Below are 57,671 nucleotides of genomic sequence, written 5' to 3' on the forward strand. Positions count from 1 at the left end.
CTCATGCGAAGCAAGAATATGATCAAATTTCTGACGCACTTAAGATGGTAAAGCAAACAGGCTATGGAATTGCTGCTCCGTCACTTGCTGATATGAGCTTGGATGAGCCTGAAATCATTCGCCAAGGACCACGCTTTGGTGTACGCTTAAAAGCAGTAGCTCCATCCATTCACATGATTAAAGTGGATGTAGAGTCCGAGTTTGCTCCGATTATCGGTACAGAGAAGCAAAGTGAAGAATTGGTTCGATACTTGATGCAGGATTTTGAGGACGATCCACTGTCTATCTGGAACTCTGATATTTTCGGAAGAAGCTTAAGCTCCATCGTTCGTGAAGGTATTCAAGCAAAATTATCACTTATGCCTGAAAATGCAAGATATAAACTAAAAGAAACGCTAGAAAGAATCATCAACGAAGGTTCTGGTGGATTAATTGCTATAATCTTATAAATGCATGGACTCCTAAATAGGGGTCTTTTTTTTGCTTGATTTCATCAAAACCACGACAAAATTCATCAAAAACCCCTAAAATACTACCATAAATTAGCGAAAATTCTTGATAACCCCAATTTATTATGATAATCTTTTAACAGAATTAGTACGAAATGCCGTCAAAGCCTTGTAAATAAAGGTTTTTGTTAAAAAAAACGTTGAAAAATTAGTTTTCATCATTTAATATAAGGCATGTCAGAGAAAACAGCTTCAATTACGTATAGAATTCAACTAAATTGTTTACTAATGAAGATAAGAACGTTTTCACTAACTGAATATACCATTTTGGGAGGAGGTGAAAGGCATGAACAAGACAGAACTAATCAACGCAGTTGCTGAAGCGAGTGAACTTTCTAAAAAGGACGCTACTAAGGCAGTTGACGCAGTTTTCGATTCAATTCTTGAAGCCCTTAAAAACGGTGATAAAGTTCAATTAATCGGATTTGGGAACTTCGAAGTTCGTGAGCGTGCAGCTCGTAAAGGACGTAACCCACAAACTGGTGAAGAGATCGAAATCTCTGCTAGCAAGGTTCCTGCTTTCAAACCAGGAAAAGCACTTAAAGATGCTGTAAAATAATTACATAAATCGATATATGTTTATGTTATAGAAAAGGATCTCGTTTATACGTGATCCTTTTTCTATTTTTTCAGCACTTTTGTGGCACATTAAAAGAAACTTCTACTTTGCTAGAAAGAAATTGATTGTGCTAATATGTATAAGTATAGTTGGCATGATATGAAAAAACAGAGGGAACTCATTGCAGTAGGAGGAATTTAGTATGTCAGAAGTTAATCGTACCCAAATAGAGGAAGCGGTGCGTCTTATATTAGAAGCCGTAGGTGAAGATCCAAATCGTGAGGGTGTGTTAGATACGCCTAAACGAGTAGCGAAAATGTATGAGGAAGTATTCTCAGGATTGAATCAAGATCCAAAAGAATATTTCGAAACAGTATTTAGTGAGGACCATGAAGAGATTGTCCTTGTGAAAGATATTCCATTTTATTCTATGTGTGAACATCATCTTGTTCCGTTTTATGGTGTTGCACATGTAGCTTATATTCCAAGAAATGGCCGTGTGACAGGTTTGAGTAAGTTAGCTCGTGCTGTTGAAGCAGTTGCAAAACGTCCTCAGTTACAAGAAAGAATTACTTCTACAGTTGTTGACGCGATTATGGAGAAGCTAGAGCCTTATGGTGCAATGGTCGTTGTTGAAGCGGAGCATATGTGTATGACGATGCGTGGAGTGAAAAAGCCTGGTGCAAAAACCGTAACACAAGCAGTCCGAGGCACCCTAGCGGAGGACGCAACTGCAAGAGCTGAGGTACTTTCCCTAATTAAATACTAAAGCATTATAGAGGGGGCTAAGTAACGGTTAGCCCTTTCATACAAATGAAGGGAGCGAGAATGAATGGACCAAAAAAATTCTTTAACAAGTGATTACATCGTAATTAAAGCAATAGAAGATGGTGTAAATGTAATCGGTTTAACAAGAGGAACTGATACCAAATTTCATCACTCGGAGAAGTTAGATAAAGGCGAAGTGATGATTGCTCAGTTTACTGAACACACATCAGCAATTAAAATTCGAGGAAATGCAAAAATTATTACATCTTATGGAGAGATTGAGAGCGAAACAAAAGGGAAATAAATGCGAATCATGTTCATTTGGTAGGCATTTGTGTTATAATTGTCTCTGCCTTTAGTGAGTGGTAAATCGTACATATGCAGTAATCCTCATGCGAAGTAATGAGGCTAGTCACAATACATATACAGAATTTGGGGATACAAGGGTGATAATTGTGGGAGACTTTCAAAGAAAAATAGCCAATGTGAAGGAAAAAGTAGAGGAAAGGCTCCTTCACCCCTATATGTTCCAATATATAAATACACCAGTGATAGACGAGGATAAGCTCTTGTTGCTTATTTCGATCTTGGATCAATGTAAGTTATCTCATAAAGAGTTGGAGAGTTATTCGATAACGACCATGTTGCTTCAAGTAGCCCTTGATACTCATGAACAAGTAACCAACATTCAAGCGGAAAATGAGGAGTTAAAGCAGCGGCAATTAACAGTATTAGCTGGGGTTTATTATAGTGGATTATATTATAAACTTCTCGCAGATTGTAAAGATGTGCATGCCATTCGAATGCTGGCTCAAGGAATAAAAACAATAAATGATAAAAAAATAATTGTATATCAAAAAGACTTTTCAGAAATCGACACGTTGATGAATCATGTGAAGCTGATTGAATCGTCTCTCATTGATCAATTTACTGATTATTTTCATTTAGATGGATGGAATGACATTATTGATAATTTATTATTAATAAAGCGTCTTAGTAAGGAAAAGCAAAACTTTGTACAAAAGAAATCTTCGATTGTATTTGACGCTCTTCATACTCTTATTTTTCCAAAACATAACGGTTCGCTTAAAGATCTCTCTCTTGAGCAACAAAACTATTTAATATTAATTTGTGACCGTTATATAGAGTTTTCTAAGCAATTATTAGAAAAGGCAAAAAAAGGGCTTCCTCGAATAAATGAGCTGTTAGATTCGCGAATCGCATCCATTATAAACCAAAAAACGATGGCAAAAACATTTGTGGAAGAAGGGTAACAAGCATGCAACAGTCGAAAGAAGAACGAGTTCATAACGTTTTTGAAAAGATCTCAGATAACTACGATAAAATGAATTCTGTCATTAGTTTTAAACTCCATACTAAATGGAGAGAAGATACGATGAAAAGAATGAATGTGCAAAAAGGCAAAAAGGCATTAGATGTTTGTTGTGGAACGGCCGATTGGACCATTGCTCTTGCAGAGGCTGTAGGACCTACTGGAGAAGTGGTAGGACTAGATTTTAGTCAAAATATGCTTAATGTGGGAAAACAAAAAGTTTCTGAGGCTAATCTCAACCAAGTGACGCTTATCCACGGAAATGCCATGGAACTTCCGTTTCCTGACCATTCATTTGATTTTGTTACGATTGGGTTCGGGTTAAGAAATGTGCCAGATTATCTTCAAGTATTAAAAGAAATGAATCGTGTATTAAAGCCGGGTGGAATAGCAGTTTGTCTTGAAACATCACAACCAACATTGATAGGCTATCGACAGTTATACTATTTTTATTTCCGATTTATTATGCCATTGTTTGGTAGGGTGTTTGCAAAAAGCTACAGAGAATATTCCTGGTTACAAGAATCAGCTAGAGATTTTCCAGGTGTAAAGGAACTCGCTGGTTTATTCAAACAAGCTGGTTTTAAGGACGTCACATATAAGCCATACAGCGGCGGGGCTGCTGCTGTTCATATTGGTCATAAATAAAATAATCTTCATGTACAGGTTAGGCTAGGTGATTCACGAATGAAGCTGAAAATGATGTATTCATTTTTAAACTCAGATATTAATATAATTGAGAAAACACTAGAGGATACGGTGGAGGCTGAGTCACCTCTTCTTCGTCAAGCATCTCTACACTTGTTGCAGGCAGGGGGGAAGAGAATTCGCCCTGTTTTTGTTTTGCTGTCAGGAAAATTTGGCAATTATGATATTCATGAGATAAAAAACGTGGCAGTAGCGCTTGAGCTTATTCATATGGCTTCACTTGTTCATGATGATGTCATTGACGATGCAGAACTTAGACGTGGCCAGCCCACAATTAAAGCGAAATGGGATAACCGGATTGCGATGTATACAGGTGACTATATTTTTGCCAGATCGCTAGAATTAATGACAAATATTAAAAACCCCTTAGCACATCAAATTCTCTCTGAGACGATTGTGGAGCTATGTGTTGGAGAAATTGAGCAAATTAAATTTAAATATGACTACAATCAAACGCTTCGTGACTATCTGCTTCGAATTAAGCGGAAAACAGCTTTATTGATTGCAGCCAGCTGCCAATTAGGTGCGGTGGCAGCGGATGTAGATGAGGAGATTCACAAGAAGCTGTATCAGTTTGGATATTATGTGGGTATGTCCTTTCAAATAACAGATGACGTGCTAGATTTTACGGGTACGGAAGAGCAGTTAGGTAAACCAGCTGGTGGTGACTTATTGCAAGGAAATATCACACTACCTGTTCTGTTTGCGATGGAGGATGAATCTTTACGTAAAAAAATTACCGGGGTTCATGAACATACAACTTTAGTGGAAATAGAGGAGATTATTACTTCAATAAAGAATTCTGGTGCCATTGAGCGTTCGCTTTCTATAAGTGATCGATACCTTCATAAGGCAATTGATGTATTAAATCAATTACCGAATAACCGAGCTAAAAAGACACTTAGAGATATAGCTGTGTACATAGGTAAACGAAAATTTTAAATGTTGCGAAATCAGTTATAACTATGTTACGATTTTTGTGGATTGTCTTTTGGCAATTCATTACATATACGAAACAAAGAGGAGTGTAACTGATGGAGAAAACATTTTTAATGGTAAAACCAGATGGGGTCCAACGTAATTTGATCGGTGAAATAGTTGGACGTTTTGAAAGAAAGGGCTTTCAATTAGTTGGTGCAAAGTTAATGCTGATTACTAATGAGTTAGCTGAACAGCATTACGGTGAACATAAAGAACGCCCTTTCTTCGGTGAGTTGGTAGATTTTATCACTTCAGGTCCTGTTTTCGCAATGGTCTGGGAAGGAGAAAATGTAATTGCTGCCGCACGTCAAATGATGGGAGCAACAAATCCAAAGGATTCTCAACCAGGAACGATCCGTGGGGACTTTGCCGTGACTGTTGGAAAAAATATTATTCATGGATCAGATTCTGCTGCAAGTGCTGAAAGAGAAATCGCTCTATTCTTTAAAGAAGCTGAACTTCTTTCTTATAGCAAGCTTTTAAACAATTGGGCTTATTAATACTAAAAGAGACTTGTTTTACAAGTCTCTTTTTTTGTAACCGCATTCAAGTTATAAGAGTAAAAAATACCCAAGTCTTTTTTCACATAAATTTTCTCCTTTTTTATTGAATTTCGCTATAATAAAACATACAGATAGAAAAGTCCAAGTTCAGGGGAGAAAAGTATGATGGGTAATGATTATGAACTATTTATAATAAACATTAAGAAAAAGACCGGAATTGATTTGTCGTTATATAAAGAAGCACAAATGAAAAGACGTTTAATTTCTCTCTATGAAAAAAAGGGGTTTGGCTCATTTCAAGACTTTTATACAGCAATAAGTCAAGACAAGCTATTATTAAATGAGTTTCTTGATCGGATGACGATTAATGTGTCGGAATTTTATCGAAATGGGAAACGATGGGAAGTATTAGAAACGAAAATTCTTCCTAAACTATTAGAGAAGAATAAGCGTTTGAAAGTGTGGAGTGCTGCTTGTTCAACAGGTGAGGAACCTTATACCATTGCCATGATCCTTTCTAACTTTATGCCACTTTCGCAGATTCAAGTTTTAGCAACTGATATTGATGATAATGTAATAGAAAGAGCGAAGATTGGTATGTATCCGGAACGTTCATTGAATGAAGTGCCTCCCACAATGAAAAAGAAATTTTTCACACAGGATGGCAGCTTCTTTAAGATTTCTGACGAAATTAAAAAGACGGTTACATTCAAAAAGCAGAATTTACTCGCTGACCCTTTTGGTGGGTCTTTTGACTTGATTGTGTGTAGAAACGTTTTGATTTATTTTACTGAAGAAGCTAAAGATGTATTATACTATAAGTTCAGTGAGGCATTGAGACAGGATGGAATTTTCTTTGTTGGCAGTACCGAACAGATTTTTAATCCATCTTTATATGGACTGGAAACGGAAGACACGTTTTTTTATCGTAAAAGATAGGAGCCAAGAATTTGGCTTCTTTTTTTGTAAATTCACAAATTTCTGCTATGTTTATTGAAGGACATATGTTATATTGAGAAATAATCCTTTAATGAGTTGAAGGGGGAAAGAGAAATGAGATATTTAACAGCAGGAGAGTCACACGGTCCACAATTAACAACAATTATTGAAGGTTTACCAGCGGGGATGCCGCTTCTTGCAGAGGATATTGACAAAGAATTAGCAAGAAGACAAAAAGGGCATGGTCGCGGTAGAAGGATGCAAATCGAAAAGGATACTGTACATATTACAAGCGGTGTCAGACATGGATTAACACTTGCATCACCTGTAGCACTCGTTGTACAAAACGACGATTGGAAGCATTGGACAAAGATTATGGGTGCAGAACCTACAGATGATGAAGAAGTTAAGCGTGTTATAACTCGTCCACGTCCAGGACATGCCGATTTAAACGGCGCACTTAAATACGGACATAGAGATATGCGTAATGTTCTAGAAAGATCCTCTGCTAGAGAAACAACGGTAAGAGTGGCTGCTGGAGCAGTTGCAAAAAAACTTCTATCTTTACTAGGTATTAAGGTTGCATCTCATGTGGTTGAGATTGGTGGGATTAAATCAGAGGTACATGCATATGACTCCATCGAGAGTTTAGCGGAAATTACCGAGAATTCACCAGTAAGATGTCTAGACCCTGTGGCTGAAAAGAAAATGATGCAGGCAATCGATGATGCAAAAGCGAATGGTGACTCTATTGGAGGAATCGTCGAAGTAGTTGTTGAGGGGATGCCTCCTGGTGTAGGGAGCTATGTTCACTATGACAGAAAGCTCGATTCTAAACTAGCTGCAGCTATCGTGAGTATTAACGCCTTTAAGGGGGTTGAATTTGGGATTGGATTCGAAGCAGCTAGGAAGCCAGGTAGCGAAGTTCATGATGAGATTGAGTGGAGTGAAGGAGAAGGCTTCCATCGCAGCACAAATCGCCTTGGTGGCCTTGAAGGTGGAATGTCGACGGGAATGCCAATCGTGATTCGTGGGGTAATGAAGCCCATTCCAACACTTTATAAGCCATTACAAAGTGTTGATATTGATTCCAAAGAATCTTTTACTGCAAGTATTGAGAGATCAGATAGCTGTGCAGTACCTGCTGCCGCAGTCGTTGCTGAAAATGTAATTGCTTGGGAGCTTGCTACAGCAATAACTAATCAATTCTATGCAGATCGTCTAGATACATTAATTAAATCTATTGAAGATCAAAGAGCATATGCGAGGGAGTTTTAATGGAGACGATTCAAATCCATACCACTTCTAAGGATTATCCTGTAATTTTAGGGGCTGAGGCAGTAACAGCCATAGCCCCTTTTTTAAAGGAACATCTATCAAACGTTACCAAAATCATGATTATAACGGACAGTAATGTTGGCGATCGATACTTAAATCAAGTAAAACAGCAATTAGGTGAATATGAGGTGGTCACACATCTCGTGCCTAATGGGGAAAAAGCAAAGACTTTTGACGTTTTTTATGATTGTTTAACGGCTGCGTTGCAGGAGAAACTCGATCGTAAATCATTGTTTATCGCACTTGGTGGAGGGGCGATTGGTGATTTATGTGGGTTTGTTGCTGCTTCTTTTATGAGAGGTGTCCCTTTTATTCAGCTGCCTACTACCATTCTGGCACACGATAGTGCAGTTGGCGGAAAGGTTGCAATCAATCACCCCCTTGGAAAAAACATGATAGGTGCATTTTATCAACCTGAAGCTGTTATATACGATATTGATTTTCTACAAAGTCTCCCAGCGATGGAACGTCGTTCAGGCTTTGCGGAAGTAATGAAGCATGCTCTAATTGATAATCTTCATTTTTATGAGTGGCTGTTAACAGATGTAGAAAAACTTGAAACGATAACGACCGAGCAATTACAAGAGTGTTTATCAAAGGGAATAAAGGTAAAAGAATCTGTTGTTTCTAAAGATGAAAAAGAGCTTGGTATACGAGCATTTCTGAATTTTGGGCATACACTTGGCCATGCTATTGAAGCGGAAGCTGGGTACGGCTCTATATCACATGGTGAAGCAGTTGTAATCGGGATGGTATTCGCATTACGGTTAAGTAAAAAACTTTTACATTTACAGTTTGATCACCAAGAGTTTGTCGATTGGCTACATAAACTTGGATACTCAACAAAAGTTCCTTCTGGGCTAAATGTAGAAAAGTTAATCGATCGTATGAAGCAGGATAAGAAGTCCATTGGACAAGTGATACAATTTGTATTATTAGAGGATGTTGGGAAACCAGTCTTATATAAAATCGACGAAATGTTCCTATTGGAAGAACTAAAACAATTTATGAAGGAGGAGAGCTGATGATTAGAGGAGTTAGAGGTGCTATTACGGTCCAAGAAAATAATGAAGAAGAAATTTTAGCATCCACCAAGCGACTGCTCGATGAAATGATTCAAGCTAATCGAATCTCTCCAGAGTCAGTCGCGTCCGTATTTATTTCTGTAACTGATGATGTAACAGCTACATTTCCAGCTAAAGCTATGCGTCAACTAGAGGGATGGACATATGTTCCTGTTATGTGTATGAAGGAAATCTCTGTTCCAACTGGGATTAAATTATGTATCAGGATCATGATGCACGTAAATACTGAAGTAGCACAAATGGATATTGAACATGTTTATTTGGAGGAAGCAGTTCTTTTACGACCGGATTTAAAGAAATAGGGTTCTATTTATACGTAAGAGGTGATGGATGATGAGATGGAAGGATCAAATAAAGTCGTTAGCCCCTTATCAGCCGGGGAAATCAAAGGAAGAAGTAAAAAGGCAGTATGGGTTGGAAGAAATCATTAAATTAGCATCCAATGAAAATCCTTTTGGTTGTTCAAAAAAAGTGAGCGAAGTAATGTCTAAAGAAACAGGATATTTCGCTCTTTATCCAGATGGCTATGCTACTAACTTACGTGATGTATTAGCAGCGCATGTGGGAGTGACAAAAGATCAATTAATCTTTGGAAACGGTTCAGATGAGTTGATCCTAATTATTGCTCGTGCCCTTCTACGTTCTGGCTATAATACGGTAATGGCTACACCAACTTTCCCGCAGTATAAGCACAATGCCATTATTGAAGGTGCAGAAATTCGCGAGATTCCTTTGGTAAATGGTCACCATGATTTAGATCAAATGCTTACAGCGATTGATGAGAAAACAAATGTCGTTTGGGTGTGTAGTCCGAATAATCCAACAGGTACATATATTCCAAAAGAAAAGTTGGAAAGTTTTCTTGCCAGAGTTCCAAAAGAAACACTTGTTGTATTAGATGAAGCCTACTACGAGTATGTGGTAGCGGATGATTACTATAATTCTGTGGATCTGGTAGAGCAATATTCAAATCTGATTGTTCTTAGAACCTTCTCAAAAATATATGGACTAGCCAGCTTGCGTGTGGGATATGGATTTGCTTCAAAAGAAATCATTCGTGCGCTCGAACCTGTGAGAGAACCATTTAACGTGAATAGCTTTGCACAATTAGCGGCTATTGAAGCTTTAGGTGATCAAGCGTATGTGGAAAACTGTTGTACCTTAAATCATCAAGGATTAGAACAGTTTTACAAGTTCTGTGAGGAGCATAATCTTTCTTATATGCCTTCCCAAGGGAATTTTATCTTAATAGATTTTAAGACTGATGGCAATGAGGTATTTCAGTTCTTATTAGAGAGAGGATATATCGTTCGATCAGGAAATGCCCTAGGTTTTCCAACATCGGTCCGAGTTACGGTTGGCTCGAAGGAACAAAATGCCGGCATTATTGAAAAAATGTCACAATACATGCAAGTAAAAGCACATTAAGTAACTTTAGGCGGTGATTTCTTGAAAGGGCGTGTGCTAGTCATTGGACTAGGGCTAATTGGGGGGTCATTAGCTCTTTGCATAAAGAAAAGACACCCAGAAGCAACACTAATAGGTTTCGATATAAATGTAGAACAATGCCGTCTTGGTAAGATGCTTGGCGTAATAGACGAGATTTGTGTCAATCTGGAAGAAGAAGCAATGAACGCAGATGTCATTCTCATTTCAACTCCTGTTATAGAAACAGAAAAAATGATCGAGAAGCTTTGTGAACTTCCATTAAAACAAGATGTCATCATAAGTGATGCTGGGAGTACAAAAGAAGCAATTGTATTGAAAGCACGGTGTTTAAAGGAGAAAAACATTACATTTATTGGTGGGCATCCGATGGCTGGTTCGCACAAAAGTGGAGTTGCTGCAGCCAAGGAAATCCTATTTGAAAATGCTTTTTACTTATTCACACCAGAGCCACATATCTCACAGGAAAAGGTCGATTTATTAAAGAGTTGGCTTGAAGGAACTAAAGCGAAATTTATTACTATATCACCTGAAGAACATGATTACTTAACAGGTGTTATTAGTCATTTTCCACATGTGATTGCAGCCTCTCTCGTACATCAGGCTGAGCAAACAAGTAGAGACCATCAGCTTATTACAAGGTTGGCTGCTGGTGGTTTTAGAGATATTACTAGAATTGCATCAAGCAGTCCAGCCATGTGGAAGGATATCTCCCTTCATAACAAGAAGGTACTTCTTTCTCTGTTAGATCGTTGGAAGGATGAAATGGATAAGTTTTCAAAAATCTTAACAGATAACCATGAGGAACAGCTGTTTGATTATTTTGCCGAAGCCAAAAATTTTCGGGATGATCTTCCTAGTAAGGAAAAGGGAGCAATCCCTGCATTTTATGATCTATTTGTTGATGTTCCGGATTACCCAGGTGTTATCTCGGAAATTACTGGTTATTTAGCAAAAGAGCGTATTTCCATTACCAATATCCGTATTTTAGAAACAAGAGAAGATATAAACGGTGTACTTGTTATCAGTTTTCAAACTGAGGCCGATATGGCGAAGGCAGAGGAATGCATACAACGTTATACTAATTATGGCACCTCAACCGGCTTATAGGTTTTGTTACACGAAAGGAAGGATTCTATGACAACGGTGTTAACGTCACAAGTAAAGAGACTGGTAGGCGAACTTTCTATCCCAGGAGATAAGTCTATTTCTCATCGTTCTGTTATGTTTGGAGCAATTGCTCATGGTACGACGACCGTATCTAATTTTTTAACAGGTGAAGACTGTCTAAGTACAATTGCATGTTTTCGAAAATTAGGAGTAACGATTCACCAGCATGAAGATACGGTTGAAATCGTCGGGAAGGGCTTTGAAGGCCTAGTAGAACCTAATGAACGACTAGATGTGGGTAACTCGGGAACAACGATTCGATTGATGCTTGGTATTTTATCAGGCAGGCCTTTTTATGCTGTATTAGAAGGAGATTCTTCTATCGCTAAACGTCCTATGACAAGGGTTACGAATCCACTTCGTCAAATGGGGTCAATTATTGACGGAAGAGAAAATGGGAAGTTCACTCCTATTTCTATTAGAGGTGGAAATCTAGAAGGATTCACGTATGAGCTACCAATGGCAAGTGCTCAAGTAAAATCTGCAATTATACTTGCTGGTTTACAAGCAAATGGGACAACAACGGTCATTGAGCCATCGAAAACAAGAGATCATACAGAAAGAATGATACGCCAATTTGGCGGAGAAGTGTCTGTTGATGGTTTAAAGGTCTCTGTTACCGGTGGACAAACACTCCAGGCAACTCATGTTCATGTACCGGGTGATATCTCTTCAGCAGCATTCTTTTTAGTAGCAGGTGCGATTGTTCCTAATAGTGAAGTGACATTGCGCAATGTTGGGATTAACCCTTCTAGAACAGGAATTATTGACGTGATGCTTCAAATGGGAGCTTCTCTAAATGTTTCTGATGAAGGTAAGGATGCGGCAGAGCCTGTAGCAGACTTAACAATTACAACCTCAAGTCTAAAGGGAATAACAATTGAAGGGGATATGATTCCTCGCTTAATCGATGAAATCCCTATCATTGCCTTACTAGCTACACAGGCTAACGGAACAACGGTGATTAAGGATGCTGAGGAATTGAAGGTAAAAGAAACAAACCGAATTGACACAGTAGTGAATGAGTTGAAGAAATTAGGAGCATCGATAGAAGCAACGGACGATGGTATGATTATTCACGGTGGAAGCAAACTTCATGGCGGCCAAGTGAATAGCCATGGAGATCACCGAATCGGAATGATGCTAGCGATTGCAAGCTTAATCAGCACTGGGGAAGTAACCTTAGAAAATGAAGAAGCAATCTCTGTTTCTTACCCAATGTTCTTCTCTCACTTAAATAAATTAATTAATTAATTAGCAAAAGAAACTGGCGCGATTTGTTATTCGTGTTAGTCAAAGTGTTGACAAGAGGTATCGAGATCAAGTTCTCTCGATACCTTTTTTATTAATGATAAAAAAAGTAGAGTTGATTTCCGTTCCAGGCGCTTGCTTTCCGGGGGGCGTTCGTCGAGCCTCCTCATCGCTTCGCTCTTGCGGGGTCTCGACTGTAACGCTAATCCCCAGGAGTCAAGCGCCTTCCACTCCAATCAACTAGCGCACCGAAGAAAGTAGGACATAATTAATCTGCCTCTAAATTAGAGGATTACCGATAAACGAATGAGATTTTAATGATTTTTAACTACTATTTTAAGTTATTATTTAAACTTTGTTGATTGGAACGGAGGCGACTCCTGCGGGAAAAGCGGCTCGGCCCCGCCCGCGGAAAGCGCCACCCGCAGTGGAAATCACCATCTATACTGATTTAAAGGTTATACGTGTCAGTTTTATATTTTCTATAAATATGTATGAATGTCCATTTTGTCTCATAGTTTGTCATAAGACCCTAAAAAGAGGTGGTTTTATGGCGTATATTATAGAGAATATCAATCTTTTAAAGAAGGACAAGCTTGAGAAAGTATCTATTATTGTGAAAAATGAACGGATATCCTCCATCACTAGTGAAATAAAAAATTATTCTTATGTCAAAATGAATGCCAGCGGCTATATTACGACAAATCCCCATATTATCTTTGACTCGAAAGTCCCAGCCCTTACAACCTTTTCAGAAATGAAGTCATATATGACAGAAAGGTTTATTAAAAAGGGCTGTACCACATTTTTAACTTATGTGTCAGTATCTCAAGAAAAGAATTTAAAAACTAACTTGAAACAGGTGAAAATGGGGTTATTAAGCAGTCCAATTGACTATGTTATTGGAGTAAAGATTCCTATATCTGCCTTGACTCCATCTTTTATTCGAACAGCAAAACGAGAGAAAGTTCCAGCGGTTTTTATTGAGTTTTCTTCAGTAGATGAACTCGAAGAGAAGCCTTGGGGATGGATTAGGGAAGCCATGTTTCCATATAATAGTCCTTTAATTCCATGCTTTCTTATGGAAGGAGAACGCGAGAAGAAGCGTGCCAGACAAGTATGGAATGATATCATGGATAAACATAACATCGCTAGTATAAGAGAAGAGCTAATTGAAGGGAAACCTATTACAAAGGAATCCCTGCATAAGATGGGAATCTTACCTGTTAAATCTCATTTACATCCAGGAAGTGAAGTCAGCTATAATTTCTATTTGAAATCATCTGAAATCATAAATATTGATGAAAAGAGCCTATTTTTATATCATAGTGATAGACTACTAGTAACCGTTCATAAAGGCGAAGTGATTCGTGCAGGTGATAAGGTATGGTTTCGGTCTGGATATGGAGAACATGTCATAATAAAGACTCCTAGTTTTTTTGCAGGGGAATAGATTAGAGTAAGAAGGGATACAAGATGGATAAAGTGGAAAAGATCCTTTCACTATTAGAAAGTGGTCAGCATGAGGAAGCAATAAAAAGTTATAAAGATATTTTACTTAATGGATCAAATGAAGAAAGATTTGTACTTGGTGAGGAACTTCTTCAGCTAGGTTTTCTAGAAGAAGCAAAAGAACTTTTTGAAACGCTATTAATTGCGTATCCGGAAGAAGGGGAATTACTTGTGTTATTAGCGGAAGCTTGTATCGAGCTTGGGAATGAGGAGGAAGCCATGCTAGCACTTGAAAAAATTCACTCTTCTGACCAAAGCTACCCTCAGGCCTTGCTTCTTTCAGCTGATTTATACCAAATGCAAGGCTTATTCGAAGTGAGTGAACAGAAGCTTTTAACAGCTAAAAAAGTTCTCCCTGATGAAGTATTAATAGACTTTGCCTTGGCTGAGTTGTATATGGAACAAGGAAGATTTACAAACGCGATTCAATTGTATGAGGGTGTACTTAAAAAGGAGAAAGAACTTGCTGGGACAAGTATTCATCAACGGTTAGCAGAGGCTTACAGTGCGGGTGGAGCGTTTGAAGAGGCATTACCCCATTATGAGCAAGCTCTAGAGGACAGATTTGAAGTAAATACATTGTTCGGGTATGGTTTTACGGCACTTCATGCAGGATACTACCAAACGGCGATTGAGAAACTTACAGAATTGAAAAATATTGATCGTGAGTATAACTCTCTTTACTTATATCTAGCTAAGGCATATGAGCATGAAGAAGAGCTATCACAAAGTCTTGAGGTCATTAAAGAAGGCATTCAATATGACGAGTTTAATAAAGACCTTTTCTTCTACGGTGGAAAAATTGCATTAAAATTAAATCTTGAGGATGAAGCAGAGAGACTGATCAGGGAAGCGTTAGCACTTGATCCGGAGTTCGTTGAAGCTGCACTTACCTTAAATAAGCTGTTTTTTCACCAAGAAAAATATGATGATGTGTTAGAAATTATTGATATTATGAACGAGCATGGAGTAGAAGAACCGCAGTTATTGTGGGATGAAGCGAATGCTTTGGCGAATGTTGAAAGATATTCAGAGGCATTAAACAAATATCAACTTGCATATAATTTCTTTAAGAATCAACAAGAATTTTTAACAGACTACGGATATTTTTTAATTGAAGAAGGAAAAACGCATGACGCTGCAGAAATTTTTAGTATACTTCTTCAAATGGATCCAAGTAATGAAGAGTTTGCAGAATTGGTGCAAAGATTTTCTGAAGACGTGTAAGTGAAAAAAACAGGTGTTTAATCGAAATTAGTTGTATGCAGAGGAGGGAAGCAACGATGACGACCCCTGTATCTGTCAACGAGAAAAAAGATTTTATTCGCTGGTTTTTAAATCATTATCAACTAAAAAGACGTGAATGTGTATGGATTTTAAATTACTTAATGAGCCATGATCAATTAATGGAAAAAGTGCATTTTGTTGATCAAGCACAGTATTGCCCACGTGGTCTCGTTATGTCTACACATTGCGTTGATGAAGTACCGTTTCGTTTTTATAAGGAAAATGTGATGACAACGGATGCTGAAAAATCATTCCATGACATTCGCCTTAACCGAGATGAAGAGATTTATATTCAGTTGAATTTTCACGCATCAAATCAAGCGCATCAATATGTGATTGTGCTAGAGGATAATCCATTTATGCCAAACAGTCTGCAAATTAATGAAAAGGATCGTATCCTTGCTGAAAGATTTTTAACAACTAGTTTATCAAAATTCCAGCGTGATAAGCTTCTTACGTTGATTGACGATGCACTTGACAGACAGGATCAGGAAGCCTTTCAGGAACTAACAAGACAGCTAAAAATGCTTGGAAACAGTGAATAAAGAAGAAGCCTGCTAGTACATAGCAGGTTTTTTTTGTTTCTAAAAAATGGTATGATAAAAATGATTTAATAGATAATTGGAGTGGTTCTTTTGAAATGGGTTTCTCAGGATATGGACATGTTTTTAGGAGCGAAAGAGTATGTAGACACAGCTGTTTTACCATTGTTTCCGGTGTCGTTTGGAAATGATATTAAGCAGTCAGTTGCGATGACGGAATTTATCCAGCTGCTTACAATCCCTCTAGAAAGGCAGTTTAAGGGAAGGATGATAATGCTTCCGGGTCATAGTTATCTAAAGAATAAAAGCAAAGAAAAGCTTTTAGAAGAAGTCATTGTTTGGGAGAAAGAGCTTTTCGATAACGGATTTAAACATGTTTTCTTTGTCACATCAGATAGTATGTGGAAATCCATAGAAGGGGAACTAAAGGGAGGGCTAATTTGGCTTCCATCCATCCCGTTAGCAGCTATGGATGAGGGTGCTAGAAACAATATTTTAGAGGACCAAGTAAAACAGCTTTTACAATTGTTTATGCAAAAGTGGCAAGAAGATGTATAAAAAGAGATAATAGTCACACAGTTGACATCGTTTGGTCAAAGTATTATATTGACCTCGCTTACATCTTGATATATCATGGTTATGTCCTAGTTTTATAATGTGTTGAATTATGTCCGTTGGACTCAACTTCATAATAGAGGGGGGAAAAGTATGAGCAAACATCGTGTTTCAAGACGTCAATTCTTAAACTACACTCTCACTGGTGTAGGCGGTTTCATGGCTGCTGGAATGCTTATGCCAATGGTTCGCTTTGCTGTTGATCCAGTATTGAAAGCGAGTGCAAGTGGGGATTTTATTCCTACTCCGCAAAAAATCAGTGAAATTACTGAGGAACCAACTCGAGTTGACTTTTCATTTGAACAAAAAGATGCTTGGTACACTTCAGAAGTAACAAATACGGCATGGGTATACAAGGATGAAAATGGGGAGATCGTCGCTTTATCACCCGTGTGTAAGCATTTAGGCTGTGTGGTTGACTGGAACACTGACAAAGCAAATCAAAATCGTTTTTATTGCCCTTGTCATGGTGGACTGTATGAAAAGGACGGGACGAACGTACCTGGTACACCACCGATTGCAAAACTTGATGTATATCCAACTCAAGAAAAAGATGGCTTCCTACTTTTAGGAAAAGCCAAGCCAAGAGAGGAGGCGTAATAGATGTTAAACAAAATTTATGATTGGGTAGATGAACGTTTAGATATTACGCCTTTGTGGCGCGACATTGCTGACCATGAAGTTCCCGAGCATGTAAACCCTGCTCATCACTTTTCAGCGTTCGTGTACTGTTTTGGTGGTTTAACGTTCTTTGTTACTGTAATTCAAATTTTATCTGGTATGTTTCTAACAATGTATTATGTACCAGATATTAAAAATGCATGGGAATCTGTTTATTATCTTCAAAATGAAGTGGCATTTGGACAAATTGTTCGCGGCATGCACCACTGGGGTGCTAGTCTTGTTATCGTTATGATGTTCTTACATACATTGCGAGTATTTTTCCAAGGTGCGTATAAAAAGCCTCGTGAATTGAACTGGATTGTCGGAGTATTAATTTTCTTCGTAATGCTCGGTTTAGGATTCACTGGATATTTATTACCATGGGATATGAAAGCTCTTTTTGCTACTAAGGTAGGGATAAAAATTGCTGAGTCAACACCACTTATCGGAGAACAAGTAAAGATCTTACTTGCTGGACACTCTGATATCGTTGGTGCGCAAACATTAACTCGTTTCTTTGCAATTCATGTATTCTTCTTACCTGGTGCTCTATTAGGATTAATGGGAGCTCACTTCTTAATGATTCGTAAGCAAGGTATCTCTGGTCCATTGTAAAATCTAATGTAATCTATTGAAAGAGTTTGATAAAAAAGGAGGGGGATTGTTGTATGCATCGTGGAAAAGGTATGAAGTTCGTAGGTGATTCTCGTGTACCTGCAGAACGCAAACCGAATATTCCGAAAGACTATTCGGAATTTCCTGGCAAAACGGAAGCATTCTGGCCTAACTTCCTTCTCAAAGAATGGATGGTAGGGGCAGTTTTCCTTATTGGATATTTATGTTTAACTATTGCTCATCCATCTCCTTTAGAGAAAATGGCTGATCCAACAGATACGGCATATATTCCACTGCCAGACTGGTATTTCTTATTCTTATACCAATTGTTAAAGTATAGCTATGCTTCGGGACCATACAATGCTATTGGGGCATTTATTATTCCTGGACTAGCATTTGGTGGGTTATTGTTAGCACCTTTTATCGACCGTGGACCTGAGCGTCGTCCTTCTAAGCGTCCATTGGCAACTGGCTTTATGTTATTAGCTCTTGCAGCTATTACATTCTTAACTTGGGAATCTGTTGCAACACATGACTGGGAAGCTGCTAAAGCTCAAGGTCAAATTGTTGCTGAGGTTGAGTTTGATCAAGAGTCTGATGGCTATAAGCTTCTGGATCAAAATGGCTGCCTAGCATGTCATGGTGGTGATCTTGAAGGGGGAGGCCCAAACCCAGCTTTAGTTGGTAATGAATTAACTGCTGATGAAGTTAAGGATATTGCTAAAAATGGTAGAGGCTCCATGCCTGCTGGTATATTCAAAGGAACGGATGAAGAGTTAGAAGTTCTTGCAGAGTTTGTCTCTTCTCTTAAAAGTGAATAATAATTAGAGCTGGCATAGTGTATGCCAGCTTTTTTCAAATGATAGCGAGGTGTGAAGGGTGAAGTGGATTTACTTTTTTTTAACCAATCGAATGATTCTTTGGCTCTTACTCGTGATAAATGTTCTTGGAACCATCTATGCTTATTATTGGTATCGATATCAGCTAGCAGAAACACCACCGATTTTTTTAGTATTTGTTCCGGACAGTCCAACAGCATGTTTATTTTTTGTTTTTGTTTTAGTGGCCTTTATACTCGGTAGAAATTGGCCTTTATTTGAGGCGTTAGCTATGGTGACCTTGTTTAAGTATGGAATATGGGCTGTTGTAATGAACTATCTTGTTTTAGTTGTTTCAGGAGAGTTAGATATGATTGGTTATATGCTCATGCTTTCGCATGGGGCAATGGCTTTGCAGGGGTTATTATATGCGCCTTTTTACCGATTTAAAGCGTGGCATTTAATTGTAACTGGTATTTGGACATTACATAATGATGTGATTGATTATGTGTTTAAAATGTTACCGAGATATCATATGCTTGATGATTATATTTCTCAAATTGGTTATTTTACCTTTTGGTTAAGTATTGTATCTTTAATGCTTGCTTATTGGTTTGTAGTAAGAGCAAACAGTAAGAAGATGGAACTTACATTTTGATCCTGTGTATTAAATAATTTCTGGTCTAACCTTGTCCTCCCGTACATAACATTTAATAGTATAAAGAGGGGGGACAAGTATGAGGCCAAGAGTTGTTATATTTATATGTATTTTGATTCTACTATTTCCTATAACGATACATGCAGATGAAACGTCGCCTATCGATAAGCTAAACTCAATCTCTGATGAGGCCTTACAAATGGTGAGATCATCTCGATATGATGATGCACATAAGCTTCTTTTATATTTTTCTGAAGAATTCATTAGCATGGACCAAAGACCGTTTTCTATGGATGAATTACGAATTGTAACAGTCGCACATAATGAGGCGTTAGAGGCAACAGCCAATGATTCATTGGAACATTCGGAGGTCGTAAATAAAGTAACCAAGTTCCGCCTAGTGATGGACGCCATTAATACAAGTCATCAACCTCTTTGGACGGAGATGGAAGGACAGGTGCTCATGGTATTTGGTGGCGTAAAAGAAGCGGTCAAAAGTGGGCATACAGAGAGGTTTCATGAGCAATTAAACTCTTTCCTGTCTTTATATCAAATGATATACCCTAGTTTAAAACTTGATATTAGATCAGAGAAAGTCCAAAGACTTGATACAAAAATCAATTATATTGATCATTATCGACCAAAAATACTTTCAGAGGAAAGTAGCATGAAAGATTTAGATTCGATAGAAAGTGATTTAAAGAGTATCTTTGAGGGAATGACTGAAGATGAAGCGGATCCTTCTCTTTGGTGGGTTATTTTTACAACAGGCAGTATTATTGTTGCAACTTTATCATATGTAGGGTTTAGAAAATATGCCGGTGAAAAAAACCAGAGGCGGGAACAAAACCGCTCAAGAGAGCTAAAAGATTGACATCAATTGTTGTCAATAATAAAATTGGGGTAACAACTTGTTTTAAATTGGAGGAACATAATGACAACCCTTATTTACTTTGCTTTAATTATTTTGGTTCCACTCTGGGCTCAATTTAAAGTGAAGAGTGCTTACGCAAAATACTCTAAAGTAGCTTCTTCGTCCCATATCCGTGGAGCAGAGGTTGCTCGTAAAATCTTAGATGCCAATGGTTTATATCATGTAGGTGTAGAGGAAACTCGAGGACATTTAACCGATCATTATGATCCAAGAGTAAAAACAGTAAGACTTTCTTCAGAGAATTATCACGGTCACTCTGTTGCTGCTGCTGCGATTGCTGCACACGAAGTTGGACACGCGATTCAAGACGATCAGAATTATGCGTTCTTACGCTTTAGACATGCATTGGTTCCTGTTGCCAACTTAGGTTCAAATCTATCTTGGATATTGATTATGGTGGGTATTTTTGCTCAAATTAGTGGATTACTTTTACTAGGAATTGTCTTCATGGCTGCAGCTGTTGTTTTTCAAGTGGTTACTTTGCCAGTAGAATTCAATGCTTCGAACCGTGCAATGGACCAAGTGGTTTCAATGGGGATCATTCGTAATGATGAGGAAAGAGAGACAAAGCGCGTGCTAGATGCAGCGGCATTAACGTATGTTGCAGCAGCAGCAGTAGCTGTTCTTGAGCTAGTTCGTTTAGTCTTGATATATACAGGTATGGCAAGAAGTGAAGATTAAACAAAAAAACAGCCTATAGGCTGTTTTTTTAATGCTCGATGGGGCGTTTGTTTTCATCTAAAGTGAATCCCTCTCCCAGTACATCATGCACCACTGAAACGGAAACGAAAGCGTGAGGGTCTACTGAAGTAATGACTCGCTTTAATAAGACGATCTCGTTTCGACCAACAACACAATAGAGAACTTCTTTTTCTTGCTTAGAATAAGAACCATGGCCTTTAAGAACGGTAACACCACGCTCCATTTCAATCATTATCTTGTCTGCAATTTCTTGGTTTTTCTCAGAAATAATGATGGCCCCTCTAGCAGAATAAGCCCCTTCTTGCATGAAATCAATAACTCTAGCACCAACAAATACGGCAACAAGAGTATACATTGCTTCTTGGTAGGTTAAGTAGAAAATCAGGGATAGTGTAATAACCACCACATCAAATAAAAACATCGTCTTCCCCATGCTCCAGCCAATGTATTTATGGACAAGACGCGCAATAATATCCACGCCACCAGTCGTTCCACCGAAGCGAAAAATAATTCCTAGACCCACACCGATAAACACACCAGCAAACAGTGCAGCAAGAGTTAAGTCGTCTTTAAGTGGCATATTGATTTGGTATCGTTGAAATATCCATAAAAACACAGAGACTGCAAGTGTACCTATAAGTGTATAAAAAAACACATTTCTTCCTAATAATCGCCAACCAATAATAAATAAAGGAATATTTAAGAGGAGATTTGTATAGGAAGGATCTAAATTAAATAAAAAGTAAAGTAATAAGGTTATACCTGTAAAACCACCTTCAGCTAGATTGTTTTGCATATTAAAATGAACAATACCGAAAGAAAAGATTGCGGAACCAAGTAGAATAAAAAAGATATTCTTTAGCTTAAGCGTAAAAAGCATGCAGTTGACCTCACTTTATAAACGGAAATTTTTAGCTATTTCTATTAGTGCGTTTCTAATTATAAGGGAAATCAAAGTTTAAACGCAATATCATAGCTGTTCTTCATTAGAATCTGATGGAGAGAACCCTATCAAAATATTTGTAAATAGTGGTCCTTTTAGCTAACATTGTAATAATAGGTGTAGAGAAAAATGGCTGCACACGATATGATATGAGGTGAATACCTTTGGAAAACAGTAATAAGACAATGAAGCAATTGCAAGAAGAGGTAGATACATACATTGGCCAGTTTAAAGAAGGCTATTTTAGTCCACTTGCTATGCTTGCAAGAATGACTGAAGAGCTTGGTGAACTAGCTCGAGAAGTGAATCATTATTATGGTGAGAAACCAAAGAAGGCAACTGAGAAGGAAAATACCATTGAAGAAGAACTTGGAGACATGTTATTTGTTCTCATTTGCTTTGCTAATTCACTCAATATTGATTTAGAAGAAGCCCATAACCGTGTAATGGAAAAGTTTAATACACGAGATAAAAATCGATGGACAAGAATTGAAACGGAAGGGGAATAATTGTGGAAAAGATTAAAGTAGTAGTTGCAGGACCTCGTGGGAGAATGGGTTCAGAGGCAGTAAAGCTTGTTATGAATACTGAGGAATATGAGCTTGTTGGAGCACTTGACTATAAGAATAATGGATTGAAGCTTAGTGATATTGGTTTTCCCTCTGTGGATGCACCTATATTTACAGAAATTGAAGACTGTTTCAATACAGTTAAACCTGATGTTTTAATTGATTTAACAACACCTGAATTTGGAATGTACCATGCAAAAACGGCTCTTCTACATGGGGTTAGACCGGTTGTTGGTACGACCGGTTTCTCTGATGATAACTTAAAAGAACTAGAACGTCTTTGTGATGACCATAAAAGAGGATGCATTATAGCGCCAAACTTTGCGCTAGGGGCTGTATTAATGATGAAATTTGCCCGTCTAGCAGGTAGATACTTTCAAGATGTTGAGATTATCGAGTTACACCATGACCAAAAACTAGATGCACCATCGGGAACGGCTTTGAAAACGGCCCAAATGATCGCAGAAGTAAGGGATCATAAAGAGCAAGGGCATCCAACCGAAACAGAAACGTTGGCTGGTGCTAGAGGAGCAAATTTTGAAGGGATGCGTATTCATTCTGTTCGTCTACCTGGCTTAATTGCTCATCAAGAGGTCATGTTTGGGTCATCAGGTCAAACCCTTTCTATTCGCCATGACTCATATAATCGGGAGTCGTTTATGTCAGGTGTAAAGCTGGCAGTTGACTCAGTGATGAAGCTGAATGTGTTTGTTTATGGTTTAGAAAATATAATCGAATAACTAGGAGGGGAATTATCTTGAACATTGCCTTAATTGCTCATGATAATAAAAAGGATGAGTTAGTACGTTTTGCCATCGCCTATAAGGATATTTTCAAAGATCATGCCTTGTTTGCAACCGGTACAACTGGCCTAAGAATTATGGAAGCAACAGGATTGTCGATTCAGCGATTTCAGTCAGGACCACTTGGTGGAGACCAAGAGATCGGAGCAATGATCGCTAAAAATTCAATGGATATGGTGTTTTTCTTTAGAGATCCTCTTACGGCACAACCTCATGAACCGGATGTGACCGCGTTAGTACGCCTCTGTGATGTGTACGCGATTCCGTTAGCTACTAATATGGGGACGGCGGAAGTACTAATAAAAGGACTCGAGCGTGGTGATCTTGCCTGGAGAGACATCATTCATCAAAAGCAAGGTGAGGGCAATGACAAATAATATACATATCCTATCCTTTGGAGCACACGCTGATGATGTGGAAATTGGCATGGGTGGAACCATTGCGAAATACACCTCTGAAGGGAAAACGGTGGTAATTTGTGATTTAACAAAAGCTGAGCTATCAAGTAACGGAACAGTAGAACTTCGCCAAGAAGAAGCGATGAAAGCAGCTCATATTCTCGGTATAAAAGAACGAATTACATTAAATCTTCCTGATCGAGGATTATTATTAACAGAGAAAGCGATTCGTCAAGCCGCACATATCATTCGGAAGTATCGACCGGAGATCGTTTTTGTTCCTTATGAAAAAGATCGTCACCCTGATCATGGAAACTGCGCCAGAATTGTGGAAGAAGCCTTTTTTTCTGCCGGAATTCAAAAGTTTCAGACAGGGTTTGATGATAGGGCCTACCGTCCTAAGCAGCTTTACTACTATATGATTAACGGATTTTCTACTCCTGATTTCGTAATCGATGTGTCGAATATGTATGAAAGGAAAATAGAAAGTTTAGAGGCATATAAAAGTCAGTTTACAAAGCAAGCGGATAGTGTAGACACACCGCTTACGAATAATTATATTCCGGCTTTGGAGGCAAGGGAGCGTTTATTTGGTAAAGAAGTTGGAACTAATTACGCAGAAGGTTTTAAAGTAAGAGCTCCGATTCTACTCAATCGTGATTTACTAGGAGAATAACAATGAATAAAAAAATGAAAATAGGTATTACCTGTTATCCAACAGTAGGAGGCTCGGGTGTCATTGCTACCGAGCTTGGGAAAATGTTGGCTGAAAATGGGCATGAAATTCATTTCATATCTTCGAGCCTCCCATTTCGATTAAATAGGATGTACCATAATGTGTATTACCATCAGGTAGAGGTAAATCAATACTCAGTCTTTCAATATCCGCCCTATGATATTGCTCTAGCAAGTAAAATGGCGGAGGTTATCAACCGTGAAGAGTTGGACCTTCTTCATGTCCATTATGCGATACCGCATGCGGTTTGTGCTATTTTAGCAAAGCAAATGAGTGGAAGAGATGTAAAGATTGTAACCACACTACACGGTACCGATATTACTGTTTTGGGGTATGATCCTTCATTAACGGATGCTATTCGATTTGGAATTGAAAAGTCAGATATTGTTACCGCTGTGTCTAAATCCTTAATTAGTCAGACGTACGACCTGATAAATCCTGATAAGACAATCGAAACGGTTTATAACTTTATTGATGAACGAGTGTATAATAGGTCAGACTCCTCTCATTTAAAAGACGAGTATGGAATACTGCCGGAAGAAAAAGTAATCATTCATGTATCTAATTTTAGACCAGTAAAAAGGGTCCAGGATGTTGTTCGTACATTTGAGAAGATTACAAAAGGAATTCCAGCTAAGCTCTTGCTTGTTGGCGACGGACCAGAAATGACAGTCGTTTGTAAACTAGTTAAAAAGCTAAATATCGGAGATAAAGTGCTGTTTCTAGGAAAACAAGATAATGTAGAGGAGCTATATTCCATTAGTGACCTCATGCTGTTATTATCTGAAAAAGAAAGCTTTGGATTAGTTGCATTAGAAGCTATGGCTTGCGGTGTTCCATGTATCGGAACGAATGTAGGAGGCATCCCTGAAGTGATCGACCATGGTCAAAGTGGCTATATTTGTGAACTTGGAGACATTGAGGATATGTCTGATAAAGCAATTAATCTTTTACGAAATTCAGCGAAGCATCAGCAATTCTCAGAAGCTTCTGTTAAGCTGGTAAGAGAAAAATTTCAAGCGACGACAATCGTTAAGCAATACGAAGACTTATATAAAAGTTTATTGCAAAGCGGTGAACAAACATATGAAAGAACCATTTAAGTCAGCGATTCCAGTCCTTGAGTTAATTGAAAAAGCAGGATTTAAGGCCTACTTTGTGGGAGGCTCCGTAAGAGATTATTTACTTGGATTTCCAATCAATGATATTGATATTGCATCTTCTGCGACACCAAGTGAAATTAAAGAGATTTTTCCAAGAACAATTGACCTTGGGATTGAACATGGTACGGTCATGGTCCTATACAATACCCATTCATATGAAATCACCACCTTTCGTTCTGAGTCTGATTATATAGATTATCGAAGGCCGAGTTCTGTAACTTTTATTCGATCCATTGAAGAAGACCTTGCAAGGCGTGATTTTACGATGAATGCTGTGGCAATGAATCGTTTTGGGGAGATTTTAGATCCTTTTGGAGGAAAAATAGATATCGAAGCTAAAACGATACGTACCGTAGGAAAGGCAAGTGAGCGCTTTTCGGAAGATGCATTACGCATGCTACGAGGAATCAGGTTTGTAAGCAAGCTTTCTTTTGTATTAGATCCTGATACATACCAAGGAATAAAGGATCATAAACACTTACTTTCACATATTGCAGTTGAAAGAATTGCAGCCGAATTAGATAAACTGCTTAGTGGTGCTCATACGGCTCAAGGAATTCAATTGTTAATTGAAACAGACATACATAAATACATACCGGGTTTACTCGATAAAAAAGCAGCATTGTTGCAGCTATCCCAACTGCCGATTCAATCATTATCCATTGATGAAAAATGGGCTTTATTTTCTCTTTTCATACAAAAAGGTGAAAAAGAAGTTAAACAATTTTTTAGCGGATTAAGATTCTCAAATAAAAGGGTTCAACAGATTGTTTATTTGTCGAAATGGTTGAGTGAACGCTCAAAAAATAACTGGTCAATCGAGTCGGTATATGCTTCTGGAAAAGAGACAGCGCTTCAAGTGGAGAAGGTTTACCAAGCTTACCAAAGGAAGGTTGATTCTCTTGCATTTGACAGCCTCCAGAAAATTATTGAAGCTCTGCCTATTCATTCTCTAGCGGATGTAAAAGTTTCAGGGTCAGACCTAATTGAATGGAAACAGAAAAATGCAGGGCCATGGGTGAAGGATGTATTAAGGGAAATTGAAACAGAAATTCTACATGGTAGACTTGATAATAATAATGAGGTTATAAAAGAGTGGGTGACAAAATGCAGTCTGAATTAAGAAAAAAGCTTCTTGAAGCATTTACGAACTCCGAACAAGAGTATGTTTCTGGACAGTACTTAGCAGATGCAATGGGTTGTTCTAGAACAGCCGTATGGAAGCATATTGAGGAATTGAGAAAAGAAGGCTTTGAATTAGAGGCGATTAGGAAAAAGGGATATAAAATCTTAAACTTGCCAAAGAGTATTTCAGCTGACCGCGTACAATTGGGGTTAAAGACAGAGTTTATCGGGAAAGTCATTCATTATGAAGAAACGGTTGATTCTACTCAAAAGATTGCACATTTGTTATCGCATGAAGGAGCAGTAGAAGGGACCGTTGTAATTGCTGAGGAACAAAAAGGCGGAAGAGGAAGAATGGATCGTGTATGGCATTCACCAAAATCTACGGGGATTTGGATGAGCCTTATTTTAAGACCGAAAATACCCATTCAAAGAGCACCTCAGCTTACGTTACTTACGGCCGTTGCAATTGTTCAAGCAATTGAAGAATGCACTACATTAACTCCGCAAATTAAATGGCCGAATGATCTATTAATTGAGCAACAAAAAGTGACAGGGATATTAACTGAGCTTCAGGCAGATGCGGACCGTATTATTTCTGTTATCGTCGGTATGGGTTTGAACATTAATCAAACAGAAGAAGATTTCCCACCTGAACTTCGTGAAATTGCCACTTCCTTACGGGTGAAGGAAGGGAAGGAACTTGACAGAGCTGAATTAATAAAGGTTATTTTCCAGAAATTCGAAACACTTTACATGATTTTCTTAGATAAAGGATTCTATCCGATTAAGTTATTATGGGAAAGCTATGCCATAAGCATCGGAAAAGAAATCACAGCAAGAACCTTAAATGGTTCAATTAGTGGAAAAGCACTTGGAATCACCGATGAGGGTGTACTGAAGGTAGAAGATGATTTAGGTGAAATACATCATATTTATTCCGCAGACATAGAACTTCACTAATTTGTAAATAGATAATTTAAAAGGATTTTGCTATAATTTGAAGCGTCGGGCAGTATCCACTGTGAACTGCACCATTTGTGTATACTAAATTTTATAAGTAGTCTGCCTAGATCCAAAGATGGACCGGGACAGAGGGATTAAACAAAACATCAAATTTTTCAGGGATCCTTCTGTGTATTTTTAGGATTCCTTTTTATATTGTAATCAAATGTTTTGTTCCTCTCCGGGAAAGGAGAATGTATATGAAACAGTTGAATGATTTTAGAAGTATGAAAAAAAATGGTGAGAAAATCGTTATGTTAACCGCATACGATTATCCTTCAGCCAAGCAAGCAGAAGGTTGCGAAGTAGACATAATTCTTGTTGGTGATTCATTAGGGATGGTTGTGTTAGGGTATGATTCAACGATTCCAGTAACAACGGCTGATATGATTCATCACAGCAAAGCGGTAAAACGTGGAGCTTCCAATACTTTTACAGTTGTCGATATGCCTTTTATGAGCTATCATTTATCCGTCCGAGATACATTAATAACTGGGGCAAAAATGATTCAAGAAACAGGAGCGCAGGCTCTAAAGCTTGAAGGGGCAGATGGGGTACTTGAACATATTCAAGCCTTAACAAATGCAGGAATTCCTGTTTGTGCCCATTTGGGTCTTACTCCTCAGTCAGTAGCTGTGTTAGGCGGTTACAAGGTTCAAGGGAAGGATGCACAAGCGGCACAAAAATTAATTCAAGACGCGAAGCTTTGTGAAGAAGCAGGCGCATTTATGCTAGTTTTAGAATGTGTACCAAAGCAACTTGCAAGAGAAATCACGAAGCAATTATCTATTCCAGTCATTGGGATTGGGGCAGGTGTGGAGGTAGATGGTCAAGTTCTTGTCTATCATGATGTGGTCACTTATGGTGTGAATCGAGTTCCAAAATTTGTGAAGACATATGGAAATGTAGATGAGCTAGCTACTAAAGGAATTTCAGCTTATGTATCTGAGGTGAAGAATAGTCAATTTCCTTCAGATGATCAAAGCTTTTCGATGAAAGAAGAAGAGTTAAAGGGACTGTATGGAGGAGAAAGATGAAAGTAATCACTTCAATTTCACAAATGCAAAAAGAAGTTCAATCACTAAAAAACGACAAGCTTTCAATCGGCTATGTCCCAACCATGGGTTACCTTCACGAGGGTCATGTCCGATTAGTAAAGAAAGCAAGAGAAGATAATGATATTGTGATTATGAGTATATTTGTTAATCCATTACAGTTTGGACCGAATGAGGATCTTGATGCTTATCCGCGCGATTTTGAGCGCGATAGTGAAATAGCAAAAAATGAAAAGGTAGATTATATTTTTTATCCATCAGTTGAAGAAATGTATCCATCGAAGCCTTCAGTTACACTTGTGGTTCAAAAAAGGGTTGATGTCCTTTGTGGAAGCACAAGGCCTGGTCATTTTGATGGCGTTGCAACTGTATTAGCGAAGCTTTTCCATATTATACAGCCAGCTCGTGCTTATTTTGGTATGAAGGATGCGCAGCAGGTAGCGGTTGTTGATGGGTTAATTAGCGATTTGCATTTCCCGATTGAACTAATTTCTGTAGAAACGGTAAGGGAAGAGGACGGTCTTGCAAAAAGCTCTCGTAATGTAAGATTAACCTCCAAAGAGCGCGAGGAAGCATCTATCCTTTATAAAAGCTTAACAGAAGCGGAAATACAAATCCGTGCAGGGGAAAAAGATATAGAAGCAATTATTTCAAACATGAGAAAAATGATAAGTAACAATTCAACAGGAACGGTTGATTATATTGAGATCTACTCTTATCCAGAACTGGAAAACCTAGAGGTTCTTGAGGGGAAAGTTATCATTGCTCTTGCAGTGAAGTTTTCGAATGCTCGTTTAATAGATAATTTGGTGCTCACTATATAGATATCGAGAAGTAGAGAGGAGAAATAACTATGTTTCGTACAATGATGAACGGAAAGATCCATCGCGCAAGAGTTACGGAAGCGAATTTAAATTATGTAGGAAGCATCACCATTGATACAGATATTTTAGATGCTGTAGGTATGGTTGCTAATGAAAAAGTGCAAATTGTGAATAATAATAATGGAGCTAGATTTGAAACATATATTATTCCTGGGACAAGAGGTAGCGGTGTTGTTTGCTTAAATGGAGCAGCAGCACGATTAGTCCAAGAAGGGGATGTAGTTATCATCATCTCATACGCATTAGTTGCAGAAGATAAGGTTGCTTCTCACGAACCGAAAGTAGCTATTATGGATGAGCAAAATCAAATTGTAGAATTACTTCATGCGGAACCAGAAAGAACGATACGCTAATTCCCCCTTCCACAGGGGGTTTTTTCATAGCCATATTCAATTCAATCAATGGCTTCTACTTTTTCTTTTTGCCAATTTGTGTTACCGTTTGATTGAATGAATGTTCGAGGTGTGACGAATGACAAATCGTTTTGTAGTAGTAGATTTAGAAACCACAGGGAATTCACCGAAAAAAGGGGATAAAATTATTCAATTTGCCGCTGTAGTGATAGAAAACGGCGAAATTAAAGAAACGTTTTCTTCTTTGGTAAGTTCAGATAAACCCATACCCCTATTTATCGAGGAGTTGACGGGTCTTAATAATGACATGATAAAGGACGCGCCAACCTTCTCTGAGATTGCACCGAAAATTTTACAATTATTAGAAGGTGCTTTTTTTGTCGCTCATAATGTTTTATTTGATCTTTCTTTTCTTCAGGAAGAGTTAATACATTCGGGGTATGAAGGATTTTTTGGACCAGTTATTGATACAGTTGAGCTTTCGAGAATTGTCTTTCCTACAGCGGATAGCTTTAAATTAACTGACCTATCTATTCAAGAGGGATTAGCACATGATCGTCCTCATCAGGCTGATAGCGATGCATATGTAACAGCTGAGCTATTCCTTATTTTAATTAATTTGTTAAAGGATCTTCCTGAACTCACTTTAAGACAACTCTTAAAGCTTGCTGGGGGGCTAAAAAGTGATATCTCCTTGCTGCTAGATGAGTATGTACTAGGAAAGTCTAGTTCAAGAGATGTGATTCCTGAAGGACTGGAAATATTTCAAGGACTTGTTTTGAGGAAGAAAGAAGAGTTAGAAAAAAAAGAATATCCTATAAAGGGAATCTATCCGAGCACAATCGAAGAAAAGGAAGCAATGTTTCATAAGGCATTTAAGGATTATGAAAAGCGAGACGGACAGGTTCAAATGCTCGATCATGTGTATTCAGCTTTTCAAGAGGAGCGTCATGCCCTGATCGAAGCTGGAACTGGGGTCGGTAAATCATTGGCTTATTTGTTACCAGCAGCGATATTTTCCAACAACACAAATCATAAAATTATTGTAAGTACGTACACGACACAACTTCAAGAACAGTTGCTAACTAAGGATATCCCCTTGTTAAAAAAAATGGTAGACTTCCCTCTAGAAGTAGTTCTCTTAAAGGGGAGACACCATTATATAAGCCTAGATAAGTTTCACCAATCTTTATTCGAAGAAGAAGATAATTACGATACAAGCTTAACAAAGATGCAAATCTTAGTATGGCTCACACAAACACTAACGGGTGATTACGAGGAGCTAAACTTATCAAGTGGGGGTCTTCTTTACTGGAATCGTATTAAAAATGATAGTTCGTCCTTTGTGAAGGATCGTTCATGGCTATCTCACGATTTCTATTTTCTCACTAGACAACGGGTAAATGATGCAAAGATTATTATTACAAATCACTCATTGTTAATGGCTGACTTGAATGCAGAGAATAGTATCCTTCCTCCTTTTGAATTTGTTATTATCGATGAAGCTCATCATTTCGAAAAAGCTGTTGGCAAGAGTTTTAATCAATCCATTGATTATTTATCAATAAGAATGCTTATAAGTCAGTTTGGAAGTACCGATCAGAGGCAAACCTTCTATGAGTTAGAGCAAATCTTAACGAAATTGCCTATCGAAAAAAGCGATCAACTATTACACTCTTTTCAAATAAATGAAATGATCGTTGAACTACAGTTTGAATTAGATGACTTATTCAGAGCAATTGCGTTATTTGTAAAAAAGAACGCAAAAAAAGGGAACCAAAGATTGATTAAAAGATTGACCCATGATGAATCGGCTAAAGAGTGGCACTCGGCGGTTGCTTCTGCGGAGCGATGTCAATTTTTATTGAAGGATTTACATGAGACCGTATGTAAATGGGTGGATTTTGTAAAAAGCCAACAAAATACGCTTGATTATCATCAAAAAATCACCATGAATGAAGTAATTTCGTTCTTAGATGAAATTGAACAGATTCGAAATCAAATGAAGAATCTTATTATTCATCCTCTACCTTCACATGTTACCTGGATTGAAATGGATGGAAGAGCAACACAAAATTTAACGTCAATCTATTCTCAACCGGTAATTATCTCTGAATTTTTAAAGGAACAGTTTTTTGATAAGAAAAAAAGTGCGGTACTTACTTCTGCTACTATGACAGTAAATCACTCATTTGATTATGTTTTAGATTCATTAGGGCTAGGGAAAGAGAATTGTAGTACCCTTCATATTCCTTCTCCTTTTGCCTATAAGGAGCAAGTCCAAGTATTAATTCCGGAAGATTTACCAGAAATTAATAAGGTACCTTTATCAGATTATGTGGCAGCTATTACGGAACATATCATCTCAATTGCAGAAGCAACAAAGGGAAGAATGCTGATACTCTTTACTTCGTATGATATGTTAAAGAAAACATACGATCTAATAAAGGAAAGTGGTCTATTAGATGACTATGTACTATTTGCTCAAGGGATTACAAGCGGAAGTAGATCGAGACTGACGAGAAATTTTCAACGGTTTGAAAAATCAATTTTATTAGGAACAAGCAGTTTCTGGGAAGGAATTGATATACCAGGCGAAGCTCTAAGTTGCTTGATTATTGTTCGATTGCCATTCACACCTCCAGACGATCCTATTTCGGAAGCAAAAGGAGAATTAATGCAAGCAAAAGGTCAAAATCCTTTTTCAAAGCATTCATTACCTGAAGCAGTATTACGATTTAAACAAGGTTTTGGAAGGTTAATTAGAAAGAAAACGGATAGAGGGTTTGTGATTATTTTCGATCGAAGAATTGTGACAACCACATATGGAAAGGCCTTTTTAAAATCGATTCCTACTGTTCCAGTAAAAACTTTAGACATTAATGAAATGTTAACCGTAATAGAAGATTGGCTTTAACTAACATGTCCCCTCTAAATGGATAAATTTTCATAAACATCACAAACTAAAATTTAGAGTATTAGGGGGGACGAATATGAGTTTTATTTTTACGATCTGCATGATTGTAGCAAATTGGTATTACGTACCTGCGGATTCGCCGTTTGTACCTGCTGAAGTTGAAAGCATTGACTTAAACTTAAAAGATGATGAATTAGCCGTTACATTTTTACCTTTAACAAATGGGGAAGCAACACTGATCCAAAATGGGCAAGGAGAACATATCTTAGTTAATACAGGTCATCAAGATACAGAGGAAGAATTAAAAAGACTATTAAAGCTGTATAAAGTTAGTCATATTTCAACCATCATCTTAACGAGCCCGGAAGAAGGGTATGTTGGAAATTTAAATATGCTTGCTGAATTTTATGATGTAAAGCAGGTTATCACAAGCAAATCTATAGCAGAAAAAATAGAAACGATAAAAACGGGAAGTAACGAGATACAGGATATTGGAATCCATCTGTGGACTCAGGGTACAAAGCAAATGCTAGTCCAAAATCTTGAAGCAGAGGTTTTATACAACGGTGCTTCTAAGGAAGAAGGTTTGGACCTTTCTTTTACATATAAGAGTAGCCGATTTCTCATTCTTACATCAATGACAGAGGAATCAAATCGTACATTATTAAAGTCTGATCTTTCAAATGTAAATATCGTCAAAATTCCTCATTTTGCGATGGAGAATTCCATAAATGAAAAATTATTAAGACATATGGATCCACAATTGGCTGTTATATTTCAGTCTAAGAATATGGCTCCCCATCAGGATATCTTGAAGCTACTTCAAGATATATGGCTTGATGTTCATTACACAAAAATGCATGGAATTTTAACAATTAAATTCACTCCTACCAACTATGAAATCATTTCTATTTCCAAGTCAGAGGAATAAAAAAAGTCCGCGCTTATACAGCGCGGGAAAATTGTGTGTGAACTAGAAAAAAATTTAATATCAATCGCTCAAAAGCTGTTATAATGTTTGATAAGAAATAAGCAGTTGCTTAAATATATTGTAACCTTTTCTAAAAAAGCTATTGCTAACAAATATTAGAGAATGGAGTGAAAGTTGTAGTGGAAAGTAAAATAGAGGTATTGTCAACTGTAAAGGTTGAGTATACATCAGACTTTTATAAGGTGGTCGATGCCTTAAATCGGACGTTAAAGAGAGAGAACTTAATGTTCGGTCTAGCTCTAGATCAACAAGATAACACAAAAGCTGTATTTACTATTTATCGTACATAAAAGTGGTGCTAAATTCATGAAGAAGTGGTTTTGGATTGCAATAATTGGAGTAATGATCGTCATCGGAATTACGATTAAAATATATTTAAACGCAACTGCGCCAATTGCTGATGCGGAAAGTCGTGCTACAGCAATCGCTAAGGAAGAAACGGAAATAACTGATATTACGGAATTTTCGTTATATCATGGATCAGATGCGTATTATGTTGTTCAAGGCAGCAACAAAAAAGGGGAAAAGCTGATTGCTTGGATTCCTGAAAAAGGTGGAAAAATAGTGGTCTTACCGGCAGAAGATGGAATCACAAAGTCTGAAGCTATTAATACTTTATCTAATGAAGTATCTCCCGACCAAATTATAGATGTTCGTTTAGGGATGGAAAAAAATAACCCACTATGGGAAATTTACTATCGCTCAAACAACAATAAGATTAACTATTTCTACATTGACTTTGAAACTGGGGAAGAAGTTAGAGAAATAAAGAACTTATAAATTTTGGAGGCAAAGAAAATGGGATTTGTATTAGCGAAAAGAGTAAAGGCATTAACACCATCGACAACTTTAGCAATTACAGCAAAGGCAAAAGCATTAAAGGAAGAAGGCTATGATGTAATCGGATTAGGCGCTGGTGAGCCGGATTTTAATACGCCACAGCATATCATTGATGCAGCTGTTGCATCAATGAATGAGGGTCACACAAAGTATACACCTTCTGCAGGGTTACCAAAGCTTTTAGCTGCGATTGCAACAAAGTTTAAAGAAGATCAAGGCATTGACTATTCCGCAAAAGAAATCATCGTTACAAATGGAGCAAAACACGCTCTTTATACACTCTTTCAAGTAATTTTAGATGAGGGCGATGAAGTCATCATCCCAACTCCTTATTGGGTAAGCTACCCTGAACAAGTAAAATTAGCTGGGGGACAACCAGTTTATATCGATGGACTCGAAGAAAATGAGTTTAAAATTACACCTGCTCAATTATCTAACGCCATCACAGAAAAGACAAAGGCGGTAATTATCAATTCTCCAAGTAATCCAACGGGAATGTTGTATACAGAAGAGGAGCTTTTCGAACTAGGTCAAATTTGTCTACAAAAAAATGTTTTAATTGTTTCTGACGAAATTTATGAAAAGCTTGTTTATGGAGAAAATAAACATGTTTCTATTGCTCAATTATCTCCTGAATTAAAAGAACAAACGATCATCATTAATGGCGTGTCGAAGTCACATTCCATGACAGGATGGAGAATTGGATACGCAGCAGGAAATCGTGAAATTATTGCTGCTATGACCAATCTCGCTAGTCATAGTACTTCAAACCCAACGACAACTGCTCAATTTGGTGCAATTGCGGCATATAACGGTTCAGAGGAACCTGTGGCTGAAATGAAAAAGGCATTTGAAGAACGTTTAAATATTATTTTTGAACAGCTAATACAAATCCCAGGCTTTACATGTGTAAAGCCGCAAGGTGCATTTTATCTATATCCAAATGCAAGCAAAGCGGCTCAAGCCTGTGGGTATGATTCAGTAGATGGATTTGTGGAAGGTTTACTGGAGGAGGCAAAGGTTGCTGTTGTTCCAGGTTCTGGATTTGGAACCCCTGATAATATTCGCCTCTCTTATGCGACTTCATTAAACCAGTTAGAAGAAGCCATTAAACGTATGAAAACGTTCGTAGAAAGCAAAATGGTCTAATATGCTGAAAACAGAATGCCTTGGCATTCTGTTTTTTCTGTGGATATAAACTTGATAGTCTATATTTCGAATTGTATAATGAGATGGGACTTTACGCATTCAAACGAAGTTTAAACTGTTAAAGAGAAGTTGATACTTACTTATAGGTGTTATAAACAAAAATTTTATACATACTTTTAGCTTCTTTTTAGATTTTTGGAGGGAATTGTCGTGAATAAAACAACTATTTCACAAGTTCACAAATATGTTGGAGAAGATGTTAAAATCGGAGCTTGGATTGCTAACAAGCGTTCTAGTGGAAAAATAGCATTCCTTCAGCTTCGTGATGGGACAGGCTTTATACAAGGTGTTGTGGTAAAAGCAGAAGTAGCTGAAGAAGTATTTCAGCAAGCAAAAGGAATCACGCAAGAATCATCTGTGTATGTGACAGGAACGGTACAAAAAGATGAGCGTTCTCCATTTGGCTACGAGTTGCAAGTAAAAGGAATTGATTTGATTCACCAATCGGTTGACTATCCAATTACTCCAAAGGAACATGGAACGGAGTTCTTAATGGATAATAGACATCTTTGGTTACGTTCTAAACGTCAGCATGCGGTGATGAAGGTTCGTAATGAAATTATTCGAGCAACGTATGAGTTCTTTAATGAGCAAGGATTTACAAAGGTGGACCCTCCGATTCTAACAGGTAGTGCGCCTGAGGGAACAACGGAATTATTTGCAACAAAGTACTTTGACGAGGATGCATATCTTTCCCAAAGTGGACAGTTATACATGGAAGCAGCAGCCATGGCGCTAGGAAAGGTATTTTCGTTTGGACCTACTTTCCGTGCAGAAAAATCAAAGACTCGTCGCCATTTAATTGAGTTTTGGATGATAGAACCTGAAATGGCATTTGTAGAGTTTGAAGAAAACCTAGAAGTTCAAGAACAGTATGTGTCACATATTGTTCAATCTGTACTGAAAAACTGCCAATTAGAATTGAAAACATTAGGTAGAGACACGGAGAAGCTTGAGAAAATTCAAGCACCTTTCCCTAGAATTAGCTATGATGACGCCATTAAATTCTTACACGAGAAGGGCTTTACAGATATTTCTTGGGGTGATGATTTTGGTGCACCTCATGAGACGGCGATTGCAGAGAGCTATGATAAGCCTGTCTTTATTACTCATTACCCGACAACTTTAAAGCCATTTTATATGCAGCCGCATCCAGACCGCGATGATGTGGTGTTATGTGCAGATTTAATTGCTCCAGAAGGGTATGGAGAAATTATCGGTGGGTCAGAGCGTATTCATGATTATGAGCTTTTAAAGCAACGCTTAACGGATCATGGACTAGCGTTAGAAGCGTATGAATGGTACTTACAATTAAGAGAATTTGGCTCTGTTCCGCATTCAGGATTCGGACTTGGGTTAGAAAGAACGGTAGCGTGGATAAGTGGCGTCGAGCATGTTAGAGAAACCATTCCATTCCCACGTTTATTAAACCGCTTATATCCTTAATCAAAGAAGCTCGCTTATGCGAGCTTTCAGATTGTCAACCAATAGGCAGTGAGATGCTCTCGCTGCCTTTTTTTCATTTGTTTGATAGGGAATGGTGGAAAATGGCTGATTTCCGCTCCGGGTGCTTGCTTTCCGGGGGGCGGGCGGTAAGCCTCCTCGTTGCTGGCGCTCCTGTGGGGTCTTACCTGTCCCGCTGATCCCCCAGGAGTCAAGCTCCCTCCGCTCCAACGCCTCATGCACATTTTTTTAAGAGATGGTAGGGTTGTCCAACGCATACTATGCATTTTCTTCGCATCAGCAAAAACACTTTCTTATTTTCCGTACACTGAGATAAAAACGGAAATTTCTTGGTGTCAGTGAAATGACTTTCCACAATCAAGGTAGGTCATCTCTATTTTTAATAATTGATGAGCAATACTTTATTAGATTGGAGCGGAGGGTGGCGACTCCTGCGGGAAAAGCGGGATAGTCGAGACCCTGGACTGAGCGTAGCGAGGGAAGCGGCTCGGCCCCGCCCGCAGCGTAAATCACACCTTACTACTACCTATTTGTATTATGAACTAGTATATATTTGGCAATCACTGAAAGTTCCTTACTGATCATCATACTTCATGTTATACTAAAGGGGAGGTGTCTTGAATGAAAGAAAATATGCTTGATTGGGTGAAACTAGGGAATACTACGATCCCTAATGCACTATTAACTTCTTATAAACTTCTTAATATTGATGAACTGGAATTATTATTATTAATTCACGTATATAGTTTTACCGAAAGAGGCAATAGTTTTCCAACCCCGAATGAGATCTCTTCTCTAATGACAATTACCAGCACCCAGTGCTCTGATATGCTTCGTCGACTTATCCAAAAGGGACTAATTGAGATTCAAGATGGGCATTCAAGCGATGGAATTCGTTTTGAGAAATACTCACTCGACCCACTATGGGATAAGCTTTTGGATGTTTTTCTACAACAGAAAAAAGCCAAAGTTGTTATGGAGCAACAAACAATAGAAACGGACGTGTACACATGCTTTGAACAGGAATTTGGTAGACCATTATCGCCATTTGAGTGCGAGACCCTTGCTCTTTGGATGGATGATGATCGGCATGACCCTGTGATTATCAAGGCAGCATTAAAAGAAGCCGTTATTTCTGGTAAGCTGAATTTTAGATATATTGATCGCATACTGTTTGAATGGAAAAAGAACGGAATCAAAACGGTTGAGCAGGCAAAAAATTATGGAAAAAGATTTAGGCCACATCAATCACAAGTGAAAAATAAACAATCGGAGCGAACAGAAAATAAAACCGAGCCTATTCCATTTTATAATTGGCTTGAACAATAAATCGTGCAAGAGAGCATAGTCTCTCATTTTTTTTACATTTTTTTGAAAGTTGAGTGGAAGAGATGCTGAATAAAGAGCAAATTAGATTTTGTTTAGATTCAATGGGAGAAATGTTTCCTGAAGCACATTGTGAATTAAATCATTCAAATCCTTTTGAACTCGTGATAGCGGTGGCATTATCTGCCCAATGTACCGACGTACTTGTAAACAAAGTAACAAAAACACTATTTGAAAAATATAAAACTCCTGAAGATTATTTGAAAGTTTCACTTGAAGAGCTACAAAACGATATCCGGTCAATTGGTCTTTTTCGGAACAAGGCAAAAAATATCCAAAAGCTTTCTCAGATTCTCCTAGATGAATACAACGGGGAAGTACCTATGGATCGAGATGAGCTAACCAAGCTGCCTGGTGTAGGTAGAAAAACAGCCAATGTTGTTGTGTCTGTTGCTTTTGGTATTCCAGCCATTGCGGTTGATACTCATGTTGAGAGAGTGAGTAAAAGACTGGCCATATGTCGTTGGAAGGACTCCGTATTAGAAGTGGAGAAAACACTAATGAAAAAAGTACCGAGGGATGAGTGGTCAGTAACACACCATCGAATGATTTTCTTTGGCCGATATCATTGCAAAGCACAAAATCCTCAATGTCCAAGCTGTCCTTTATTAGACATATGCCGAGAAGGAAAAAAGAGAATGAAAGGTCAATTGGTTGTTCATGAGCAAAAATGATATTCAAAATGGATTTTTAGAGTGGAAAAGCATAGAGAGACAGCTTGAGGAGCTTATTAAAATTAGAGAAAAACAAGAAACCGCTTTGCTAATGGAGAAAGGATTATCTTTATTTCATAAAATGTTATTGTTAGTAAATAACCTGGAACACATACCTGAAAATGTTTCACTTAAAGAAATAAAAATAAAGCCCATTAATGTTGAGGAAAGATTGGATTTTATCGAGGGAAGACAGGGTTCTTTCCATTCCTTTAAGCAATTAGCAGAGCTCTTTAAAGAACTAGAAAAGCAATACGCAAAAAAGGCATCTTTAGAGAAATTCTAAAGATGCCTTTTTTGTTAATTATTTCCTGTTCCTTGTGTACCAGTATTACCGGATCCAGTACCAGAATTCCCAGTACCATTTCCGGTAGTGGTACCTGTGTTACCAGTTCCGGTACCTGAATTTCCGGTATTTGTATTACCACCTGTTTCTCCCGTTTCGGTAGTTTCACCGTCGGTCCCATCCTCATTTTCCGTTTCGTCCTCTTCCACCTCTTGTTCTTCTTGTGGAATCATTACTTCAATGGTTGTTGTTACTGCTTCACTTAGCTGAGAATCACGAACGGCAATTAGCTTAAAGGTATAGTAGCCTGGTGTTTCAGCTTTTAAGCGAACCTGTTTTTCTGAGGTGGTTTTTAGAAGTTGTTCTCCACCATCATTTAAGGATCCATATAACTGGAATTGAATGCCTTCCGCATTATCACCGTTGTATTCCCAAGATACAAGTAGTTCCTTCGTCGCTTCATCAAGAGTAACTTTTAAATTACTAGGTGCTGCAGGCTTATCGTATTTATTAGATACTTGCTTTGGTGCACTTCCTTTAACTGCATATTCAATGATTACTTGATCATTAGGAGTATATTCGCTTGCTAGCTTTGCTGGAAATGTACCTTTTTCAATTCTTACTTTTTCTACACTGTTAGGTACAGTAAAGTCAGCAGTTTCTTTCCCTTGAGATACATGGGTCATAAGGTTTTTAAAGATATATTGTGAGATTTTTTGCTCATCACTTGTAAGCCAATTTTGTGTACGATCATCATATCCTGTCCAGACGGCTGCTGTGTAGTTGGTTGTGTAACCAACAAACCAAGAATCAGGAACAGCACCCTTAGGGATTCCATATTTTTCTCGTTCGGCAGTAGGATAGTTCGTCGTTCCTGTTTTACCAGCGACAGCAAGACCGTCTACTCTTGCACGTGAACCCGTACCGTATGTTAAAACATCCTTTAACATATCAGTGATCATAAAGGCAGTAGAATCTTTCATAACCACTTCAGTTTCAGGTTTTAAATCAAGCTTAGTTCCATCACGAAGTTCAATCGTAACGACGGAATACGGTTCTGTGTAAAAGCCGTTATTTCCGAATGCGCTATATGCACCTGCCATTTGAAGGGAGGAAACACCTTTATCAGCTCCACCTAATCCACCAATGGAATAGGATTCCGTTAACTCACTCACAGGTATTCCAAGTTTCGCACCGAATTCTTTTGATTTATCAAGTCCAACCTCTTGCATCGCTTTTAAGGCAGGTATGTTACGTGAGAGAGCAAGAGCTGTTCTCATCGTCATTGAGCCCATATGCTTGTTATCCCAGTTATTAATTTCTTGACCACTTGAATATGTGTATGGTTCATCCACTAAGGTCTGATACGTTCCCCAACTCAAGTATTCAATCGCAGGACCGTAGTCTAAAACCGGTTTGATAGTCGAGCCAGGCTGACGTCTAGGGTCAGTGGCGTAGTTAAATCCGAATGTTTGTGTTTGGTTTCTTCCACCACCGAGTGCACGAATGGCGCCCGTTTTTGTATCTAATAAGGTGATCCCTGCTTGAAATTTCTCATCAGGGAATTCAACAATTTCATTGCCATCTAGAATTTGTTCTACATATTCTTGAGCAGTTGTATCTAATGTTGTGTAAATTTTTAATCCTTCAGAAAAAGGATCAAGATCTGGATACTTTTCTTCAATTTCTTTAATAACCTGTCCTACAAAGGAGTCATAGGCAATTTCCCCATTAATCTCACGTTTGTCTTCTGGTACAAGTGCAGCAGATACATCAACCGATTGTGCAGCTACCATTTCTTCTTCTGTAATATAGCCGTGTTGATTCATTAATGAGAGAACAATATCCCTACGTTTTTTTGCTTTTTCAGGATATTTGAAAGGGTCATAATTTGCTGGACTCTGTGGCAAACCAGCTAATAATGCTGCTTCATCTAAGGTAAGCTCATCCAAGCTCTTATCGTAATATGTTCTTGCAGCAGTGGCTACTCCGTGTCCACCACTACCCATCCAGTTTTTATTCACGTAAATCTCAAAGATTTCTTCTTTCGTATACTTTTGTTCTAGCTTGAAAGAAAGCCATGCCTCTTGTGCTTTACGTGAAAGAGTTTTTTCATGAGATAAGAATGAATTTTTTACAACCTGCTGTGTAATCGTACTAGCTCCTTCAGAACCGAAGCCGTCGGTGACGTTCGCGATAACCGCGCCACCTAAACGAATCAAGTCAATTCCGTTATGTTCAAAAAAGCGAGAGTCCTCCGTTGCAATAAAGGCATCTCTGACCGTTTCCGGAATATCTTCATAATTTACATAGTCTCTTTTTACGGACCCTATCTCTGTAAACATAGTCCCGCCCATATCATAGACTTGGGAGGAAATCGGATCTTTTAAAAGTGCTTCATCAAGTTCTGGAGTGTCTTTAATCATATATGCAAATGTAGCAGCACCGACAACAATCCCTGTAATTCCAAGTGCGACAAGGATAAGAAAAATCTTCATGAACAATCCTTTTGCTGGCTTTTTGCCTTTTTTCTTATTAGATTGTTTCTGTTTTTCTAACTGTTTGCGGCGCTCCTCTCTAGATTGGTATTGCTCTGCCATATTGTTTCCTTCCTTTCTTACTAAAAAGCTTACTTCCCATTAAGAAAAATTAGAGATTATATAAACAATCTATTTTCTTAATATAGTCAATTCTAGGGCGAAAGCCAAGTGAAATAAGATGTGCTGTCGAAAGTAACTCTTCTTTTGTTATAGACTTTCGACCTCCTTCTTTCATACGCTCCCAATACGATAACAATTGCTTTGCTTCTAACAGAAATACTTCTTCTGTACTCGAAAACCGAAGAATAACAAAGCAAATGCCATCTTGTTGAATGACTTTTTCCATGTGCTGAATTTGGTGCTCATGAAAATTTTGTAGGGGAAAAGAAGTTGAATTTTTTGTTTCCTTTGCTTCAAAATCAATGTATTTTCCCTTATATACGCCGTTATAATCAGTTGTAGAGGCTTGCTTGAAGTAGGCTTCTTTTATTACAGCAGCACTTCTTTTTGGATAATTTACCTCTACAATTTGAACCGGTGTCGGTTTTTTGTGAATAACGGCAATATTATTTAATAAGTAAAATTCATTTGTTTCGTTTAAATCCTCCTCTAACGTCATTCCTCGGTTGCTATAGGTTGGGTCCTTTCGTGCTTTAGCTGTTTGACTGGTGCTTAACTGATTCATAAACTTTCTTCCATTAGGATAATGAATATTCATTTTCTTACACCTCTTTAACTACACTATCATACCAAAATCAGCCCCAGAAAGGGTGAATAAAAACTACCGATTAACGAATTATAACGTAAGATAGCATTGGAAGGGAGTAAAAAGACATCAAAAATACCTTTAATCATTTAGATGAGCAGCAAATGGTTACAGAAATTATGCAAAAAGTTGAGTCGAGTAATATAGACAATATTTCAAGAACCGATGCGTATTTTACTTATTTTTTAAATCATTCGGATATTCTTTGGTCCTTTTTGGCAAGTATGGTGTCAAGAAATGCTGGCTGGAACATGTGTGACTTAGAAGGAAAGTGGTTTCCTCAGGTTTTAGAAGCAGAAACAAGAAAACAATTGTATTTAACCTATGAGCGAGCGAACTGGTTAATTTTTCAGGATGCCTACCCCCAATTGTTGCTGTATGAATATTCGACGAAACTAAATACTCCGATGTTTCACTTATTACGATATTTTCATGTTTCGTCTTTTATGAGTAATGAATGGGCGTATTATTGGAGGGAGAAAGATAAAAGAAGACTGATGACTGCACTCATCATCAATGAGCAAAATATCATTCAAAAACCAGTGATTGAGCATCCAATCTATTATAAAAAAGTGTTTCACTCACTTCTCTTTGCTTTTCAGGATTATCTTCATTTTAGTGCTGTTTTATTTCCTACTGTTCATGGAGAACTTTATGGAGCAAGTGTATATGGTTTTCAAGAGGTGGATAACCGAATTGATTTAGGGAAAAGATTGGCTGATATTCTGTTTGATCCCGAAATATTCATGAAGGTCTTTCATTTTGCGAAAACAACGGCACACACTGGGTCGAGGCATGATTACGAACAATTTATGAAAAACAAGGAAGAAACTACCCCCGTTTTAAGAGAAACCTACCCGGTTATTAAACACCATATCCATCTTCAGAATGAGTGGACAAATCACCCTCGAGTGAAAAATAAATGGTTCAATACGGCGATTGCTCACAGACACCCATGGGAAATGACTCATTGGTACTTGAATAAACAGAAACATATTCGTTTTTGTATTATGTGTTATAAGTTACTTCAAATGAAGAAACGTATATAAAAAGCAAGAATCTTCATAGATTCTTGCTTTTTATATCTTCACGTTGAAGGACGGTCGATACCTTCAAGCTTTTTATCTCCATACCCAGGTTTTGTTTCTTCCAGCTTTTTTGGTTGAGTATTTTCTTTTTCATTGTTTTGATTTCTCTTTTTCATTCTTTACCACCTCCGAGATTAGTTTGTTTCATCCTTCATTTTTTCATTCATGTCGAAACCTAGTTGGGCGAACAAAAATTTTACACTTCTTTTGGCGAATTGCTTCTAGTTTTGTCATAAGGGAAGGAGGTTAGAAGAAGACAAAGAATAAGTACAAAAGAGATTTACTTAGAGCTGAAAAATATTCTTGGAGGGATGTTCGATGATTCTAAAATCAGATATTTTACAAATGCTTTCTGAAATACACAATGATCTTGAGGAACTAGAAAAATCCATCGATTATAAACTGTCTGATGTGGAAGCAGAGATGTTAAAGCAACAACAAAAAAGCTTATGGAAAACAGAAAACCGCTATTATATACTAGAGGGGAAATTCAATTTAGCCCAAAATAAGTCTACAAATGATACACAACATAAGAGAACGACGGCTTAACCTTTTTAATTTCGTCGTTTATCCTTTATAGTAGGGGTATATATGTTAAAGGAGCATGACAACTTGGATAATCATTCAATGTTAGGACAATTAAATGAACGTTTGTACGAATATACAAAGGAAATAGAAGAAACCTTTCTTTCAGTGAAGATGAAAGGTGAAAAGGGTGACTTTTTTACGCGGGTTAAACCATTTGCTGACGAGGTAAAAGAGGTGGTTGACCGTTGGAAAAAGGAATCGGCGGCTTGGATTGAGGAAAATCGACCGAAAAATCTTCATGCTACTCAAATTGATTCAGCAGCCGAACAAATGGAAATGATTTCTGTACAAGCCTTTTTTCCTGAAACAAGTCGAACCAGATTCATAAACTACCTTCAGTCTGTTAGATATGTGTTAACCGTATTACGAGCAAATATAAATAAATATGAAACATAAAAAGTAGCACACTCGCCATTTAGGAGAGGTGCTACTTTTTTAATATCATACAATTGTATTTTACATAGATGATTCAAGTTCAGGGGTTTTTGCACCTAGTGATTCAAGTTCATAAACAAGATTACGGTATTCACAAGTAGTTATTTCACTGTAAATGTAACATTTCTTAACATAGTCTAATAACTCGTTTACATCTTGTGCTTCGTATTTTTTAACTAATTGGAAATGATTTTTTAATTCTTGAATATTCACCTAAATTCCCCCTTTATATAGGTTGTTTCTTCCTTATCATCGTATCATGTGGAGGCACAATCTGATGTTTTTTTAAATATTGAGACTTCCGACACCGTTAGACAAAAATGGTGATTTATAGCAGATATTTATTCTTTATTCACCATCTAGGCGGATGAAACATAAAGTATAGCAGTGAATATATGAAAGGAGGTTGTGTGCCCTTGTTCGGTCAAAGATATAAACGTTCAAGATATAATCGTCCATCACTACAACCGATGATGAATGAAGTATATCCATATCAATGGGGAAATGAAACGGTCCATACTCGGCCAGAGGCATACGCCAACTACTTTGAACAACCAATGAATGTTCCTATGTACAATATGAACTACGGTGGAGCGGTACAAAACGGTTATAATTATTATCCTAATGAATCCTATTATGGCCCAGCATATCCATACGGTGGGGGAGGATTTCAGGGACAGGGTTTTGATTATGCATATCAGGGAAATCAACCATATCCACAAGAAAAGAAGCATAAGCTTTCGGAAGCCGTTCTTCATAATCCTCTTCAACAACCTGAAATATCGTATCACAATCAATTTGCATATGGTCAATATAACCCACCATTTTCACACCCTTATCCAAAGCAATCTGCTATACCACGACCGCCAACTGGTGTGAAATCAATAATGAATTCATTTAAAACTCAGGATGGAACATTTGACGTTAACAAAATGGTAGATACAGCTGGACAGATGATGAATGCAGTCACACAAGTCTCTTCGATGGTAAAGGGTCTTGGAGGAATGTTTAAGGTATAGGGCAGCCCTATACCTTTTTTACACGGTAAAAAAATAAGCAGAAAAAAGTCTGCTTAATCATTAATAATATGAATTTTCTTTCCAGGCAGTTTCGGCACAATTATCGTTAGCAAGCCATCATTGTAAGAGGCCTTCACCTTTTTTTCGTTTATTGGCTGGGGAAGAGTAATTGTTCTACTCATTTGCTGCATTTTATTTTTTCTACTATAGACCTTATGAACATCATCTTCTTCTATAATCACTTCTCCATTTTTCACTGTAATCGTCAGAGAGTTATTAAGGACATCGATATTAATTTGTTCCTTTTTAACTCCAGGAAGTTCTGCAACAATATGGTGCTCCCTGTCATAACTTTTCACAGAAACGGGAAAGGTGGCGAACGGAAGGTTAAAGAACTCATCAATGCTTTGTAAAAAACCTCTGACTGGTTTTTCATGAAAAAAGTCATTCATCGCTTTGGCAATTTCTCCGAACCGTTCAGGACGATCGTTACGATTTGGTTTATTTGGCAAGTTATTAGACATGATTCTACCCCTCTCTATATGATTTCTCCCTTACAGATTATGCAACTTCGATATAGGCGGTTCATCGTTTTGTAACAGCTGAAAATATGAATATTTTTTGACAATGGATATAGATCTGATGATGTAATGAATGTGCTAACGGAAGCGGATTGGTACCGCTTCTGAAGATAGGCAAGAGATGCTACAGCTTTATGAGGTAAAAAGAAGGATAGAAAAAGGGAGCATACACTGATATGCTCCCTTTTTTATTATATTAATTCTTCGAGTAGTTCATCAAGGACAAAAGTCATCGTACCGTTGCTATCGACTTCAATGAGTTCCTCTTTTTTCATTTTGGTAAGAGTACGGCTGACGGTTTCGCGTGTCGTTCCAATCATATTGGCTAAATCTTTATTCGTAAATTCACCATTTAACGTGAAGGTTCCATTTGTTTCTTTGCCGTGTAATTTTGCTAATCGAATCAGTAGCTTGATTATTTGTTCATATGTATTATTTAGGATTTGTGCTTCTAACCGGTCTTGAAGGTCAACAATTTTCTCACTTAGTACGTTAAATACTTTAATACAAAGCGTAGGATTCTCAATAAGCACCTTTTCAAATGGTAGGATAGGAACCACAACTAAAGTTGTTGTCTCCAATACTTCGGCATAAGCAGGGTATCCCCCTTTTCGAAAGAAACCAACATGTGGGAACATTTCACCCTTTTTTAAAATCGCAACGATTTGTTCTTTTCCGTTAACATCACTTTTATATATCTTTACTTTTCCAGAGTGGATAAAATATACGTTTTCAAGGGGATCATCCTGCATAAAGACATGACTTCCGCGATTCCAATCTCTTGAAATAGATATATCAATAATTTTTTGAAGCTCATCTTCATCTAAGCTACGAAATAAAGAGAACTCAGATAATACTTTTTTAATTTCAGTACTTTTCATTCCAAACACCTCAATCTCTACAATAACCTAGTTTCTATTTTACCAAAAATATAATACTGAAAAAATAGATTGCTGAGAAACATTGTTATTTTTAAACAGTACTTTAATTACGAACGTTTATTCGGTATGATAGAGCTATAGAGGTGATCTGTACATGAAGGTTAGAAAAAGTTTACAAGACCTTATAGTAGAGCTGAAGAAAAATCAAGACTTTAAAGACCAAATTGTGCATTGGCATACAATAGAAGAAAGAGAAGCAAGAACATCAGAATTACCTAATGACCTCCACCCTAACTTAAAAAAGGCTTTGCAGGAGAGAGGAATTGGAAGGCTGTTTACTCATCAAAGATCATCTTATGAAGCGATTAGACGGCGAGAAAGTATTGTTGCAGTGACTCCAACGGCTTCTGGGAAGACGCTTTGTTACAATCTCCCTGTTATTCAAACGGTTATCGAATCAATGGATTCAAGAGCCTTATATATCTTTCCTACTAAGGCGCTAGCACAGGACCAAAAAAGTGAGCTTAATGAGCTAATACAAGCAACAGAGCTTCAAATTAATAGCTACACATATGATGGAGATACGCCTGCGAATATAAGAGAAAAAGTACGTAAGGCTGGACATGTTGTCATAACAAACCCAGATATGCTTCATTCGGCCATTCTCCCACATCATACAAAGTGGGTATCGTTATTCGAAAATTTAAAGTTTGTTGTTATTGATGAGCTACATATTTATCGTGGTGTATTTGGGAGTCATGTCGCAAATGTAATTAGGCGTTTGAAAAGAATCTGTGAATTTTATGGAAGTAATCCTATTTTTATCTGTACTTCTGCGACGATTGCTAATCCACTTGAGTTAGCCGAACATTTAACAGAAACAAACATGAGGTTAATTGATAATAATGGTGCACCAAGTGGGAGGAAACATTTTCTCTTTTATAATCCTCCCATTGTAAACAAGCCTTTAAATATTCGAAGGAGCGCAACTCTTGAGGTTAGAAATATCGCACGTACTTTATTAAAAAATAAGATTCAAACCATTGTTTTTGCGAAAAGCAGAGTGAGAGTCGAAATTTTACTAACGTATCTCCAAGAGCTTGTAAAGTATCAGCTTGGTCCAAAGGCAATAAGAGGATACAGGGGTGGCTATTTGCCAACAGAGCGAAGAGAAATTGAAAAAGGGCTTAGGAACGGGGACATCTATGGTGTCGTAAGTACAAACGCTTTAGAATTAGGGGTGGATATTGGTCAGCTGCAGGTGTGTATTATGACGGGGTATCCAGGTTCAATCGCAAGTTCATGGCAACAAGCAGGAAGAGCTGGGAGAAGACATGGAGAATCGTTAGTTATACTCGTGGCAAGCTCTAGTCCGCTAGATCAATACATTATACAGCATCCTGATTATTTTTTTACAAGCAGCCCAGAAACAGCAAGAATAAATAAAGATAACTTGATTATTCTTATCGATCATTTGAAGTGTGCAGCGTATGAGTTACCGTTTAAAAAAGGTGACTATTTTGGAGAAACCGAGATCGAAGAACTTCTAGAATACTTAGTAGAAGAACGGGTACTTTTTGAAAATGGTGAGAAATACTACTGGATGAATGATTCGTTCCCTGCTCACAATATTAGCTTACGTTCTGCCTCACAAGATAATGTTGTCATAATAGACCAATCAGATGTATCTAAAGCTCGTGTGATAGGTGAAATGGATCTTTTCTCAAGTATGACCTTACTACACGAAGAGGCTATTTATTTGCATCAAGGAACGCAATTTCAGGTGGAAAAGCTAGATTGGGAAGAAAAGAAGGCATTCGTTCGCGAGGTAGCCGTTGATTATTTTACGGACGCTAATTTAGCTGTCGAATTAAAAGTATTAGAGATTGATAAGAATAGGGAAAATTCTATGGTAGAAGTAGCTTTTGGGGATGTTAGCGTATTAGCTAAAGCTACGATCTTTAAAAAAATCAAATTCGAAACACATGAAAATATAGGGTCCGGACCGATTCACTTACCGGAAGTTGAGCTTCATACGAGTTCTGCATGGATTTCGATTGAAAAAGCCTCCACTGGATTACCAGAGGAACGTTTAGATCAAGGCTTAATTGGCATTTCTCATGCATTTAAACATATTGCTCCTTTATTTGTCATGTGTGACCCACAGGATATTCATGTCGTTCCACAAGTGAAAGCTGTCCACAATGAAAAGCCGACGTTATTTTTCTATGACCGCTATCCTGGTGGAATCGGACTTAGCGAAAAGATCTATGATGGAATGGAAATAATTATTAAAGAGGCGAAAGAGATGATTACCCGTTGTAATTGTCATTACGGTTGTCCATCTTGCATCGGCACAGATCCTACGGCAGAAACAGCAAAGGTGGACTGCTTGAACATATTAAAAATGTTTCAATATGAAGTGGGAAAGGGTAGAGTCAATTGAGTTTGAAAAATAAGCTAAATCGATTAAAACCTCATCTATCTATTCCAGAGAGCTCGAAACAAAGTTCGAGCTCTCTGCCAGTAAAGTCTAAGAAGGATATCCCTTTTTTAGATGAATGGAAGAAGAATGGAGTTACTCCGTACTTTTTAGAAGACGATTTTTGCCTTGTAAGAGAAGTAAAGTATCCGTTTGATTACCAACATGGCAGATATCAGCTAGGCGATTTTGTTGACGCTGTGAAAGCTTGGAATGAGTCAAATATTTCTCATCCGCTATCAGCAAAGGGGTTTCTACCAGAGCAGTTGTTTTTTTTCGATACAGAAACAACAGGACTGGGTGGGGGAGTAGGGAATACGATTTTTCTTCTTGGACATGCCACATTGGAAGACAATCATTTAGTTGTGAGACAGCATATTCTTCCACGACCTGGAAGTGAAATTCCTCTTTATACTAGTTTTCTTGAAAAGGTGGATTATACGACGCTAGTGACGTATAACGGAAAAGCCTTTGATTGGCCTCAAGTAAAAACAAGGCATACATTGCTGAAAGATCATGTTCCAAAGTTGCCTTCTTTTGGACATTTCGATTTGTTTCATGCCTCTCGTAGAATATGGAAGCATAAGATAGACCGTTTAAAGCTATCGGTCGTCGAGAAGGAAATTCTTGATATTCAAAGAGTCGATGACGTACCAGGATTTTTAGCTCCGATGATTTATTTTGATTACGTCGAAACACAAAAACCAGAAGGAATGCTAGGAATTATCAAACATAACGAGATAGATATTCTGTCCCTTATTAGTTTGTATACCCACTTAACATTTCAGATTTTACGAATAGATCAAAATCAAACGGTGAAAGAAGCTTTTGAGGTGGGCCGATGGTTTACTTATCTTGGGGAAGATACGGCTGCAGAGAATACTTTCATAGAATTAGCGTCAGGGGTAAGTAAGGAAGCCTATCATTCTCGCTGGCAACTATCTTTACAATTAAAAAAGAGGAAAGATTATGAAGCGGCAAGTGAAATTTGGGAGAATTTGTCGAAGGTATCTGATACTGTGATTGCATATGATTCCTCGCTGGAACTTTCCAAGTGGTATGAACATAAAAAAAAGGATTACGAGAAGGCACTATTTTTTGGTCAGAAAGCAAAATTATTACTTGAAAAACGTAGTGATTGGAAGATGGACCAGGCCATTGATCTTGAGAAACGTCTGGAAAGAATTACAAGAAAATCTTGTAACAAAAATGTAAAAAAATAATCGACAAAATCCGCCTTTTTGGTGTTGTCTCCCCTTAAAATTGAAGGTAAAATGTATCATTGAGTGATAGAAAGCTAGAATAAAAAGTGGAGATGGATGAATTCGATGTATAAAGCAATTTTGTTTATGTTTTTTCTTGTTGTCTGTTTAACTGCGATTATTTTCACGAACTTAAAAGAAAGTTTTTATACATTAATGTAATCTTTGGGTTAAATACAAAGAAATCAGCGAAAATAGGTATTTGCATTAGTACAAGATGGACTCCTTTATCATAGGCTGTTATTGTAAAGCACAAAAAACACTATTCGAAAGGAGAAGCTCAAATATGTTTAAAAAACATTGCGGACCTACTAATGTATTACCTGCTGTTGTTCACCCAACAAAATGCTGTGTAAATCATACTTTCTCAAATAATGTGGTGCCACATATTCACCCTCAGCATACAACAACTGTTAATCACATCAATTATGATCACCAACACTTCTTCCCACAAACACAGTCTGTTGTAAATGAAGTGACTCATACGCAAAGCTTTGCACCACCTCGTCCTGTACCAGGACCATTCCCAGCACCAGGATTCGGAGGAGCACCAGGCTTTGGAGCAGGCCCAGGCTTTGGAGCAGGCCCAGGATTCGGCCCAGGCCCAGGATTCGGTCCAGGCCCAGGCTTTGGAGGAGCACCAGGAGCGCCAGGCTTTGGAGCAGCACCAGGACCATCTTTTGGAAGATAATAGTACTTCTTACAAGGGCTTATTGATAAGCCCTTGTTTGTTCATATATATGTTCTTGAGAGGAAGCAAATCGATTGATAAAATTGGTATATATATCAGGATATAAGGCAAGTGAATTAGGGATATTCAAAGAAAATGACCCTGGCGTTGGGTACATAAAACTGGCTATAAAAAAAGCGCTTCTAGAGCTTCTTGACCAAGGGCTTGAATGGGTAATGATATCAGGTCAACTAGGAGTAGAGATGTGGGCGGCAGAAGTCGTGATGGAACTTCGGAAAAAGAACTATCCGGACTTAAAACTAGCAATTATAACCCCATTCTTAGAGCAAGAAGGTAACTGGAGCGATAAAAATAAGGAGTGGTATCACTCCATTATCCAAAGGGCTGACTATGTAGACTCAGTCACTAAAAGGAAGTACGATAGCCCAGCCCAATTTCGGCTTAAAAATCAATTTGCCATCCAAAAAACGGATGCATTGCTTCTTGTATATGACGAAGAAAGAGACGGAAGTCCGAAATACTTACTACAAACAGCCAAACAATATCAAGAGAATAATCCATATCTCATCACACAAATTACCTTTTATGATCTTCAATTATTAGTCGAAGAAGAACAGCAAAAGCAAAACGATTATTTTTAAAAGTTACCCATATAAAAGAAAAATTGACAAAAGTGCATATTTTTGAAAAAATATAGATAATGTTTCTTTGAGTGACCGAGGTGAAAAAATAAATGCAAATAGATAAAGTGAAGCTAACAGCGAAAGACATTTTGGAAAAAGAATTTAAAACAGCCATGAGAGGCTACAAGCCGGAGGATGTTGATAAGTTTCTTGATGTAGTAATTAAAGATTATGAGATCCTACAGCAAGAAATTGAAGAACTTCAACAGGAAAACGCACGTTTGAAAAAACAATTAGAAGAAGCTGTAAGAAGACCTTCCGTTCAACAACCTTCTGCTGGTACAACAAATTTTGATATCCTCAAAAGATTATCAAATCTTGAAAAGCATGTTTTCGGTAGCAAATTATACGATTAACAGAAAATACCATGTAAGAAGGCATTGATATTTCATTCACAATTACATATAATATGTATTGTTCGTTAATAACGTTCGGGTAATCGCTGCAAGGATCGTAAGTGAATTGTAGAGGAAAGTCCATGCTCGCACGGTCTGAGATGTCCGTAGTGTTCGTGCCTAGCCAATTCATAAGCTAGGGCAGCTAGGTTTCTACTTGGCTGACGGCAGGGAAAATGCCTAAGTCCATTAGGATATGGCATGAATACCTTGAAAGTGCCACAGTGACGGAGCCCATTTAGAAATGAATGGGGTGGAACGAGGTAAACCCCACGAGCGAGAAACCCAAATTATGGTAGGGGCACCTTCTCTTAGGAAATGAACGAGGAGAAGGACAGGTTCAGCTGAATCTGTAGATAGATGATTGCCACCTGAGTACGAGACGACCAGTCGATGGTAGTACAAAGGAACAAAACATGGCTTATAGAACGTTATTAATGGAATTGTATGAGTGTTTTCTAATGATAGCTCTCCTCTGTTGGAGAGCTTTTCTTGTATTATACATATAATAAACAAGGCAAGTTACATTCTGTCTGAGGTGAAACGATGACGAAATTTGAATTAATAGCTACCGCTGCGATGGGGCTTGAAGCAGTAGTTGCGAAGGAAGTAAGAGATTTAGGGTATGAGTGTACTGTTGAAAATGGTCGTGTTCGCTTTATAGGGGACGAGATGGCCATTTGTAAGAGCAATTTATGGTTACGTACAGCTGATCGAGTGAAAATTAAAGTAGGAGAATTTAAAGCCAAAACCTTTGATGAATTGTTTGAAAAAACAAAGGCATTACCTTGGGAAAAATACCTACCGGAAAATGCTGAGTTTCCTGTGTCAGGGAAGTCAGTAAAATCAACTTTATTCAGTGTTTCTGATTGCCAAGCAATCGTCAAAAAAGCGATTGTTAATCGTTTAAGCACCCATTATCGTAGAACAAGCTGGTTTGAAGAAAATGGTCCTCTGTTTAAAATCGAAGTATCTCTCTTGAAGGATACGGCCATCCTAACCATTGATACGAGTGGAGCAGGTCTACACAAAAGAGGATACCGAGCGGAACAAGGGGAAGCGCCTATTAAAGAAACATTAGCGGCGGCACTAGTGCTGTTAACAAATTGGACACCAGATCGCCCGTTTGTTGACCCTTTTTGTGGTTCAGGAACGATTCCGATAGAGGCTGCTTTGATAGGGCAAAATATTGCTCCAGGCTTTAACCGAGAGTTCGTTTCCGAAGGATGGAACTGGATTCCTGATAAGCTATGGGAAGATGCGAGAAATGAAGCTGAAGATCTTGCAAGGTATGATCAAGAAATAGATATCTTTGGTTCAGATGTTGACCATAAAATGGTGAATATCGCTAAAGCTAACGCATTCGAAGCTGGTTTAGGAGATTTAATTCAATTCAAACAAATGCAAGTAAAAGATTTTACGACGACAAAGGAATATGGTGTAATTGTTGGGAACCCCCCATACGGAGAGAGACTAGGGGATAAGCCAACGGTAGAAAAAATGTACACAGACATGGGACAAGCTTTCTCCTCCCACGAAACATGGTCGGTATACATGCTAACGTCAAATGAAAGATTTGAAGAATGTTACGGAAAACCAGCGACCAAAAAACGAAAATTATTTAATGGGTTTATACAAACGAATTATTATCAATACTGGGGTAAGAGACCACCTAGAGAAATAAAATGATTTAAAACTGACTCGCTTACGAGTCAGTTTTTTATCGCTTAGTTTTAATAAAGTACAGGAGGGGTTATTTTTGCAAAAACAGCTACCATTCACCCTATCTAAATCTGAATCCTTTTTTGAGAAATTAGGGGATTGGATTGGGGATGTGTTCTACGATTTACTGCCAGAAGAGGGCTTTGAAGTACGTGACGAACAAATCTATATGGCATTTCAACTAGAAAAAGCCTTTCAAGAAAATAAAGTGATGTTTGCAGAAGCGGGTGTAGGTACGGGAAAGACGATTGTTTACCTCTTATATGCGATCTGTTATGCTCGTTACAAAAACAGACCGGCAATTATTGCCTGTGCAGATGAAACACTGATCGAACAGCTTGTCAAAAAAGAAGGAGATATCGCCAAGCTTGAAAAAGCGTTACAGCTCAATATTGACGTTCGTTTAGCTAAATCAAGAGATCAGTATTTGTGCTTGAATAAACTAGATCAATCTGTTGCTTCTTCCGATGTACATATGGATGTGTTCCATCAATTACCTGATTTTGTACATACAGGAATATCGATGCAGTCCTTTGAACGATACGGAGATCGTAAGGACTTTCCACAGCTGTCTAACGAGCAGTGGAACGAAATAGCATGGGATAGTTTACAGGACTGCTTTTCTTGTGATCAGCGACATAGATGTGGACAAACATTGCACCGTGATTATTACAGAAGTTCACAGGACTTAATTATTTGTTCGCATGATTTTTATATGGAGCATATTTGGACTAAGGAAGCAAGAAAACGTGAAGGACAGCTTCCGCTTTTACCTGAAAGCTCATGCGTCGTATTTGATGAGGGTCATCTCTTAGAATATGCTAGTCAGAAGGCTTTAACGTATAAGTTAACAGAACAAACACTTGAAACATTACTGGAGCGTCTAACCGCTAATGATGTAAGGGATAAGACACTTAACCTAATAGATGAATCCATTATTGCTAGTGAACGATTTTTTGAAGTTTTACATGACGCATCGGAAAAGACTGTTGGCTCTAATAAGCAGATGATTAAAAAAACACCGGAAGTGTTAGCAAAGGGGAAACAACTTGCCTCTTTATTATCAGATCTGGAAGAAGAACTTGTCTTTGAAAGTGAATTATATGTGATTAACGAATATGATCTAAAGATTGTCGAAGGCTATCTCGAGCAGATAACGTATTCATTAAGTTTATTTTTAAAAGAACTTAAAGGTATCATTTGGTTTGAAGAACATGAAGGAAAACGAACGCTTGTGATTATGCCGAGAATGGTGGAAGATATCATGCGTGAAGAGGTATTTTCACAGAAAAAGCCATTCATTTTTTCTTCTGCAACACTTTCCGAAAATGGCTCATTTTCATACATTGCAAAAAGTCTTGGTATTGATGATTTTTTATCTTTCCGTGTAAATTCACCGTTTAATTATGAAGAAGCGATGGAAATACAGATGCCTAACTTTACCTCAGTTGATGAAAAATGTATGTATACTGTTACGCAATTGAAGGAAGCCGGAGGAAGAGGTCTAGTTCTGTTCTCCAATGAGGAAGAACAACAATTTTTCAAACGTCATCTCCAAGAAGAACTTGCTTTCTCTATCTATTTTGAGGGAGATGCCGAAATAAGTACGTTAGTTTCGAAATTTCAACAGGAAGAGAGTGCTGTACTTTGCTCCACCCATTTATGGGAAGGGCTTGATATTCCAGGATCTTCATTAGAGAATGTATTCATCTTTTCTCTGCCTTTTCCACCTCATGATCCCGTATTTACTGCGAAAAGGGAGAGTACAGAAAACTCCTTTGAAGAGGTCGATATCCCGTATATGCTTCTCCGACTTCGTCAAGGTATCGGTCGTTTAATACGTACACATGAAGACAAAGGAAAAGTGCATATTTTAATGAACCAAAACGAGTCTCAAAAAATAATTGATCTCGTACATTCCGTCCTGCCTGTATCGGTATCAAAGTAAGCTTGGAGCAGATCATACTCTGCTCCTTTCTTGTTTTTCCAAGATTTTTCCTGAAAATTATGATAAAATTTTTGCAAGAAGGTTTTCGAGGAGGGGACAGGATGATTACTGCCATAAAGCAGATGGAACGAGAGTTTTTGGATTATGTTAAAAAAATGGGTGCGTATAAAGAAGCGCTTGGACTTATATATTGGGATCTTCGAACGGGAGCACCGAAAAAAGGGATGGAGCAGCGTTCAGAAGTCATTGGTATGCTGTCTAGTGAAGTGTTTAAAATGTCAACATCTGAGGAAATGGCTGCATACATAGCAAATCTTACTAATATGGAACATGATAATGAACTGAGTGAGATAACTAAAAAAACGGTTGCTGAATGTAAAAAGGAATACGATCGAAACAAAAAAATTCCAGCTGAAGAATACAAAGAATTTGTGATCCTTCAGTCGAAATCAGAGGCAGTATGGGAAGAGGCAAAGGATGCTTCAAACTTTTCCATGTTCCAACCATACCTCGAGAAGATAGTTGATATGACAAAAAAATTTATAACCTATTGGGGTTACACGGAAAATAAATATAATACTCTGCTAGATATGTATGAGCCTGGTATTACAGTCGACATTCTTGATCAAGTATTTAGTGAGCTTCGAGAAAAAATCGTTCCTTTAGTTCAACAAATAAAGGAATCAGAAAACAAGCCAAATACACAATTTCTGTATAAACATTTTTCTAAGGAAAATCAGCGAGAATTTAGCTTGGAAATCCTAAAGAAAGTTGGCTATGATTTTAACTCGGGTAGATTAGATGAAACGGTACA

The 57,671-nt window shown here is 37.8% G+C and carries 62 protein-coding genes and 1 other RNA gene (2 of these 63 only partly in view); 57 read left to right on the plus strand and 6 right to left on the minus strand.

The window, feature by feature from the left end; translation table 11 throughout:
* The 25 genes from spoIVA to M3175_RS03560 form a co-directional block, all read left to right on the plus strand.
* Positions 1-449 carry the final stretch of a stage IV sporulation protein A gene (gene spoIVA, locus M3175_RS03440; RefSeq protein ID WP_119708952.1) on the plus strand. Its footprint begins 1,030 nt before the window's first position, so only the last 449 of its 1,479 coding nucleotides appear in the window; its start codon lies beyond the left edge, outside the window; its stop codon occupies positions 447-449.
* A gap of 346 nt (positions 450-795) precedes the next feature.
* Positions 796-1,068 (plus strand): non-specific DNA-binding protein Hbs, encoded by a 273-nt coding sequence (gene hbs / locus M3175_RS03445; protein ID WP_066047575.1) that lies wholly within the window; start codon positions 796-798, stop codon positions 1,066-1,068.
* A gap of 202 nt (positions 1,069-1,270) precedes the next feature.
* The gene (gene folE / locus M3175_RS03450) at positions 1,271-1,837 is read left to right on the plus strand and encodes a GTP cyclohydrolase I FolE (protein WP_251514661.1); all 567 of its coding nucleotides are present in this window, start codon (positions 1,271-1,273) and stop codon (positions 1,835-1,837) included.
* A gap of 63 nt (positions 1,838-1,900) precedes the next feature.
* A complete protein-coding gene (mtrB, locus tag M3175_RS03455; protein ID WP_119708950.1) occupies positions 1,901-2,140 on the plus strand; it encodes a trp RNA-binding attenuation protein MtrB in 240 nt (79 codons plus the stop codon).
* Between the two features lie 58 nt (positions 2,141-2,198).
* Positions 2,199-3,110, plus strand: coding sequence for a heptaprenyl diphosphate synthase component 1 (locus M3175_RS03460; RefSeq protein ID WP_251514662.1), 912 nt, complete (start codon positions 2,199-2,201; stop codon positions 3,108-3,110).
* A 5-nt stretch (positions 3,111-3,115) separates the two neighbouring features.
* Positions 3,116-3,817: a demethylmenaquinone methyltransferase gene (menG, locus tag M3175_RS03465; RefSeq protein WP_251514664.1), complete on the plus strand. Its 702-nt coding sequence runs from the start codon at positions 3,116-3,118 to the stop codon at positions 3,815-3,817.
* Between the two features lie 39 nt (positions 3,818-3,856).
* Positions 3,857-4,819: a heptaprenyl diphosphate synthase component II gene (gene hepT, locus M3175_RS03470; protein WP_251514666.1), complete on the plus strand. Its 963-nt coding sequence runs from the start codon at positions 3,857-3,859 to the stop codon at positions 4,817-4,819.
* 92 nt (positions 4,820-4,911) lie between these two features.
* A complete protein-coding gene (gene ndk / locus M3175_RS03475; protein ID WP_251514668.1) occupies positions 4,912-5,358 on the plus strand; it encodes a nucleoside-diphosphate kinase in 447 nt (148 codons plus the stop codon).
* Between the two features lie 168 nt (positions 5,359-5,526).
* Complete coding sequence (locus M3175_RS03480) at positions 5,527-6,300, plus strand: CheR family methyltransferase (RefSeq protein WP_251515289.1); 774 nt, start codon at positions 5,527-5,529, stop codon at positions 6,298-6,300.
* 114 nt (positions 6,301-6,414) lie between these two features.
* A complete protein-coding gene (aroC, locus tag M3175_RS03485) occupies positions 6,415-7,578 on the plus strand; it encodes a chorismate synthase (RefSeq protein WP_251514670.1) in 1,164 nt (387 codons plus the stop codon).
* Positions 7,578-8,663: a 3-dehydroquinate synthase gene (gene aroB, locus M3175_RS03490; protein WP_251514671.1), complete on the plus strand. Its 1,086-nt coding sequence runs from the start codon at positions 7,578-7,580 to the stop codon at positions 8,661-8,663. Before aroC ends, aroB begins: the two co-directional genes overlap by 1 nt.
* Complete coding sequence (aroH, locus tag M3175_RS03495) at positions 8,663-9,025, plus strand: chorismate mutase (RefSeq protein ID WP_251514673.1); 363 nt, start codon at positions 8,663-8,665, stop codon at positions 9,023-9,025. Before aroB ends, aroH begins: the two co-directional genes overlap by 1 nt.
* Before the next feature lie 31 nt (positions 9,026-9,056).
* Entirely contained in the window at positions 9,057-10,151 is a 1,095-nt protein-coding gene (gene hisC / locus M3175_RS03500; protein WP_251515296.1) for a histidinol-phosphate transaminase, read from the plus strand.
* Positions 10,152-10,172: 21 nt separating this feature from the next.
* The gene (locus tag M3175_RS03505) at positions 10,173-11,279 is read left to right on the plus strand and encodes a prephenate dehydrogenase (RefSeq protein ID WP_251514674.1); all 1,107 of its coding nucleotides are present in this window, start codon (positions 10,173-10,175) and stop codon (positions 11,277-11,279) included.
* A 27-nt stretch (positions 11,280-11,306) separates the two neighbouring features.
* The gene (aroA, locus tag M3175_RS03510; RefSeq protein ID WP_251514675.1) at positions 11,307-12,593 is read left to right on the plus strand and encodes a 3-phosphoshikimate 1-carboxyvinyltransferase; all 1,287 of its coding nucleotides are present in this window, start codon (positions 11,307-11,309) and stop codon (positions 12,591-12,593) included.
* Positions 12,594-13,140: 547 nt separating this feature from the next.
* On the plus strand, positions 13,141-14,043 hold the full coding sequence (locus M3175_RS03515; RefSeq protein ID WP_251514676.1) for a hypothetical protein: 903 nt from the start codon (positions 13,141-13,143) through the stop codon (positions 14,041-14,043).
* 23 nt (positions 14,044-14,066) lie between these two features.
* A complete protein-coding gene (locus tag M3175_RS03520; protein WP_251514677.1) occupies positions 14,067-15,329 on the plus strand; it encodes a tetratricopeptide repeat protein in 1,263 nt (420 codons plus the stop codon).
* A gap of 56 nt (positions 15,330-15,385) precedes the next feature.
* Positions 15,386-15,934, plus strand: a complete 549-nt coding sequence (locus tag M3175_RS03525; protein WP_251514678.1) for a ReoY family proteolytic degradation factor — start codon at positions 15,386-15,388, stop codon at positions 15,932-15,934.
* 111 nt (positions 15,935-16,045) lie between these two features.
* A complete protein-coding gene (locus tag M3175_RS03530) occupies positions 16,046-16,489 on the plus strand; it encodes a YpiF family protein (protein ID WP_306663935.1) in 444 nt (147 codons plus the stop codon).
* Between the two features lie 150 nt (positions 16,490-16,639).
* Entirely contained in the window at positions 16,640-17,146 is a 507-nt protein-coding gene (locus M3175_RS03535; RefSeq protein ID WP_160547153.1) for a QcrA and Rieske domain-containing protein, read from the plus strand.
* Positions 17,147-17,149: 3 nt separating this feature from the next.
* Entirely contained in the window at positions 17,150-17,824 is a 675-nt protein-coding gene (gene qcrB, locus M3175_RS03540; RefSeq protein ID WP_251514680.1) for a menaquinol-cytochrome c reductase cytochrome b subunit, read from the plus strand.
* Between the two features lie 53 nt (positions 17,825-17,877).
* Entirely contained in the window at positions 17,878-18,645 is a 768-nt protein-coding gene (locus tag M3175_RS03545) for a menaquinol-cytochrome c reductase cytochrome b/c subunit (RefSeq protein ID WP_251514682.1), read from the plus strand.
* Positions 18,646-18,703: 58 nt separating this feature from the next.
* Positions 18,704-19,300 (plus strand): lipoprotein heptaprenylglyceryl N-acetyltransferase LhaT, encoded by a 597-nt coding sequence (gene lhaT / locus M3175_RS03550; protein WP_251514684.1) that lies wholly within the window; start codon positions 18,704-18,706, stop codon positions 19,298-19,300.
* 79 nt (positions 19,301-19,379) lie between these two features.
* Positions 19,380-20,174, plus strand: a complete 795-nt coding sequence (gene ypjB, locus M3175_RS03555; RefSeq protein ID WP_251514686.1) for a sporulation protein YpjB — start codon at positions 19,380-19,382, stop codon at positions 20,172-20,174.
* Positions 20,175-20,234: 60 nt separating this feature from the next.
* Positions 20,235-20,915: a zinc metallopeptidase gene (locus tag M3175_RS03560; RefSeq protein WP_205536640.1), complete on the plus strand. Its 681-nt coding sequence runs from the start codon at positions 20,235-20,237 to the stop codon at positions 20,913-20,915.
* Between the two features lie 28 nt (positions 20,916-20,943).
* Here M3175_RS03560 and M3175_RS03565 read toward each other — a convergent pair whose 3' ends face one another.
* On the minus strand, positions 20,944-21,816 hold the full coding sequence (locus tag M3175_RS03565; RefSeq protein ID WP_251514687.1) for a YitT family protein: 873 nt from the start codon (positions 21,814-21,816) through the stop codon (positions 20,944-20,946).
* Positions 21,817-22,064: 248 nt separating this feature from the next.
* Here M3175_RS03565 and M3175_RS03570 point away from each other — a divergent pair, with 248 nt between their 5' ends.
* The 19 genes from M3175_RS03570 to M3175_RS03660 all read left to right on the plus strand — a co-directional run bounded on the left by M3175_RS03570 (position 22,065) and on the right by M3175_RS03660 (position 39,776).
* Entirely contained in the window at positions 22,065-22,388 is a 324-nt protein-coding gene (locus M3175_RS03570) for a nucleotide pyrophosphohydrolase (protein WP_251515299.1), read from the plus strand.
* Between the two features lie 2 nt (positions 22,389-22,390).
* The gene (dapB, locus tag M3175_RS03575; protein WP_251514689.1) at positions 22,391-23,188 is read left to right on the plus strand and encodes a 4-hydroxy-tetrahydrodipicolinate reductase; all 798 of its coding nucleotides are present in this window, start codon (positions 22,391-22,393) and stop codon (positions 23,186-23,188) included.
* Between the two features lie 17 nt (positions 23,189-23,205).
* Positions 23,206-23,628, plus strand: a complete 423-nt coding sequence (mgsA, locus tag M3175_RS03580) for a methylglyoxal synthase (RefSeq protein WP_251514691.1) — start codon at positions 23,206-23,208, stop codon at positions 23,626-23,628.
* The gene (gene bshB1, locus M3175_RS03585) at positions 23,618-24,325 is read left to right on the plus strand and encodes a bacillithiol biosynthesis deacetylase BshB1 (RefSeq protein WP_251514693.1); all 708 of its coding nucleotides are present in this window, start codon (positions 23,618-23,620) and stop codon (positions 24,323-24,325) included. The genes mgsA and bshB1 overlap by 11 nt, the downstream gene beginning before the upstream one ends.
* A 2-nt stretch (positions 24,326-24,327) precedes the next feature.
* Complete coding sequence (bshA, locus tag M3175_RS03590) at positions 24,328-25,488, plus strand: N-acetyl-alpha-D-glucosaminyl L-malate synthase BshA (protein WP_251514695.1); 1,161 nt, start codon at positions 24,328-24,330, stop codon at positions 25,486-25,488.
* Positions 25,472-26,671 (plus strand): CCA tRNA nucleotidyltransferase, encoded by a 1,200-nt coding sequence (locus M3175_RS03595; RefSeq protein WP_251514696.1) that lies wholly within the window; start codon positions 25,472-25,474, stop codon positions 26,669-26,671. Before bshA ends, M3175_RS03595 begins: the two co-directional genes overlap by 17 nt.
* The gene (locus M3175_RS03600) at positions 26,656-27,636 is read left to right on the plus strand and encodes a biotin--[acetyl-CoA-carboxylase] ligase (protein ID WP_251514698.1); all 981 of its coding nucleotides are present in this window, start codon (positions 26,656-26,658) and stop codon (positions 27,634-27,636) included. The genes M3175_RS03595 and M3175_RS03600 overlap by 16 nt, the downstream gene beginning before the upstream one ends.
* 242 nt (positions 27,637-27,878) lie before the next feature.
* The gene (gene panB / locus M3175_RS03605) at positions 27,879-28,715 is read left to right on the plus strand and encodes a 3-methyl-2-oxobutanoate hydroxymethyltransferase (protein WP_251514700.1); all 837 of its coding nucleotides are present in this window, start codon (positions 27,879-27,881) and stop codon (positions 28,713-28,715) included.
* Complete coding sequence (panC, locus tag M3175_RS03610; RefSeq protein WP_251514701.1) at positions 28,712-29,557, plus strand: pantoate--beta-alanine ligase; 846 nt, start codon at positions 28,712-28,714, stop codon at positions 29,555-29,557. The genes panB and panC overlap by 4 nt, the downstream gene beginning before the upstream one ends.
* Before the next feature lie 29 nt (positions 29,558-29,586).
* Positions 29,587-29,970 (plus strand): aspartate 1-decarboxylase, encoded by a 384-nt coding sequence (gene panD / locus M3175_RS03615; RefSeq protein ID WP_251514703.1) that lies wholly within the window; start codon positions 29,587-29,589, stop codon positions 29,968-29,970.
* Between the two features lie 118 nt (positions 29,971-30,088).
* Positions 30,089-32,887: an ATP-dependent DNA helicase DinG gene (dinG, locus tag M3175_RS03620; protein WP_251514705.1), complete on the plus strand. Its 2,799-nt coding sequence runs from the start codon at positions 30,089-30,091 to the stop codon at positions 32,885-32,887.
* A 76-nt stretch (positions 32,888-32,963) separates the two neighbouring features.
* The gene (locus tag M3175_RS03625; protein ID WP_251514707.1) at positions 32,964-33,818 is read left to right on the plus strand and encodes a ComEC/Rec2 family competence protein; all 855 of its coding nucleotides are present in this window, start codon (positions 32,964-32,966) and stop codon (positions 33,816-33,818) included.
* 179 nt (positions 33,819-33,997) lie between these two features.
* The gene (locus tag M3175_RS03630) at positions 33,998-34,168 is read left to right on the plus strand and encodes a YpmA family protein (protein WP_251515302.1); all 171 of its coding nucleotides are present in this window, start codon (positions 33,998-34,000) and stop codon (positions 34,166-34,168) included.
* A gap of 16 nt (positions 34,169-34,184) precedes the next feature.
* On the plus strand, positions 34,185-34,658 hold the full coding sequence (locus M3175_RS03635; protein WP_251514708.1) for a cell wall elongation regulator TseB-like domain-containing protein: 474 nt from the start codon (positions 34,185-34,187) through the stop codon (positions 34,656-34,658).
* An 18-nt stretch (positions 34,659-34,676) separates the two neighbouring features.
* Positions 34,677-35,867, plus strand: coding sequence for a pyridoxal phosphate-dependent aminotransferase (locus M3175_RS03640; protein ID WP_251514710.1), 1,191 nt, complete (start codon positions 34,677-34,679; stop codon positions 35,865-35,867).
* A 210-nt stretch (positions 35,868-36,077) separates the two neighbouring features.
* The gene (asnS, locus tag M3175_RS03645; protein ID WP_251514712.1) at positions 36,078-37,373 is read left to right on the plus strand and encodes an asparagine--tRNA ligase; all 1,296 of its coding nucleotides are present in this window, start codon (positions 36,078-36,080) and stop codon (positions 37,371-37,373) included.
* A gap of 639 nt (positions 37,374-38,012) precedes the next feature.
* Positions 38,013-38,720 (plus strand): DnaD domain-containing protein, encoded by a 708-nt coding sequence (locus M3175_RS03650; RefSeq protein ID WP_251514714.1) that lies wholly within the window; start codon positions 38,013-38,015, stop codon positions 38,718-38,720.
* A gap of 62 nt (positions 38,721-38,782) precedes the next feature.
* Positions 38,783-39,451 carry an endonuclease III gene (gene nth, locus M3175_RS03655; RefSeq protein ID WP_251514716.1) on the plus strand — a complete coding sequence of 223 codons (669 nt, stop codon included), beginning with the start codon at positions 38,783-38,785 and terminating at the stop codon, positions 39,449-39,451.
* On the plus strand, positions 39,438-39,776 hold the full coding sequence (locus M3175_RS03660) for a YpoC family protein (RefSeq protein ID WP_251514718.1): 339 nt from the start codon (positions 39,438-39,440) through the stop codon (positions 39,774-39,776). Before nth ends, M3175_RS03660 begins: the two co-directional genes overlap by 14 nt.
* Positions 39,777-39,790: 14 nt before the next feature.
* On the opposite strand, the gene M3175_RS03665 is transcribed toward M3175_RS03660, so the two are convergent.
* Both M3175_RS03665 and recU read right to left on the minus strand, forming a co-directional pair.
* Positions 39,791-42,376: a transglycosylase domain-containing protein gene (locus M3175_RS03665; protein ID WP_251514720.1), complete on the minus strand. Its 2,586-nt coding sequence runs from the start codon at positions 42,374-42,376 to the stop codon at positions 39,791-39,793.
* A 49-nt stretch (positions 42,377-42,425) separates the two neighbouring features.
* Positions 42,426-43,034: a Holliday junction resolvase RecU gene (gene recU / locus M3175_RS03670; RefSeq protein WP_251514722.1), complete on the minus strand. Its 609-nt coding sequence runs from the start codon at positions 43,032-43,034 to the stop codon at positions 42,426-42,428.
* A 167-nt stretch (positions 43,035-43,201) separates the two neighbouring features.
* Between recU and M3175_RS03675 the strand changes: the two genes are divergently transcribed.
* The 3 genes from M3175_RS03675 (at position 43,202) to M3175_RS03685 (ending at position 45,154) form a co-directional block, all read left to right on the plus strand.
* Positions 43,202-44,131, plus strand: coding sequence for a DUF2515 family protein (locus M3175_RS03675; protein WP_306663936.1), 930 nt, complete (start codon positions 43,202-43,204; stop codon positions 44,129-44,131).
* A gap of 357 nt (positions 44,132-44,488) precedes the next feature.
* Positions 44,489-44,719 carry a DUF5446 family protein gene (locus M3175_RS03680; RefSeq protein ID WP_251514725.1) on the plus strand — a complete coding sequence of 77 codons (231 nt, stop codon included), beginning with the start codon at positions 44,489-44,491 and terminating at the stop codon, positions 44,717-44,719.
* A 63-nt stretch (positions 44,720-44,782) separates the two neighbouring features.
* Positions 44,783-45,154: a YppE family protein gene (locus M3175_RS03685; protein ID WP_251514727.1), complete on the plus strand. Its 372-nt coding sequence runs from the start codon at positions 44,783-44,785 to the stop codon at positions 45,152-45,154.
* A 60-nt stretch (positions 45,155-45,214) separates the two neighbouring features.
* On the opposite strand, the gene yppF is transcribed toward M3175_RS03685, so the two are convergent.
* Positions 45,215-45,406, minus strand: coding sequence for a YppF family protein (yppF, locus tag M3175_RS03690; protein WP_251514729.1), 192 nt, complete (start codon positions 45,404-45,406; stop codon positions 45,215-45,217).
* Positions 45,407-45,609: 203 nt separating this feature from the next.
* Here yppF and M3175_RS03695 point away from each other — a divergent pair, with 203 nt between their 5' ends.
* Positions 45,610-46,212, plus strand: a complete 603-nt coding sequence (locus M3175_RS03695) for a YppG family protein (RefSeq protein WP_251514730.1) — start codon at positions 45,610-45,612, stop codon at positions 46,210-46,212.
* 53 nt (positions 46,213-46,265) lie between these two features.
* Here the strand turns inward: M3175_RS03695 and M3175_RS03700 are convergent, their stop codons facing one another.
* Together M3175_RS03700 and M3175_RS03705 are read right to left on the minus strand one after the other, a co-directional pair.
* Complete coding sequence (locus tag M3175_RS03700) at positions 46,266-46,736, minus strand: Hsp20/alpha crystallin family protein (protein ID WP_251514732.1); 471 nt, start codon at positions 46,734-46,736, stop codon at positions 46,266-46,268.
* A 248-nt stretch (positions 46,737-46,984) separates the two neighbouring features.
* The gene (locus tag M3175_RS03705) at positions 46,985-47,674 is read right to left on the minus strand and encodes a Crp/Fnr family transcriptional regulator (protein WP_251514734.1); all 690 of its coding nucleotides are present in this window, start codon (positions 47,672-47,674) and stop codon (positions 46,985-46,987) included.
* Positions 47,675-47,828: 154 nt separating this feature from the next.
* Between M3175_RS03705 and M3175_RS03710 the strand changes: the two genes are divergently transcribed.
* The 9 genes from M3175_RS03710 to M3175_RS03755 all read left to right on the plus strand — a co-directional run.
* Positions 47,829-50,120, plus strand: a complete 2,292-nt coding sequence (locus M3175_RS03710; protein WP_251514735.1) for a DEAD/DEAH box helicase — start codon at positions 47,829-47,831, stop codon at positions 50,118-50,120.
* On the plus strand, positions 50,117-51,379 hold the full coding sequence (locus M3175_RS03715) for a ribonuclease H-like domain-containing protein (RefSeq protein WP_251514737.1): 1,263 nt from the start codon (positions 50,117-50,119) through the stop codon (positions 51,377-51,379). The genes M3175_RS03710 and M3175_RS03715 overlap by 4 nt, the downstream gene beginning before the upstream one ends.
* A gap of 325 nt (positions 51,380-51,704) precedes the next feature.
* The gene (locus M3175_RS03725; RefSeq protein WP_251514770.1) at positions 51,705-52,109 is read left to right on the plus strand and encodes a CotD family spore coat protein; all 405 of its coding nucleotides are present in this window, start codon (positions 51,705-51,707) and stop codon (positions 52,107-52,109) included.
* A 77-nt stretch (positions 52,110-52,186) separates the two neighbouring features.
* Positions 52,187-52,750 (plus strand): SLOG family protein, encoded by a 564-nt coding sequence (locus tag M3175_RS03730; RefSeq protein WP_251515305.1) that lies wholly within the window; start codon positions 52,187-52,189, stop codon positions 52,748-52,750.
* A 92-nt stretch (positions 52,751-52,842) separates the two neighbouring features.
* Complete coding sequence (gene gpsB, locus M3175_RS03735) at positions 52,843-53,148, plus strand: cell division regulator GpsB (RefSeq protein ID WP_160547184.1); 306 nt, start codon at positions 52,843-52,845, stop codon at positions 53,146-53,148.
* Between the two features lie 71 nt (positions 53,149-53,219).
* Positions 53,220-53,616: RNase P RNA component class B (gene rnpB, locus M3175_RS03740), an RNA gene on the plus strand.
* A 117-nt stretch (positions 53,617-53,733) separates the two neighbouring features.
* Positions 53,734-54,876 carry a THUMP domain-containing class I SAM-dependent RNA methyltransferase gene (locus M3175_RS03745; RefSeq protein WP_251514791.1) on the plus strand — a complete coding sequence of 381 codons (1,143 nt, stop codon included), beginning with the start codon at positions 53,734-53,736 and terminating at the stop codon, positions 54,874-54,876.
* A 70-nt stretch (positions 54,877-54,946) separates the two neighbouring features.
* On the plus strand, positions 54,947-56,857 hold the full coding sequence (locus M3175_RS03750) for an ATP-dependent DNA helicase (RefSeq protein ID WP_251514792.1): 1,911 nt from the start codon (positions 54,947-54,949) through the stop codon (positions 56,855-56,857).
* Between the two features lie 101 nt (positions 56,858-56,958).
* Positions 56,959-57,671: the beginning of a carboxypeptidase M32 gene (locus M3175_RS03755; RefSeq protein ID WP_251514793.1), read on the plus strand. It continues 811 nt past the right edge of the window; the window shows 713 of its 1,524 coding nt (coding positions 1-713); the start codon lies at positions 56,959-56,961; its stop codon lies beyond the right edge, outside the window.

Origin of the sequence: Robertmurraya korlensis, assembly GCF_023715225.1 — a bacterium.
Classification (GTDB): domain Bacteria; phylum Bacillota; class Bacilli; order Bacillales; family Cytobacillaceae; genus Robertmurraya_A.

Excerpts from the sequence above, each read along its gene's own strand:
- qcrB (WP_251514680.1), top strand. The coding sequence starts at position 17,150 with ATGTTAAACAAAATTTATGATTGGGTAGATGAACGTTTAGATATTACG.
- M3175_RS03595 (WP_251514696.1), top strand. The coding sequence starts at position 25,472 with ATGAAAGAACCATTTAAGTCAGCGATTCCAGTCCTTGAGTTAATTGAA.
- M3175_RS03705 (WP_251514734.1), bottom strand. The coding sequence starts at position 47,674 with ATGAAAAGTACTGAAATTAAAAAAGTATTATCTGAGTTCTCTTTATTT.
- aroC (WP_251514670.1), top strand. The coding sequence starts at position 6,415 with ATGAGATATTTAACAGCAGGAGAGTCACACGGTCCACAATTAACAACA.
- gpsB (WP_160547184.1), top strand. The coding sequence starts at position 52,843 with ATGCAAATAGATAAAGTGAAGCTAACAGCGAAAGACATTTTGGAAAAA.
- M3175_RS03725 (WP_251514770.1), top strand. The coding sequence starts at position 51,705 with ATGTTTAAAAAACATTGCGGACCTACTAATGTATTACCTGCTGTTGTT.
- M3175_RS03570 (WP_251515299.1), top strand. The coding sequence starts at position 22,065 with ATGAAGCAATTGCAAGAAGAGGTAGATACATACATTGGCCAGTTTAAA.
- M3175_RS03675 (WP_306663936.1), top strand. The coding sequence starts at position 43,202 with ATGCAAAAAGTTGAGTCGAGTAATATAGACAATATTTCAAGAACCGAT.
- M3175_RS03545 (WP_251514682.1), top strand. The coding sequence starts at position 17,878 with ATGCATCGTGGAAAAGGTATGAAGTTCGTAGGTGATTCTCGTGTACCT.
- hisC (WP_251515296.1), top strand. The coding sequence starts at position 9,057 with ATGAGATGGAAGGATCAAATAAAGTCGTTAGCCCCTTATCAGCCGGGG.
- hepT (WP_251514666.1), top strand. The coding sequence starts at position 3,857 with ATGAAGCTGAAAATGATGTATTCATTTTTAAACTCAGATATTAATATA.
- M3175_RS03660 (WP_251514718.1), top strand. The coding sequence starts at position 39,438 with ATGAGCAAAAATGATATTCAAAATGGATTTTTAGAGTGGAAAAGCATA.
- ypjB (WP_251514686.1), top strand. The coding sequence starts at position 19,380 with ATGAGGCCAAGAGTTGTTATATTTATATGTATTTTGATTCTACTATTT.
- panC (WP_251514701.1), top strand. The coding sequence starts at position 28,712 with ATGAAAGTAATCACTTCAATTTCACAAATGCAAAAAGAAGTTCAATCA.
- M3175_RS03665 (WP_251514720.1), bottom strand. The coding sequence starts at position 42,376 with ATGGCAGAGCAATACCAATCTAGAGAGGAGCGCCGCAAACAGTTAGAA.
- aroA (WP_251514675.1), top strand. The coding sequence starts at position 11,307 with ATGACAACGGTGTTAACGTCACAAGTAAAGAGACTGGTAGGCGAACTT.
- bshA (WP_251514695.1), top strand. The coding sequence starts at position 24,328 with ATGAATAAAAAAATGAAAATAGGTATTACCTGTTATCCAACAGTAGGA.
- M3175_RS03710 (WP_251514735.1), top strand. The coding sequence starts at position 47,829 with ATGAAGGTTAGAAAAAGTTTACAAGACCTTATAGTAGAGCTGAAGAAA.
- M3175_RS03640 (WP_251514710.1), top strand. The coding sequence starts at position 34,677 with ATGGGATTTGTATTAGCGAAAAGAGTAAAGGCATTAACACCATCGACA.
- mtrB (WP_119708950.1), top strand. The coding sequence starts at position 1,901 with ATGGACCAAAAAAATTCTTTAACAAGTGATTACATCGTAATTAAAGCA.
- M3175_RS03625 (WP_251514707.1), top strand. The coding sequence starts at position 32,964 with ATGAGTTTTATTTTTACGATCTGCATGATTGTAGCAAATTGGTATTAC.
- M3175_RS03480 (WP_251515289.1), top strand. The coding sequence starts at position 5,527 with ATGGGTAATGATTATGAACTATTTATAATAAACATTAAGAAAAAGACC.
- M3175_RS03565 (WP_251514687.1), bottom strand. The coding sequence starts at position 21,816 with ATGCTTTTTACGCTTAAGCTAAAGAATATCTTTTTTATTCTACTTGGT.
- dinG (WP_251514705.1), top strand. The coding sequence starts at position 30,089 with ATGACAAATCGTTTTGTAGTAGTAGATTTAGAAACCACAGGGAATTCA.
- M3175_RS03530 (WP_306663935.1), top strand. The coding sequence starts at position 16,046 with ATGGACATGTTTTTAGGAGCGAAAGAGTATGTAGACACAGCTGTTTTA.
- ndk (WP_251514668.1), top strand. The coding sequence starts at position 4,912 with ATGGAGAAAACATTTTTAATGGTAAAACCAGATGGGGTCCAACGTAAT.
- recU (WP_251514722.1), bottom strand. The coding sequence starts at position 43,034 with ATGAATATTCATTATCCTAATGGAAGAAAGTTTATGAATCAGTTAAGC.
- M3175_RS03560 (WP_205536640.1), top strand. The coding sequence starts at position 20,235 with ATGACAACCCTTATTTACTTTGCTTTAATTATTTTGGTTCCACTCTGG.
- folE (WP_251514661.1), top strand. The coding sequence starts at position 1,271 with ATGTCAGAAGTTAATCGTACCCAAATAGAGGAAGCGGTGCGTCTTATA.
- M3175_RS03515 (WP_251514676.1), top strand. The coding sequence starts at position 13,141 with ATGGCGTATATTATAGAGAATATCAATCTTTTAAAGAAGGACAAGCTT.
- M3175_RS03600 (WP_251514698.1), top strand. The coding sequence starts at position 26,656 with ATGCAGTCTGAATTAAGAAAAAAGCTTCTTGAAGCATTTACGAACTCC.
- bshB1 (WP_251514693.1), top strand. The coding sequence starts at position 23,618 with ATGACAAATAATATACATATCCTATCCTTTGGAGCACACGCTGATGAT.
- M3175_RS03680 (WP_251514725.1), top strand. The coding sequence starts at position 44,489 with ATGATTCTAAAATCAGATATTTTACAAATGCTTTCTGAAATACACAAT.
- aroB (WP_251514671.1), top strand. The coding sequence starts at position 7,578 with ATGGAGACGATTCAAATCCATACCACTTCTAAGGATTATCCTGTAATT.
- M3175_RS03650 (WP_251514714.1), top strand. The coding sequence starts at position 38,013 with ATGAAAGAAAATATGCTTGATTGGGTGAAACTAGGGAATACTACGATC.
- M3175_RS03635 (WP_251514708.1), top strand. The coding sequence starts at position 34,185 with ATGAAGAAGTGGTTTTGGATTGCAATAATTGGAGTAATGATCGTCATC.
- M3175_RS03520 (WP_251514677.1), top strand. The coding sequence starts at position 14,067 with ATGGATAAAGTGGAAAAGATCCTTTCACTATTAGAAAGTGGTCAGCAT.
- nth (WP_251514716.1), top strand. The coding sequence starts at position 38,783 with ATGCTGAATAAAGAGCAAATTAGATTTTGTTTAGATTCAATGGGAGAA.
- M3175_RS03535 (WP_160547153.1), top strand. The coding sequence starts at position 16,640 with ATGAGCAAACATCGTGTTTCAAGACGTCAATTCTTAAACTACACTCTC.
- aroH (WP_251514673.1), top strand. The coding sequence starts at position 8,663 with ATGATTAGAGGAGTTAGAGGTGCTATTACGGTCCAAGAAAATAATGAA.
- menG (WP_251514664.1), top strand. The coding sequence starts at position 3,116 with ATGCAACAGTCGAAAGAAGAACGAGTTCATAACGTTTTTGAAAAGATC.
- hbs (WP_066047575.1), top strand. The coding sequence starts at position 796 with ATGAACAAGACAGAACTAATCAACGCAGTTGCTGAAGCGAGTGAACTT.
- M3175_RS03700 (WP_251514732.1), bottom strand. The coding sequence starts at position 46,736 with ATGTCTAATAACTTGCCAAATAAACCAAATCGTAACGATCGTCCTGAA.
- M3175_RS03745 (WP_251514791.1), top strand. The coding sequence starts at position 53,734 with ATGACGAAATTTGAATTAATAGCTACCGCTGCGATGGGGCTTGAAGCA.
- panD (WP_251514703.1), top strand. The coding sequence starts at position 29,587 with ATGTTTCGTACAATGATGAACGGAAAGATCCATCGCGCAAGAGTTACG.
- M3175_RS03525 (WP_251514678.1), top strand. The coding sequence starts at position 15,386 with ATGACGACCCCTGTATCTGTCAACGAGAAAAAAGATTTTATTCGCTGG.
- panB (WP_251514700.1), top strand. The coding sequence starts at position 27,879 with ATGAAACAGTTGAATGATTTTAGAAGTATGAAAAAAAATGGTGAGAAA.